Origin of the sequence: Pseudonocardia hierapolitana, from assembly GCF_007994075.1 — a bacterium.
Lineage (GTDB): Bacteria > Actinomycetota > Actinomycetes > Mycobacteriales > Pseudonocardiaceae > Pseudonocardia > Pseudonocardia hierapolitana.
Genome location: NZ_VIWU01000001.1, coordinates 8,351,864 through 8,407,368, shown reverse-complemented (window position 1 = coordinate 8,407,368; position 55,505 = coordinate 8,351,864). Strand labels below are relative to the sequence as shown.

The 55,505-nt window shown below is 72.4% G+C and carries 59 protein-coding genes and 1 pseudogene (2 of these 60 running past the window's edge); 37 read left to right on the top strand and 23 right to left on the bottom strand.

Annotation, left to right across the window (positions count from 1 at the left end):
• The 9 genes in view from FHX44_RS39630 to FHX44_RS43660 are tightly spaced (at most 35 nt apart) and all read left to right on the top strand, a layout consistent with a single transcriptional unit that may run on beyond the window.
• On the top strand, window positions 1–922 hold the 3' portion of the coding sequence (locus FHX44_RS39630) for an MFS transporter (RefSeq protein WP_147260458.1). 395 nt of this gene lie to the left of the window's left edge; only the last 922 of its 1,317 coding nucleotides appear in the window; the start codon falls outside the window, past its left edge; the stop codon is at window positions 920–922.
• Window positions 919–1,746: an N-acyl homoserine lactonase family protein gene (locus FHX44_RS39625; RefSeq protein ID WP_147260457.1), complete on the top strand. Its 828-nt coding sequence runs from the start codon at window positions 919–921 to the stop codon at window positions 1,744–1,746. The genes FHX44_RS39630 and FHX44_RS39625 overlap by 4 nt, the downstream gene beginning before the upstream one ends.
• 2 nt (window positions 1,747–1,748) lie before the next feature.
• On the top strand, window positions 1,749–2,579 hold the full coding sequence (locus FHX44_RS39620; RefSeq protein WP_147261854.1) for an SDR family NAD(P)-dependent oxidoreductase: 831 nt from the start codon (window positions 1,749–1,751) through the stop codon (window positions 2,577–2,579).
• A complete protein-coding gene (locus tag FHX44_RS39615) occupies window positions 2,576–3,481 on the top strand; it encodes an NAD(P)-dependent oxidoreductase (protein ID WP_147260456.1) in 906 nt (301 codons plus the stop codon). The genes FHX44_RS39620 and FHX44_RS39615 overlap by 4 nt, the downstream gene beginning before the upstream one ends.
• 5 nt (window positions 3,482–3,486) lie before the next feature.
• Complete coding sequence (locus tag FHX44_RS39610) at window positions 3,487–3,882, top strand: cupin domain-containing protein (RefSeq protein ID WP_212612860.1); 396 nt, start codon at window positions 3,487–3,489, stop codon at window positions 3,880–3,882.
• A complete protein-coding gene (gene pcaC / locus FHX44_RS39605; RefSeq protein WP_147260454.1) occupies window positions 3,879–4,283 on the top strand; it encodes a 4-carboxymuconolactone decarboxylase in 405 nt (134 codons plus the stop codon). The genes FHX44_RS39610 and pcaC overlap by 4 nt, the downstream gene beginning before the upstream one ends.
• The gene (locus FHX44_RS39600; RefSeq protein WP_147260453.1) at window positions 4,276–5,160 is read left to right on the top strand and encodes an NAD(P)-dependent oxidoreductase; all 885 of its coding nucleotides are present in this window, start codon (window positions 4,276–4,278) and stop codon (window positions 5,158–5,160) included. Before pcaC ends, FHX44_RS39600 begins: the two co-directional genes overlap by 8 nt.
• Before the next feature lie 2 nt (window positions 5,161–5,162).
• Window positions 5,163–5,852, top strand: coding sequence for a GntR family transcriptional regulator (locus tag FHX44_RS39595; RefSeq protein WP_246170845.1), 690 nt, complete (start codon window positions 5,163–5,165; stop codon window positions 5,850–5,852).
• 35 nt (window positions 5,853–5,887) lie between these two features.
• Window positions 5,888–6,646: a carboxymuconolactone decarboxylase family protein gene (locus FHX44_RS43660; protein ID WP_246170844.1), complete on the top strand. Its 759-nt coding sequence runs from the start codon at window positions 5,888–5,890 to the stop codon at window positions 6,644–6,646.
• 28 nt (window positions 6,647–6,674) lie between these two features.
• Here the strand turns inward: FHX44_RS43660 and FHX44_RS39585 are convergent, their stop codons facing one another.
• Window positions 6,675–7,343: a response regulator transcription factor gene (locus tag FHX44_RS39585; RefSeq protein ID WP_246170843.1), complete on the bottom strand. Its 669-nt coding sequence runs from the start codon at window positions 7,341–7,343 to the stop codon at window positions 6,675–6,677.
• A gap of 270 nt (window positions 7,344–7,613) precedes the next feature.
• Between FHX44_RS39585 and FHX44_RS39580 the strand changes: the two genes are divergently transcribed.
• Window positions 7,614–8,549: a CPBP family intramembrane glutamic endopeptidase gene (locus FHX44_RS39580; RefSeq protein ID WP_147260451.1), complete on the top strand. Its 936-nt coding sequence runs from the start codon at window positions 7,614–7,616 to the stop codon at window positions 8,547–8,549.
• Here FHX44_RS39580 and FHX44_RS39575 read toward each other — a convergent pair.
• Window positions 8,507–9,184, bottom strand: a complete 678-nt coding sequence (locus FHX44_RS39575; RefSeq protein WP_147260450.1) for a response regulator — start codon at window positions 9,182–9,184, stop codon at window positions 8,507–8,509. The genes FHX44_RS39580 and FHX44_RS39575 overlap by 43 nt on opposite strands.
• Entirely contained in the window at window positions 9,181–10,404 is a 1,224-nt protein-coding gene (locus tag FHX44_RS39570; protein ID WP_147260449.1) for a sensor histidine kinase, read from the bottom strand. The genes FHX44_RS39575 and FHX44_RS39570 overlap by 4 nt, the downstream gene beginning before the upstream one ends.
• A 286-nt stretch (window positions 10,405–10,690) precedes the next feature.
• Here FHX44_RS39570 and FHX44_RS39565 point away from each other — a divergent pair, with 286 nt between their 5' ends.
• From FHX44_RS39565 to FHX44_RS39520, 10 genes and pseudogenes are all read left to right on the top strand, one after another.
• Entirely contained in the window at window positions 10,691–10,957 is a 267-nt protein-coding gene (locus tag FHX44_RS39565) for a hypothetical protein (RefSeq protein ID WP_212612859.1), read from the top strand.
• A gap of 115 nt (window positions 10,958–11,072) precedes the next feature.
• Window positions 11,073–11,276, top strand: a pseudogene (locus FHX44_RS43655) (response regulator transcription factor); the annotation flags it as partial.
• A gap of 246 nt (window positions 11,277–11,522) precedes the next feature.
• Window positions 11,523–11,771, top strand: coding sequence for a hypothetical protein (locus tag FHX44_RS39555; RefSeq protein ID WP_147260448.1), 249 nt, complete (start codon window positions 11,523–11,525; stop codon window positions 11,769–11,771).
• Between the two features lie 41 nt (window positions 11,772–11,812).
• A complete protein-coding gene (locus FHX44_RS39550; RefSeq protein WP_147260447.1) occupies window positions 11,813–13,528 on the top strand; it encodes a UGSC family (seleno)protein in 1,716 nt (571 codons plus the stop codon).
• 58 nt (window positions 13,529–13,586) lie between these two features.
• Window positions 13,587–14,702 (top strand): type 2 periplasmic-binding domain-containing protein, encoded by a 1,116-nt coding sequence (locus tag FHX44_RS39545; protein WP_147260446.1) that lies wholly within the window; start codon window positions 13,587–13,589, stop codon window positions 14,700–14,702.
• A gap of 63 nt (window positions 14,703–14,765) precedes the next feature.
• On the top strand, window positions 14,766–16,298 hold the full coding sequence (locus FHX44_RS39540) for a tripartite tricarboxylate transporter permease (RefSeq protein ID WP_147260445.1): 1,533 nt from the start codon (window positions 14,766–14,768) through the stop codon (window positions 16,296–16,298).
• Window positions 16,291–16,821 (top strand): hypothetical protein, encoded by a 531-nt coding sequence (locus FHX44_RS39535; protein ID WP_147260444.1) that lies wholly within the window; start codon window positions 16,291–16,293, stop codon window positions 16,819–16,821. Before FHX44_RS39540 ends, FHX44_RS39535 begins: the two co-directional genes overlap by 8 nt.
• A 100-nt stretch (window positions 16,822–16,921) precedes the next feature.
• Window positions 16,922–17,455 (top strand): hypothetical protein, encoded by a 534-nt coding sequence (locus FHX44_RS39530; RefSeq protein ID WP_147260443.1) that lies wholly within the window; start codon window positions 16,922–16,924, stop codon window positions 17,453–17,455.
• A gap of 99 nt (window positions 17,456–17,554) precedes the next feature.
• Window positions 17,555–18,154 (top strand): copper chaperone PCu(A)C, encoded by a 600-nt coding sequence (locus FHX44_RS39525; RefSeq protein ID WP_147260442.1) that lies wholly within the window; start codon window positions 17,555–17,557, stop codon window positions 18,152–18,154.
• A complete protein-coding gene (locus tag FHX44_RS39520; RefSeq protein ID WP_147260441.1) occupies window positions 18,151–19,401 on the top strand; it encodes a Dyp-type peroxidase in 1,251 nt (416 codons plus the stop codon). Before FHX44_RS39525 ends, FHX44_RS39520 begins: the two co-directional genes overlap by 4 nt.
• A gap of 180 nt (window positions 19,402–19,581) precedes the next feature.
• On the opposite strand, the gene FHX44_RS39515 is transcribed toward FHX44_RS39520, so the two are convergent.
• Together FHX44_RS39515 and FHX44_RS39510 are read right to left on the bottom strand one after the other, a co-directional pair.
• Complete coding sequence (locus FHX44_RS39515) at window positions 19,582–20,400, bottom strand: DUF899 family protein (protein WP_147260440.1); 819 nt, start codon at window positions 20,398–20,400, stop codon at window positions 19,582–19,584.
• A gap of 299 nt (window positions 20,401–20,699) precedes the next feature.
• Complete coding sequence (locus tag FHX44_RS39510; RefSeq protein WP_147260439.1) at window positions 20,700–21,653, bottom strand: LysR family transcriptional regulator; 954 nt, start codon at window positions 21,651–21,653, stop codon at window positions 20,700–20,702.
• Window positions 21,654–21,752: 99 nt separating this feature from the next.
• Here FHX44_RS39510 and FHX44_RS39505 point away from each other — a divergent pair, with 99 nt between their 5' ends.
• The 10 genes from FHX44_RS39505 to FHX44_RS39460 all read left to right on the top strand — a co-directional run bounded on the left by FHX44_RS39505 (window position 21,753) and on the right by FHX44_RS39460 (window position 34,147).
• Window positions 21,753–23,495: an FAD-dependent oxidoreductase gene (locus FHX44_RS39505; protein ID WP_147260438.1), complete on the top strand. Its 1,743-nt coding sequence runs from the start codon at window positions 21,753–21,755 to the stop codon at window positions 23,493–23,495.
• Window positions 23,496–23,534: 39 nt separating this feature from the next.
• A complete protein-coding gene (locus FHX44_RS39500; protein ID WP_147260437.1) occupies window positions 23,535–24,380 on the top strand; it encodes a mycofactocin-coupled SDR family oxidoreductase in 846 nt (281 codons plus the stop codon).
• A gap of 1 nt (window position 24,381) precedes the next feature.
• Complete coding sequence (locus FHX44_RS39495; RefSeq protein WP_147260436.1) at window positions 24,382–26,019, top strand: FAD-dependent oxidoreductase; 1,638 nt, start codon at window positions 24,382–24,384, stop codon at window positions 26,017–26,019.
• 13 nt (window positions 26,020–26,032) lie between these two features.
• Window positions 26,033–26,497, top strand: coding sequence for a nuclear transport factor 2 family protein (locus FHX44_RS39490; protein ID WP_147260435.1), 465 nt, complete (start codon window positions 26,033–26,035; stop codon window positions 26,495–26,497).
• Window positions 26,498–26,853: 356 nt separating this feature from the next.
• Complete coding sequence (locus FHX44_RS44100; protein WP_147260434.1) at window positions 26,854–27,123, top strand: SH3-like domain-containing protein; 270 nt, start codon at window positions 26,854–26,856, stop codon at window positions 27,121–27,123.
• A complete protein-coding gene (locus tag FHX44_RS44095) occupies window positions 27,116–27,397 on the top strand; it encodes an SH3-like domain-containing protein (protein WP_147260433.1) in 282 nt (93 codons plus the stop codon). Before FHX44_RS44100 ends, FHX44_RS44095 begins: the two co-directional genes overlap by 8 nt.
• Entirely contained in the window at window positions 27,394–27,981 is a 588-nt protein-coding gene (locus FHX44_RS39475; RefSeq protein ID WP_147260432.1) for a nitrile hydratase subunit alpha, read from the top strand. Before FHX44_RS44095 ends, FHX44_RS39475 begins: the two co-directional genes overlap by 4 nt.
• A 311-nt stretch (window positions 27,982–28,292) precedes the next feature.
• The gene (locus FHX44_RS39470; protein ID WP_342793518.1) at window positions 28,293–30,536 is read left to right on the top strand and encodes a glycoside hydrolase domain-containing protein; all 2,244 of its coding nucleotides are present in this window, start codon (window positions 28,293–28,295) and stop codon (window positions 30,534–30,536) included.
• Entirely contained in the window at window positions 30,533–31,822 is a 1,290-nt protein-coding gene (locus FHX44_RS39465; protein ID WP_147260430.1) for a glycosyltransferase, read from the top strand. Before FHX44_RS39470 ends, FHX44_RS39465 begins: the two co-directional genes overlap by 4 nt.
• A 51-nt stretch (window positions 31,823–31,873) precedes the next feature.
• The gene (locus tag FHX44_RS39460; protein WP_147260429.1) at window positions 31,874–34,147 is read left to right on the top strand and encodes a glycoside hydrolase family 3 C-terminal domain-containing protein; all 2,274 of its coding nucleotides are present in this window, start codon (window positions 31,874–31,876) and stop codon (window positions 34,145–34,147) included.
• Window positions 34,148–34,183: 36 nt separating this feature from the next.
• Here the strand turns inward: FHX44_RS39460 and FHX44_RS39455 are convergent, their stop codons facing one another.
• Together FHX44_RS39455 and FHX44_RS39450 are read right to left on the bottom strand one after the other, a co-directional pair.
• A complete protein-coding gene (locus tag FHX44_RS39455) occupies window positions 34,184–34,678 on the bottom strand; it encodes a MarR family winged helix-turn-helix transcriptional regulator (protein ID WP_147260428.1) in 495 nt (164 codons plus the stop codon).
• A gap of 54 nt (window positions 34,679–34,732) precedes the next feature.
• A complete protein-coding gene (locus FHX44_RS39450; protein WP_147260427.1) occupies window positions 34,733–35,239 on the bottom strand; it encodes a winged helix-turn-helix transcriptional regulator in 507 nt (168 codons plus the stop codon).
• Window positions 35,240–35,315: 76 nt separating this feature from the next.
• On the opposite strand from FHX44_RS39450, the gene FHX44_RS39445 reads away from it, so the two are divergent.
• Entirely contained in the window at window positions 35,316–36,083 is a 768-nt protein-coding gene (locus tag FHX44_RS39445) for a class I SAM-dependent methyltransferase (protein WP_147260426.1), read from the top strand.
• A 71-nt stretch (window positions 36,084–36,154) separates the two neighbouring features.
• Here the strand turns inward: FHX44_RS39445 and FHX44_RS39440 are convergent, their stop codons facing one another.
• The 7 genes from FHX44_RS39440 to FHX44_RS39410 all read right to left on the bottom strand — a co-directional run bounded on the left by FHX44_RS39440 (window position 36,155) and on the right by FHX44_RS39410 (window position 43,124).
• Window positions 36,155–36,472 carry a hypothetical protein gene (locus FHX44_RS39440; protein ID WP_147260425.1) on the bottom strand — a complete coding sequence of 106 codons (318 nt, stop codon included), beginning with the start codon at window positions 36,470–36,472 and terminating at the stop codon, window positions 36,155–36,157.
• 5 nt (window positions 36,473–36,477) lie between these two features.
• Window positions 36,478–36,852: a cupin domain-containing protein gene (locus tag FHX44_RS39435; protein ID WP_147260424.1), complete on the bottom strand. Its 375-nt coding sequence runs from the start codon at window positions 36,850–36,852 to the stop codon at window positions 36,478–36,480.
• 98 nt (window positions 36,853–36,950) lie between these two features.
• Window positions 36,951–37,436 carry a hypothetical protein gene (locus FHX44_RS39430; RefSeq protein ID WP_147260423.1) on the bottom strand — a complete coding sequence of 162 codons (486 nt, stop codon included), beginning with the start codon at window positions 37,434–37,436 and terminating at the stop codon, window positions 36,951–36,953.
• A complete protein-coding gene (locus FHX44_RS39425; protein ID WP_147260422.1) occupies window positions 37,433–39,778 on the bottom strand; it encodes a molybdopterin oxidoreductase family protein in 2,346 nt (781 codons plus the stop codon). The genes FHX44_RS39430 and FHX44_RS39425 overlap by 4 nt, the downstream gene beginning before the upstream one ends.
• A gap of 36 nt (window positions 39,779–39,814) precedes the next feature.
• Window positions 39,815–40,582 (bottom strand): SGNH/GDSL hydrolase family protein, encoded by a 768-nt coding sequence (locus FHX44_RS39420; RefSeq protein ID WP_147260421.1) that lies wholly within the window; start codon window positions 40,580–40,582, stop codon window positions 39,815–39,817.
• Window positions 40,583–40,685: 103 nt separating this feature from the next.
• Entirely contained in the window at window positions 40,686–42,002 is a 1,317-nt protein-coding gene (locus FHX44_RS39415) for an MFS transporter (protein WP_147260420.1), read from the bottom strand.
• Between the two features lie 3 nt (window positions 42,003–42,005).
• Entirely contained in the window at window positions 42,006–43,124 is a 1,119-nt protein-coding gene (locus FHX44_RS39410; protein WP_147260419.1) for an NDMA-dependent alcohol dehydrogenase, read from the bottom strand.
• 200 nt (window positions 43,125–43,324) lie between these two features.
• On the opposite strand from FHX44_RS39410, the gene FHX44_RS39405 reads away from it, so the two are divergent.
• The gene (locus tag FHX44_RS39405) at window positions 43,325–43,621 is read left to right on the top strand and encodes a hypothetical protein (protein ID WP_147260418.1); all 297 of its coding nucleotides are present in this window, start codon (window positions 43,325–43,327) and stop codon (window positions 43,619–43,621) included.
• A gap of 51 nt (window positions 43,622–43,672) precedes the next feature.
• Here FHX44_RS39405 and FHX44_RS39400 read toward each other — a convergent pair whose 3' ends face one another.
• Together FHX44_RS39400 and FHX44_RS39395 are read right to left on the bottom strand one after the other, a co-directional pair.
• Window positions 43,673–43,855, bottom strand: a complete 183-nt coding sequence (locus FHX44_RS39400) for a YegP family protein (RefSeq protein ID WP_147260417.1) — start codon at window positions 43,853–43,855, stop codon at window positions 43,673–43,675.
• A gap of 132 nt (window positions 43,856–43,987) precedes the next feature.
• Window positions 43,988–44,563, bottom strand: coding sequence for a TetR/AcrR family transcriptional regulator (locus tag FHX44_RS39395; RefSeq protein ID WP_147260416.1), 576 nt, complete (start codon window positions 44,561–44,563; stop codon window positions 43,988–43,990).
• A gap of 49 nt (window positions 44,564–44,612) precedes the next feature.
• On the opposite strand from FHX44_RS39395, the gene FHX44_RS39390 reads away from it, so the two are divergent.
• Window positions 44,613–45,404, top strand: a complete 792-nt coding sequence (locus FHX44_RS39390; protein ID WP_147260415.1) for a class I SAM-dependent methyltransferase — start codon at window positions 44,613–44,615, stop codon at window positions 45,402–45,404.
• Here the strand turns inward: FHX44_RS39390 and FHX44_RS39385 are convergent.
• The 4 genes from FHX44_RS39385 to FHX44_RS39370 all read right to left on the bottom strand — a co-directional run bounded on the left by FHX44_RS39385 (window position 45,385) and on the right by FHX44_RS39370 (window position 50,073).
• The gene (locus FHX44_RS39385) at window positions 45,385–46,200 is read right to left on the bottom strand and encodes an SDR family NAD(P)-dependent oxidoreductase (protein ID WP_147260414.1); all 816 of its coding nucleotides are present in this window, start codon (window positions 46,198–46,200) and stop codon (window positions 45,385–45,387) included. The genes FHX44_RS39390 and FHX44_RS39385 overlap by 20 nt on opposite strands.
• A gap of 24 nt (window positions 46,201–46,224) precedes the next feature.
• Complete coding sequence (locus FHX44_RS39380; RefSeq protein WP_212612856.1) at window positions 46,225–47,565, bottom strand: ferredoxin reductase family protein; 1,341 nt, start codon at window positions 47,563–47,565, stop codon at window positions 46,225–46,227.
• 150 nt (window positions 47,566–47,715) lie between these two features.
• On the bottom strand, window positions 47,716–48,660 hold the full coding sequence (locus tag FHX44_RS39375) for a helix-turn-helix transcriptional regulator (protein ID WP_246170842.1): 945 nt from the start codon (window positions 48,658–48,660) through the stop codon (window positions 47,716–47,718).
• A gap of 9 nt (window positions 48,661–48,669) precedes the next feature.
• Entirely contained in the window at window positions 48,670–50,073 is a 1,404-nt protein-coding gene (locus FHX44_RS39370) for an MFS transporter (RefSeq protein ID WP_147260413.1), read from the bottom strand.
• 289 nt (window positions 50,074–50,362) lie between these two features.
• Between FHX44_RS39370 and FHX44_RS42540 the strand changes: the two genes are divergently transcribed.
• Entirely contained in the window at window positions 50,363–50,530 is a 168-nt protein-coding gene (locus FHX44_RS42540; protein ID WP_170309228.1) for a hypothetical protein, read from the top strand.
• Between the two features lie 117 nt (window positions 50,531–50,647).
• Here the strand turns inward: FHX44_RS42540 and FHX44_RS39365 are convergent, their stop codons facing one another.
• A complete protein-coding gene (locus FHX44_RS39365) occupies window positions 50,648–51,601 on the bottom strand; it encodes a substrate-binding domain-containing protein (RefSeq protein WP_147260412.1) in 954 nt (317 codons plus the stop codon).
• 116 nt (window positions 51,602–51,717) lie between these two features.
• Here FHX44_RS39365 and FHX44_RS43975 point away from each other — a divergent pair, with 116 nt between their 5' ends.
• Window positions 51,718–51,846, top strand: coding sequence for a hypothetical protein (locus FHX44_RS43975; RefSeq protein WP_281287941.1), 129 nt, complete (start codon window positions 51,718–51,720; stop codon window positions 51,844–51,846).
• 87 nt (window positions 51,847–51,933) lie between these two features.
• Here FHX44_RS43975 and FHX44_RS39360 read toward each other — a convergent pair whose 3' ends face one another.
• A complete protein-coding gene (locus FHX44_RS39360; RefSeq protein WP_281287940.1) occupies window positions 51,934–53,034 on the bottom strand; it encodes a sensor histidine kinase in 1,101 nt (366 codons plus the stop codon).
• A gap of 10 nt (window positions 53,035–53,044) precedes the next feature.
• Complete coding sequence (locus tag FHX44_RS39355; protein WP_147260410.1) at window positions 53,045–53,740, bottom strand: response regulator transcription factor; 696 nt, start codon at window positions 53,738–53,740, stop codon at window positions 53,045–53,047.
• A 192-nt stretch (window positions 53,741–53,932) separates the two neighbouring features.
• Between FHX44_RS39355 and FHX44_RS39350 the strand changes: the two genes are divergently transcribed.
• The gene (locus FHX44_RS39350) at window positions 53,933–54,637 is read left to right on the top strand and encodes an ABC transporter ATP-binding protein (protein ID WP_147261848.1); all 705 of its coding nucleotides are present in this window, start codon (window positions 53,933–53,935) and stop codon (window positions 54,635–54,637) included.
• Window positions 54,637–55,505, top strand: the beginning of a protein-coding gene (locus FHX44_RS39345) for an ABC transporter permease (protein WP_147260409.1). Its footprint extends 1,588 nt past the window's final position; only the first 869 of its 2,457 coding nucleotides appear in the window; it begins with the start codon at window positions 54,637–54,639; its stop codon lies off the right edge, out of view. The genes FHX44_RS39350 and FHX44_RS39345 overlap by 1 nt, the downstream gene beginning before the upstream one ends.

Here is a 55,505-nt window from a genome sequence, read left to right as displayed (position 1 = left end):
GTGGACGGGCTCGGCCGCGTTCCTGATCGAGCACACGCCGGTGGACCGGCGCGGGCGGTTCGCGAGCGTGGTCTCGGCGACCGCGGCGCTCGCGACGTGCGCAGGCGGCCTGCTCGTGCTCACCCTCGAGCTCTCGCTGACCCCCGAGCAGATGTCGGCGTGGGGCTGGCGCATCCCGTTCCTCGTCGCCGTGCCGCTGACCGCCGTCGGCACCTGGGTGCGGCTGCGGATCGACGAAACGCCGGTGTTCCAGCGGCTCGTCGAGGCCGGGGCCCGCTCGGAGGCGCCGCTGCGCCAGTCCGGTCGCGACGTCCGGGCGATCGCGCTGACCTTCGCCTTCTCCAGCGTCCAGGGGCTCGGCTTCTACTACCTCGCCACGTACGTCGTCACCTACCTGACCGCGACCGTGGAGCTGTCCCGGCCACGCGCACTGGTGCTCGTCGCCACCGGCCTCGTCTGCTACGCGGTGCTCTGCCCGATCGCGGGCGCGGTCTCCGACCGCTTCGGCAGGCGCCGGGTCAACCTGGTCGGCGGGTTCGGGCTCGCGGTCGTCAGCGTCCCGGCGTTCGTCCTGATGGGGACGGGTACGGCGGCGGGCGTCGTCGGCGGGATGGTGCTGTTCGCGGTGTTCCAGTCGATGGTGAGCGTGACGACGGTGTGCATGCTCGTGGAGCTGTTCCCGGCCGAGACCCGCTCGACGTCCAGCGCGATCGGGTTCAACCTGGGGCTCGCCCTCATCGGCGGGCCCGGCCCGCTGATCGCCGCGGCGATCGCGAGCGGCACGGGAAGCAGCACGCTGCCTGCCCTGTACATGGTGGTGGTGGCCGCGGTCGCCACGCTCGCGCTCGCCCGGTGGCTGCCCGAGGTGCGCGGGCGCGGGCTCGACGCCGCGACCGCCACGCCTGCGGAGGCCACCCGGTGAGCGCCGCCTACGAGGTCCTCGCGGTCCGTTACGGCACGCGCACCACCACGAAGGCCGAGAGCTACCTCAACTACCACCTCTACGGCGAACCGGACGCCGAGATCGCCATGGACTACTTCTTCTGGGTCGTCCGGGGCGCCGAGCGCACGGTGGTGGTCGACTGCGGGTTCGGCGCCCAGGCGGGAGCGCGCAGGCGCCGCACCCTGCTCACCGACCCGGTGGAGGCGCTGGCGGCGCTCGGGGTGGACGCCGCGGCGGTCGACCGGGTCGTGGTGTCGCACGCGCACTACGACCACATCGGCAACCTGCACCGGTTCCCGAACGCGGAGATCGTGCTGGCGCGCCGGGAGTACGAGTTCTGGACCGGGCCCTACGCGCGGCGCATGCAGTTCGCCCACTCCACCGAGCCCGACGAGCTGGCACACCTCGCCGCGGCGGGGGAGCAGGGCAGGTTGCGGCTCGTCGACGGCACGTGCGACCTCGCGCCGGGCATCGAGCTGGTGGTGGTCGGCGGGCACACCCCGGGCCAGCTCGTGGCGCAGGTCGCCACGGGGGAGCGCGAGGCGGTGGTGCTCGCGGCCGACGCCCTGCACTTCTACGAGGAGCTGGAGCGCGACCGCCCGTTCTTCGTGGTGGCCGACCTGGCCGACATGTACCGGGGGTTCGACGTGCTGCGCGAGATGTGCGAGGACAGCGGCCGGCTGCTGGTGGCGGGCCACGACGCCGACGTCGGGCGGCGGTTCCCCGAGCGGGTGGGCGGGCTGCCCGCCGGGCTCGGGGACCTGGTCGTCCGGGTGGCGGGAACGACGGAGGGAGCGGCGTGAGCATGGAGGGGAAGGTCGGCCTCGTCACGGGGGCGGCGGGCGGAATCGGCTCGGCGAGCGCGCGGCGGCTCGCGGCCGAGGGGGTGCGGCTCGTCCTGCAGGACGTCGACGGCGACCGCCTGAAGGCGCTGGCCGCCGACCTGCCGGTGGAGACCGTGGTGTGCACCGGGGACGTGTCGCGCGAGGAGGACGTCGACGCCGCGGTGGCCGCGGGCGTCGCGGCGTTCGGGCGCATCGACCTGCACCACCTCAACGCCGGGATTCCGGGCCCGCTGACCCGGCTGACCGAGCTGTCGGTCGCCGACTGGGACCGGGTGATCGGGATCAACCTGCGCGGGGTGTTCCTCGGGGTGCGGGCGGCGTTCCGCCGGTACGAGGAGCAGCGCAGCGGCGGGGCGATCGTGCTCACCGCCTCGATCGCGTCCCTGCGCGGCAGCGACGACCTGCTCGCCTACCAGGCCTCCAAGCACGGCGTGCTCGGCGTGTTGAAGGGTGCCGCGCTGTACGGGGGTCCGATCGGGGTGCGGGTCAACGCCGTGGCGCCGGGCATCGTGCCCACCGCGCTGTTCGCGGGGGCGGGCACCGGGCCCGGCGGCGGGGACGACATGGTGCGGCGCGCCTCCACCACCCCGCTGCGGCGGGCGGGCACCGGCGAGGAGATCGCCTCGGTGGTCGCGTTCCTGCTGGGGGACGGGGCGGCGTACATGACCGGCGAGGTGGTCTCCGTCGACGGCGGGGCGGCCGCGGTGAACACCGTGCGGCCCTCCGGCGGGGCGGGGGCGTGGGACCCGCGGCCGGGCGACGAGCGGATGCACCCGGGGTGGTTCTCGTGAGCGGGGCGCGGACGGTCGGGTTCGTCGGCCTGGGGAACATGGGCGGGCGGATGACCAGGCGGCTGGCCGACGCCGGGATCGAGGTGGTCGGGTACGACCCGCGGCCCGGTGCGGCCGAGGCGGCGGGCGCCACCTCGGCGGCCTCGCCCGCGGAGGTGGCCGGGCGGGCCCGGGTGGTGTTGATGTCCCTGCCGGACAGCCACGTGGTGGAGCCGGTGGTCCGCGGCCCGGACGGGCTGCTGGCGGCGGCGCGGCCCGGCGACACGATCGTCGACCTCTCGACCGCCTCCCCGGCGTCCACCGCGGCGCTGCACGGCGAGGCGGCGGCCGCAGGCGTCCGCTACCTCGACGCCGGGATCTCCGGCGGGGCGGCCGCCGCGGAGAAGGGCACGCTGACGATCATGGCCGGGGGCGACGCCGACGCGCTGGCGGAGATCGCCTGGGTCTTCGAGCCGATCGCCGCCCACGTGCACCACATGGGCGCCTCCGGGGCGGGCCACACCGCCAAGCTGCTCAACAACTTCCTCAACGCGGTGTCCCTCGCGGCCACCGCCGAGGTGATGGTGGCCGCCCGGAAGGCGGGGCTCGACCTGCCGGTGCTCCTCGACGTCCTCAACTCCAGCAGCGGGGCGAACTGGGCGACGAGCAACCGGTTCCCGCACATCGTGCGCGGGGACTACCTGGAGGGCGGGCTGACCGGGAGGCTCATGACCAAGGACGTGGCGCTCTACGTCGAGCTCGTCGGCAGGCTCGGGGTGCCGAGCCTCAACGCCGCCGGGCCGCTGGCGAGCTTCGGGCTCGCCGAGAACCTCGGCTACGGCGACCAGATCAGCAACCGCGTGGTCGACGCCATCGGCGACGTGGCAGGCGGAGTCCGTGTGCACGACCAGACGGAGGGATGAGAGCAGTGCAGATCGTCCGGGGGCGGGCCCCCGAGACCACGCCGACGCAAGCCCGCACGGAGACCTTCACCGGCACGGTGTGGGGCGATCCGGTGCTGCCCACCACCGCCGAGGGCAACACGATCAACTCGGTGACGTTCACCCCGGGTGCGCGGACCTATTGGCACCACCACACCGCAGGCCAGATCCTCGTGGTCACCGCAGGCCTCGGCTGGGTCTGCACGCACGGCGAGCGGCCGCAGGTGATCCGCGCGGGGGACGTCGTGTGGGTGCCACCGGGGGAGCGGCACTGGCACGGGGGCACGCCCGACACGGTGATGACCCACCTCGCGGTGTCGCTCGGGCCGACCGTGTGGCTGGACGAGGTGGCCGAGGACGACTACCGGGGGGCAGAACGATGACCGACCAGCGCTACGAGCAGGGGCTCGGGATCCGAAAGGAGGTCCTCGGCGAGGCGCACGTCGAGCGCTCGCTCGCCGCGGTGAGCGAGTTCTCCCGGCCGGTGCAGGAGTTCGTCACGCGCGCCTGCTGGGGCGACGTGTGGGGCCGTCCCGGGCTGGACCGGCGCACCCGCAGCCTGCTCAACCTGGTGATGCTCACGGCGCTGGGACGCAACCACGAGCTCGGCGTGCACGTGCGCGGTGCGGTCACCAACGGCGCCACCGAGGCCGAGATCCAGGAGGCCCTGCTGCAGGCCGCGATCTACTGCGGGGTGCCGGCGGCGCTGGAGTCGTTCCGGGTGGCCGAGCGCGTGCTCGCCGAGATCGACGCTGAGATCGCGGCGGAGCGCGGCGATGGCTGAGCGGACCGGCCTCCCGCAGGCCGTGGGGTTCGTCGGGCTCGGCCGCATGGGCGCGCCGATGGTGCGGCGGCTGGCCGCGGCCGGGGTCGCGGTGCGCGGGTACGACAGCGCGCCGCGCCCGGAGCTCGACCGGGTCGTCACGCAGGTGGAGAAGGCCCCGCTGGTGGCCGATGGCGTCCCCGTCGTGGTGCTCATGCTCCCGGACTCCGACGTCGTGGACGCCGTGGTGCACGGCGCCGGGCTGCTCGACGCGCTCGAGCCGGGCACCGTGCTCGTCGACATGGGCTCCTCCGAGCCTCTGCGGACGCGCGCGCTGGCCGAGCAGGTCGCCGAGCGCGGCGCCGTGCTCGTCGACGCGCCCGTGTCCGGCGGCGTCTCCGGGGCCACCGCGGGCACGATGACGATCATGGTGGGCGGGCCGGAGGACGTCGTCGCCCCACTCGTGCCGCTCTTCGGCGTGCTCGGCCGGATGCGCCACGTCGGCCCGGTGGGGGCGGGGCACGCGCTGAAGGCCCTCAACAACCTGATGTCCGCCGCGCACCTCCTGGCCAGCTCGGAGGCGTTGCTCGCAGGCCAGCGGTTCGGGCTGGACCCGGCCGTGATGCTGGAGGCCGTCAACGGCTCGAGCGGTCGCAGCGGGTCCACCGAGAACAAGTGGCCGAACTTCGTGCTGCCCGGCACGTTCGACTCCGGGTTCGCCCTCGGGCTCATGCTCAAGGACATCCGGATCGCGCTGGGGCTGGCCGAGGCGACCGGCGCGCCGTCGGCGCTCGCCGCGCGCACCGTCGAGCTGTGGGCCGAGGCGGCCGAGGCGCTGGGGCCGGCTGCGGACCACACGGAGATCGTGCGATGGTTGCGGCAGGAGAGGGGAGGGTGAGCGTGACCGGCAGCCCGGCGTCGTCGGTGTGGTCCGCCGACCAGATCGGCCGTGTCGCCGCGCCGCTGCGCGAGCAGGTCGTCACGCTGGTGCGCGACGCCATACTCGGGTTCCGGCTGCAGCCGGGCCAACGGCTCGTGGAGCGCGAGCTGGTGGAGCAGCTGGGCGTCTCCCGCGCCACGGTCCGCGAGGTGCTGCGGCAGCTCGCCGTGGAAGGGCTGGTCACGGTGGTGCCGCAGCGCGGCGCGATCGTCACCGCACTGACCCCGGACGACGCCGCCGACCTCTACGAGATGCGCGCCTCGCTCGAGGCGCTCGCGGTGCAGCGGTTCGTGCAGCGGGCCACGCCCGACCAGGTGGCGGCGCTGCGCGCGGCCGTCGCCGAGATCGAGCGCACCGCCGACGCGGCGGACCCTCAGGACCAGCTGTACGCCAAGGACCGCTTCTACGAGGTGCTGCTCGCCGGGTCGGGCAGCCGGCCGCTGCAGGAGACGCTCGCCGGGCTGCAGGCCCGGGTGCGGCTGCTGCGGGCCACGTCGCTCGCCGTGCCGGGCCGGCCGCGGGAGGCGGCCGCGGAGCTGCGCGCCGTGGTCGACGCGGTCGAGGCGGGCGACGCCGACGCCGCCTCGGCGGCCTGCGCCCGCCACATCCAGAACGCGGCGAGCACCGCGCTCGCGCGCCTGCACTCCTGATCCCCTCTCCGCTTCCCACTCCCTGGAGGAGTCCCGTGTCGCTCACGCCCGAGCAGCAGCAGATCAAGGACGAGTTCGTGAAGGTGCGGGGCACCTGGGGCGAGCCGTGGCAGCGCATGCTGGAGATCGATCCCCAGTTCGTGCGCGCGTACCTGGGCTTCTCCGCCGTCCCCTGGACGGGGGAGTCGCACCTGGAGCCCAAGGTCAAGGAGTTCGTCTACATCGCGGCCGACGCCGCGGCCACCCACCTCTACGAGCCGGGCATCCGCCAGCACGTCGCCGCGGCGTTCGAGCACGGCGCCACCCGCGAGGAGATCATGGAGGTCATCGAGCTGACCTCCACCCTCGGCATCCACGCGAGCAACATCGGCGTGCCGCTGCTGCTGGAGGTGCTGCAGGAGGAGGGGCTGCGCGACGGCCCGGCCCCGTTGGACGAGCGCCGCGAGCGGCTCAAGGCCGAGTTCACCGCCAACCGCGGCTACTGGCACGAGTTCTGGGACGGCCTGCTGGAGCTCGACCCCGACCTGTTCGAGGCCTACACCGAGTTCTCCTCGGTGCCATGGCGCACCGGCACCCTCCCGCCGAAGGTCAAGGAACTGATCTACATCGCCTTCGACGCATCGGCCACCCACCTCTACGTGCCGGGGCTGAAGCTGCACATGCAGAACGCCGTCCGGCTGGGCGCCACCGCGGGCGAGATCATGGAGGTGCTGGCGATCGTGTCCGTCATCGGCATCCACGCCGCCACCACGGCCACACCGATCCTGGCCGAGATCGCGGCACAGCGGGGCTGACAGATCCGGCTGACGGTCGTCACGGTCGTCAGCTGACGAAACCCCGGCGAATCCCGTGGGCGACGGCTTCGGCGCGGCCCCCTACGCCGAGCCTGCGGAAGAGTCTGCGCGTGTGCGTCTTGATCCTGTCCTGTGACAGGTACAGTTCGCGGCCGATCTCGCCGTTGCTCTTGCCCTGGACCATGCCGCGCAGCACCTGCAGCTCACGTTCGGTGAGCCGTGCGGGAGCGCCCGCCGGGGTCCTCGCTCCGGCATTCGGGAGGGCCTGCGGGAGCGTCACGGATCCCGGGTTCGACGTGTCCCAGCGCAGGCAACCGTGGGCACCGGCTGCGATCGCGGCGGCGAGACCGGTCGTATCCGTCGAGGAGCCGAACACCAGCGTGGTGGCGCGCGGATACGTCGCGAGGAAGCGCCGCGTGGTCTCGACTCCGCCCGGATTGTCGCGCTGGACGCCGATGAGAACGAGGGCCGCGGGTCGGTTCCGGTACGTGAGCAGCAATTCGTCGCTGCGCGCGGCACATTCGATGTGCTGCACCCCGGGAATGTCGGATGTGGCCCGGGCGAGTGATTCGCGCACGGTTCGTCGGGCGTCGCAGATGAGGATCGTCGTCGGAACGGATTTCTGGAGCGACGGTGCCGACATCACATCGACGGATCGAGATGGGTTCTCGATCTCATTCCCCACATCGCCGGCCATCGCGCCCCTCCTGTCCAGTTGACGCGGTCCCTGATTCCCGTGCAACGACAGGGGCCGGTGGGCGTTACCCGAATGGCCGCCGGCGCACCCGTGTGAGTGGCGCGTGCTTCTTCCGGGGCTGCCGCGTTGCTACTGGCGGTCACCGGCGAAACCATGAACCCACCCGCCGGCCCGTGCCCTCCCGCGACCTCCTGCACCTTTCGATGGCATCAAGGGCCTTCGGTCCTTCGCATCTCGTTCCGGGCCTCGCCGGATTCGAGACTTCGAGCCATGACGATCTCGGACAGGAGCACGCAGCCGGCCGGTCCCGCGACGCGGCCAGGGCGTGGTGGGGGAGTGCTCGGGCCGGTGCGGCGCCACCCGCTGCTCAGCTTCTTCGTGCTCGCCACCGTCATGAGCTGGCTGGCATGGGTGCCCTACATCCTCTCCCGGAACGGCATCGGGGTCTGGAGCTACCGGTTCCCCGACGTCCTGGGCACGAGCCAGCTCCTCGGGGTGCTGCCCGGGGCCTACCTCGGCCCGATCGCGGCGGCGCTGTTCGTCACCGCGGTCGCCGACGGGCGGGCCGGGCTGCGGCGGTGGGTGGGGCGGATGTGGCGCTGGCGGGTCCCCTGGCACTGGTACGCGGTGACCCTGCTCGGCGTCCCCGCCGCCATGCTCGTCATCGGCTACGTCTTCTCCGGCGGACGGGTGAGCACCCCGTCGGCGATGGCGGTCGCCGCCTACGTGCCGGGGCTGCTCCTGCAGATGATCACGACCGGGCTCGCCGAGGAACCCGGATGGCGCGACTTCGCGCTGCCCCGCCTGCAGCGCCGCTTCGGGCCGCTGGCCGGGTCGATGGTGCTGGGACCGCTCTGGGCGGTCTGGCACATGCCGCTGTTCCTGACCGAGTGGGGTGGCTGGCCGGATGCGGACTGGACCCACCCCGTGGCCTTCGTCGTGTTCTGCATCACGTTCAACATCGTGATGACCTGGGTGTTCAACCGCACCGGGGAGAGCCTGCCGCTGGCCATGCTGCTGCACGTCAGCGTGAACAACTTCGCCTCGATCCTGTGGACGGAGACGTTCCCGACGATCGACGCGTACCAGGCGTCGCACGCACTGGCGGCCGGAGCGGTCGTCGCCGCCGTGTTGGTCCTGGCCGGGACCCGCGGGCGGCTCGGCTACCCGGCGCCCGCCTCGGGGACGGCGACGACGCGGTTCTGATAGGCCCAGACGACCGCCTGCAGCCGAGACTGCACGCCGAGCTTGGGCAGCATCCGCGCCAGGTGCGACTTCACCGTCGACACCTCGACGACGAGGGTGCGGGCGATGTCGTCGTTCGACATGCCCTGGGCGAGCAGCAGCAGGATCTCGTGCTCCCGGGGGGTGAGCAGGTCCTCGGCGCGCCGGCCCGTCACCGGCTGCAGGCGGCGGCGGTGGACGAACTCGCGCAGGATGCGGCGGGTGAGCGTCTGGTCGATGGTGCCCTGACCGGCCGCGACCTGGCGGACGGCGTGCACGATGGTCTCCGGCGGCGCGTCCTTGAGCAGGAACCCCGACGCCCCGGCCTCCAGCGCGCCGAAGACGTAGTCGTCGAGATCGAACGTCGTCAGCACGAGGACCGGCACCTGGGGATCGGCGCCGGGGGCGCACAGCTCGCGGGCCACCTCGATCCCGCTGCGGCCGGGCATCCGGATGTCGAGGCAGGCGACGTCGGGCACCAGGTCGCGGGCCATCGCCAGCGCCTCCGTCCCGTCCGGGGCCACGCCTGCCACCTCGATGTCGGTCTCGGCGCCCAGCAGCGCCGCGAGGCCGGAGCGCACCAGGTGCTGGTCGTCGGCGATGAGTACGCGGATCATGCATGGGCCTCCGGGAGCGGCGCGGGCGCGCGCATCGTACTGATCGGGGCCTCGACCGGGAGCGTGAGACGGACCTCCCAGCCGCCGTCAGTGGTGGCGCCGTAGGTGAGCTCGCCCCCGACCAGCTGTGCCCGTTCGGCCATGCCGACCAGTCCGAACCCGCCGCCGCGGCCCGGGTCGGGCCCGGCAGCCGCGCCGTTGCGCACGGCGATCGTGACCCGGCCGCCGTGCGGGCCCCCGATCTCGACGGCGCACGGCGCCCCCGGTGCGTGTGCCGCGGCGTTGGCCAGCGACTCCTGCACCATCCGGTAGGCGACGAGCTGGGCGAGCGGGCCCAGGCCCGCGCCGGATCCCGGGCTTCCTGCGAGCACGACGAGGTCGATCTCGAGTCCCGCGGCCCGGCGGGTCTCGACGAGCGCGGACACGGCGTCCAGGGTCTCCACCGGCCGGGCGGCGTCGGCGTCCTCTCGCAGCAGTCCGACCAGCCGCCGCAGGTCGTCCAGGACGGCACGGCTCTGCTCGCGGACCTGGCGCGCCGAGCGTTTCGCCGCGGCGGGGTCGGCGTCGATCTGCCCGTCCATCGCCGCGGCCATCAGCGCGATACCGGACATGTGGTGGGCGGCGATGTCGTGCAGCTCCCGCGACATCGCCACGCGCTGGCGCGACACCGCGGCCTGCAGCAGGGCGTCCTGCTCGCGCCGCAGCGCCTGCACCTCCTGGTCGCGGGCCTCGCGCGCCTCGCGCTGCCCGGCGATCGCCAGCCCGAGCAGCAGCGGCAACCCGACGACGACGAGTGCCTGCAGCAGCGCGCCGGTGGCCGCCGCGGCGATGTCCGATGTGCCGCCGCGGACCTCGTTGAGGAACTGCCCTGTCGCCAGCAGCAGAGCCGTGGCCACCAGTGCGATCCACGGCCGGCGGGCCGGGTGGGCGACGGCGAGGAACACCCCGGCCAGCTCGGCAACGGCGGTCAGGCTGAACGCCGCGCCCGGGGCGACCCAGGCGAGCACCAGCGGTACCGCGGCCAACCCCGGCAGGACCGTCGCGGGGAACCTGCGGACCCAGGCCAGCGCCGTGGCCTGCAGCACCAGGACCGCGACCATCGTCCACCACCCCGCGCCACCCGGGCGGGGCAGCGCGTGGGCGTCCGGGTCGGTGCCCGCGACGGCCGGCAGGGCGAGCAGCATGGCGATCGAGACGAGCCCGCACACGGCCGCGGTCACCGGGTGGAGCGGGACAGGACGTCGTGACGCCTGGACGGGTCGGGACACGGTCCGCCTCCGCGGTGGTGCTCGTCGATCGTCGCCGGGCGGTACGTCCGCGTCGCGCGGCGCCCGTTGCCATCATCCGGCACGGCGGCAGTCCGCCGATCATGGCCCGCTCCGTCTCCATCGGAAGTTGGTGACGGGGAACTGCGCACCTCGGAACGATGTGTCCCGGGAGCGGCGCGGCCACGCTGGACGGCATCGACGCCAAGGGGGGACCGCCCCCGGACGAGAGGTGCCTTCCATGACCAGCGATCCACTCGACCCCGGTGCGCCCCGCGAGACGCCGGATCCGCCGGCGCGCGGCCTCCGGCGCCCGCTCCTGTGGGCGCTCCTCGTCATCGCCCTCACGGCCAACGCCGTCACGTCGGTCTCGTCGCTGCCGACCGCCGTCGGGGTGACGTTCGGCGGCGTCGTCGCCCTCGCGCTCGGTGCGCTGCTGGTCCGCGACCACTACCGCCACCGCGCCAGGACCGGGGGCGGCAGACCGCCGAGGAACCCGGATGCGTGATGCGTAGCGGTGCCGGCGATCGCCGGCCCGCCGACCTGTTCCCACTCCGCACGGCGGGGCGATCGCGTTGCGTCGGGCCGGCGAGCGCCTTCGCCCGCCGCCCACGGGGGAGTCGATGATCCGGGTACTCGTCGTCGACGACCAGGCTCTGGTCCGGGGCGGGCTCGTCGCCCTGCTCACCGCCGCGCCGGGTCTCGAGGTCGCAGGCGAGGCCGCCGACGTTGCGGAGGCCGTCGCGTTGGCGTCCGAGACCCGCCCGGACGTGATCCTGATGGACATCCGGGTGCCGGTGCTGGACGGGATCGCGGCCACCCGCCGGACTCGCGGCCCCGGACGGGCACCGGCTGCCCCCGGATCGGTCAATCGGACCGAGACAAACGAAGGTCCCGTACAGGACGTACGACGGTTGCCCCGTCGGCGGCTCGTGAGAGAGGCTCAGCCAATCAGCCTCTGATCCACATGGTGCCTGGCGTGGGTCCACGAGTCGTCGGGGACCGCAGTGCGAACGATCCGCCGTTGCATCGCCGTGGGCACGTCACGGGAAGGGGTACCGGTCGTGGAACGCGTGAGCACCGAGCTTCGCAGGGCGGTCGAGGACATCGGGCAGATCGTTCGGCGCGACGGGGGAGCGCTGGACTTCCAGGCCTTCGACCCGGAGGCCGGCGCGCTGGTCGTCGCGTTCCGGCAGGCACCGGCCGACAAGTGCGCGGCGTGCACCATCGACGAGCCCATGGTCCGGGCCTTCCTCGAGGAGGCCGTGCGGGCGCAGGGCATCGAGCTGACCTCGCTGCAGATCCGGTCCCCCCGGGGATGACCCCCGCCCCACCCGCTTCGACGTCAAGGGAGACGGATCAGATGACGGCATCGTCCACTGTGGAGGCCGGGAGTCATCGCTGGCACGTGCTGAACCCGACCGCGGACAGGTACGGGACGGACGTCGCGGGGCTCTCGCCGCGCCCGCGCAGGCTCGACGGGCAGACGGTGGGGTTGCTCTGGAACGGCAAGCCCAACGGGGACGTCGCCCTGCGCGCGATCGGCGCGGCCCTGGAGTCGCAGTTCGAGGGACTGCGCACCCGGTTCTACAGCGGTTCCATCCCGTGCGACAGGAAGCTCCTCGAGCAGGCCGCCGCCGAGTGCACCGTGGTCATAGGGTGCACGGCCGACTGCGGGTCCTGCAGTTCCTGGATGACCCACGACGTCATCGCGCTGGAGCGGGCGGGCGTCCCCGCGGTCGTCGTCGTGTCGAAGGGGTTCGAGGAGGACGTCGAGGCGAGTGCCCGGGCCTTCGCGCTCCCCGACGTGCAGCGCGTCGTGGTGCCGTGGGTCTACAACAACGCGACCGAGGAGGTGTCGATCCGGCAGTCGCTGGACGCGCTGCCGGCCATCGTCGACAGGCTCGAGGGTCGGCCCCACGTGGCGGGCGGGGGAGGCGAGCATGTCGTCTCGCCTGCGGTCATCCCGGTCAGCGCGGACAGCCCCGTCGAGCTGTTCGCGGAGTTCAACCGCTACTTCACCGAGCGCGACTGGGGTGACGGGTACCCGCTGCTGCCGCCGACGGAGGCGGCGGTGGACCGCCTGCTGGACGGTGTCGCCGACGCGGACGACGTGTTGTACACGCTGCCGCCCGGGAACGGGCAGGTCACCCCGCGGAAGATCGCTGTCGCCTGCGCCATGGCGGGTGCCACGGCGCAGGAGATGGCGGTCGTCGAGGCCGTCCTGCGGGCCTTCAACGACCCGCAGCAGCAGGTGCGGTTGCGCACGGTGCTGATGTCGACGAGCGCCCATGCCCCGTTCGTGCTGGTGAACGGGCCGGTCGCCCGCGAGCTCGGGATCAACGGCGGCCGCGCGTGCGTCGGGCCCGGGGCGCAGAACCAGGTGAACCTCCGGATCGGCCGCGCCGTCACCCTCGCGCTCAAGAACCTCGGCGCGTGGTACCCCGGCGTGCTGGACATGGACACGATCGGCTCGGTCCGCAAGAACGTGATCGTCGTCAGCGAGAACGTCGACGAGAGCCCGTGGACCCCGTTCCACGTGGACGCCGGGTACGGAGCCGACGAGAGCACGGTGTCCCTGTTCGTGACCCTGGGCGAGACCGATGTCGGGTTCCAGGGGCACCTGGACGCCCGCCAGCTCGCGCGCTCGATCAGCTCCTTCGACAGCGTGCAGGGCGGCTACTTCTCCGGCCTGTTCGGCGGGGAGAAGGCCAAGGAGTCCCCGAGCGGTCGCCTGCTGCTCGTCGCGCCACCGCACGCGCACGCGCTGGCGGAAGGCGGGATCGGCAAGGAGCAGTTCCGGGACCTGCTGTTCGAGTTCGGCCACCAGCCGCTCTCCCGCGTCGTCGAGCAGTGGCGGAAGCTGCACGTGGACGGGAAGACGTTCCCGGAGTGGGACTGGGTGTTCGAGCTCAGCGAGGACGAGCAGGCGAGCCGGACGCTTCCCGTGGTCCGGGACCGGGACCAGTACGTGCTCGCGGTCTGCGGGTCCACCCGCGGCAAGGACCTGTTGATGCCCACCGCGCTCCCGCCGGTCACGGCGGCCGTGCGCGCGGACTGGGTGTCCCGGCACGCCTGACCACACGCCAGTTCTGCCACGAGCGTGCTCCCACTCAACGACGAGGCGAGGGAAGACAATGGGGTCGAATCGGAAGACAGCGCCCGCATGGGCGGTCGTGGCGGCGGCCGGCCTCCTCATCGCCGGCTGCGGGGTGACCAACACCGGCGCAGGCGGCGGGACCGGCGGCGACGACGGCCGTCCGTTCTACGAGGGCAAGGAGATCAACCTCATCGTCCCGTTCGACGCCGGTGGGGCCTCCGACACCTACAGCCGGATGCTGGCCCGCTACCTGTCGCAGCACATCGAGGGCCGGCCGGAGATCATCGTCGAGAACGTGCCCGGCGGTGCGCAGAAGGACGGCATCAACCGCTTCGAGCGGACCGAGCACGACGGCCTGAACCTGGCGATGAGCTCGGGCGCGCTCGTCACCGCGACCAAGTTCGACAAGGAGGGGATCCAGTTCGACCTGGCCGGCTACGAGGCCCTCGTGGGCTTCGGCGGCACCATGATCATCTTCGGTAGCACGCAGGCCGGGATCAACTCCCTCCAGGATCTGAAGGACCCGACGATCCCGATCTTCTACGGCGGTCTCGAGCTCAACGCGTCCGAGGCCGTGCGCACGTTCGCGCTCGAGGAGATGGGCCTGGCCCGGTTCGAGCCGCTCATGGGCTACGACGGCGGTGGCGCCATCACGGCGGCGGTGATGCGCGGGGAGCTCACCATCGGGAACTCGACGTCGACGCACTACCTCCAGAACGTGAAGCAACTCGAGGACGAGGGCTCCATCGTCCCCCTGATGACCCAGGGGTACGTCGTGGACGGCCGGGTCGTGCGGGATCCGGCCTTCCCGGATCTGCCCACGATTCCCGAGGCTTACGAGACGCTCACCGGCAAGAAGCCGGAGGGGATCGGCTGGGAGACCTACACCGCCCTCACCGCAGCCCAGACCAACCTGCTGCGGACCTACTGGATCCACGGCGACGCTCCGGAGGAGGCCCGGGTCGCGCTGCGCACGGCGGTGGAGAAGCTCGTCGCCGACGAGGAGTTCAACGGCGAGGCGGTGAAGCTCCTGGGCGTCCACTCACCGCCGCAGGTCGGGGACGAGGTCAAGGCCTCCATCGACCGGATCCTCCAGCTCCCGCCCGCGTCGGTGACGTGGGTCGAGGACTACCTGGCACGGACGACCGCATGAGCCGGCTGATCCCCGCAGCTCGGATGACAGGAGTCGTGCCGGAGATGAACGGACCGATGACCGGTGCTTGAATCCGCGATCGAGGCGCTGCAGATCCTGGTCAGCCCTCAGCACCTCGTCTGGCTGTTCATCGGCGTGGCGATCGGCCTGGTGCTGGGGCTCATCCCGGGACTCGGCGGGCTCACCGGCATGGCGGTGCTGCTCCCGCTCATCGTCGGGCTCGAGCCTGCGAGCGGCATCGCCATGCTCATCGGCCTCAACGCCGCCACGACGATCGGTGACACGTTCCCGTCGGTCCTGATGGGTGTCCCCGGGACCGCCGCGTCACAGGCGACCGTTCTCGACGGCTATCCGATGGCCCGCAAGGGTCTGGCCAACGTCGCGCTCGGCGCCGCCTTCACCTCCAACATGCTCGGCGGGTTCATCGGCGCGGTCGTCCTCCTCGTGCTGATCCCGCTCGCCCGCCCGATCATCGTCGGGATGGGGTCCCCGCAGCTGTTCATGCTGACGCTGCTGGGCTTCAGCCTCGTGGCGGTGCTCGCCAGGGGCGCCGTCGGCCCGGCGTTCATGTCGGGACTGATCGGGATGCTGCTCGCGACGATCGGCAGCGCGTCGATGACCGGCGAGTACCGCTTCGTCGGTGGCATCTTCTACCTCTACGACGGGCTGGACCTGTCCGTCCTCGCCGTCGGGCTCTTCGCGATCCCGTCCGTCATGTCGCTGCTCACGCAGAACCAGGCGGTGGCACGGACGCTGGCGCACCAGCGTGGCGGCGTGCTGCGTGGCGCCCGCGCCGCCCTCCGCCACAAGGGGGTGCTCGTCGGCAACTCCCTCCTGGGTAGCGCACTCGGCATCGTCCCGGGGATCGGCGGGAGCGTCATCGACTGGATCACCTACGGCGCGACCAAGCAAGCGGTGCGCAAGGATCGCGACCAGTTCGGCAAGGGGGACATCCGCGGGGTCATGGCCCCGGAGGCCGCCAACAACGCCAAGGACGGCGGGGTACTCGTCCCGACCCTGATGTTCGGGATCCCGGGGAGCGCGACGGCCGCGATCCTCCTCGGCGGTTTCGCGACCATGGGGATCGCGACCGGGCCGAGCATGCTGCGCGCCGAGAACCTCTACCTGATCTTCGTGATCATCTGGACGCTGGTGCTCGCCAACGCCATCGGGGCCATGTCGAGCGCGGCGCTCGCCGGAACGCTCAGCAAGATCAGCCTCCTGAAGCCCTACACCTACGGCCCGTTCCTGCTGGTGATCATGGTCATCGCGGCCTACCAGGCCGGAGTCCGGTGGGGCGACGTGGTGGCGGTCATCGTCATCGGCCTGCTGGCCTGGCTGATGCAGGCGCTCAAGTGGCCACGCCCTCCGCTGCTCATCGGGTTCGTCCTGGGGACCGGCGCGGAGAGCTACCTCTGGATCTCGGTCGGCCGGTACGAGTGGAGCTGGTTGACCCAGCCCTCGGTCATCGTCATCGGCCTCCTCATCGTCCTCACGCTGATCGCAGGGTTCACCGACGTCTTCGGCCGGCTCCTCGGCAGGTTCGCGGGTGCCCGGACGATGACCGAACCGGCCGAGGAGGCCAACCGTGGTTGACCTGAGCGCGGTACGGATCTGGGCGGACGGGGTCGTCCTCGCGGTCTTCCTCGCCGCGGCGGCCATCTCCCTGCAGGCCCTCAGCAGCCCGACCTACTGGTTCCCCGCCTTCATCGCCCTCAGCGGGACGGTGGCCGCCGGCTACAACCTCGTCGCCGATCTCCTCCGGGTCCGCGCAGGCCACTCGCTGACCGAGGGGGAGATCGTCGACATCGGCGCGTCGGTCTCCGACGGCCACGACGACGCCGGATCGGGATCCGCTGCCGAACCCGGGGAGGCGGGGAGCGTGGCGCGCAGGGTCGTCGCGCTGACGCTCTGGCTGGTGGCGCTACCGCTGCTCGGGCTGGCGGTCCCGTTCTTCTACGCGTCACTGATCTGGCTGGTCGCGCTGCTGCGTTTCCAGGCGAGGAAGAGCTGGCTCTTCGTGGTCGTGTCCGTCGCCGTGTTCGGGGTGCTGCTCAACGTGCTCATCGTGCTGCTGGAGATCAAGATGCCCCCGGCGGTCCTGACGGGACTCGGCTGAGCGCGAAGGACCCCGCCCTCCCCACCGACGCGCCGGGGCCTCGGCCGGTGCGTCCCGTTCCGGTGAATCGGCGGACCGGGCCGTCGTAGACTCCGCGGTCATGCCCACGTCGAGCGGCCGCAGCGTCCGCTCCGCGGCGTTCGCCGCGTGTGCCGTGGGCCTGTCCCTCGGTGCGCACGTCACCGCGGGCGGCGAGGTCCCCGACGTCCTGGCGCTCCTGCTGCTGGGAGTGCTCGTCGAGGCGGCCTCGTCGACGTTCGCCGGCAGGCCACGCGGCGCGATCGCCACGGCCGTCGCGCTGCTCTCGGCCCAGGTGGTGCTGCACGGCGCGTTCGTGATGGCCGCGCCTGCGCACATGGCGCACGGGAACCATCTCCCCTCGCCGCCGATGCTCGTCGCGCACACGGTCGCGGCCCTCGTCCTCGGTGTTCTCCTCGCCCGCGGCGAGCGGCTGATCACGCGTGTCGCCCGGGTGCTCGTGCCGGTGGTGGTGCTGCGTCCGTTCCGGCCCCTGCCGGTGCGCCGGCTCGTGATCGCCGCCCCGGGCGACGTTCCCCGGTTGCGTCCCGCGGTGACCCTGCACGACCTCAGCAGGCGTGGTCCGCCGGATCGGTGTCTCGCGTCGCGAACCTGACCGGAGGTCCGATCCCCGGTTCGGTGCGCCGCGACGCGTTTTCGCCGGCCCGGGCCCGTTGCCCGGCCGGATCCGGACACCGAAGCCGAGGGATCTCACATGCTTGTTTCCGCACGCCCGCGTCGCGGGCCGCTCCTGTTGGTCACGACCGCATGCGTCATCGGGCTCGCGGGGTGCGGCGCCCCGTCCGCCGCCCCGTCCGCCGCAGCATCTGCCGCAGCATCCGACGTCGCATCCGCGGCGGTCCCCGCACCCGCCGCGGTCCCGGCGGCCGCCGTCACGGTCGCCGATCCGTGGGTCAAGACCGCCGAGTCGGGGATGACGGCGGTGTTCGGCACGTTCAGCACGACCGGGTCCACACCGGTGACCGTCGTGTCCGCCCAGACGTCGGCCTCGCCGCGCACGGAGCTGCACGAGGTCGTCGCCGGCAGCGACGGTGCGATGACGATGCGGCCGAAGGACGACGGCTTCGTCGTCGAGCCGGGCGCGCCGCGCGTGCTCGCCCCGGGCGGCGACCACATCATGATCATGGATCTGGCGTCGCCGATCCGCCCTGGTGACCAGGTCGACGTCACGATCTCGCTGTCCGACGGCTCCACGACCCGCTTCACGGCCCTGGCGAAGGAGACCAGCGGTGGGGAGGAGAACTACGACGGCGGCTCCGGCGACGTGCACTCCTCGGCGGGGCAGGGCGGATGACCGAGCGTCAGCGAGCGAATGGTGGGCACAGCGGGCCGGGTCCCTCGTTCCGTCGCCGGGCCCTGCTGCTGGGCGGTGCCGCCGCCGCTGTCGGTGGTGGCACCGCCGCGGCGCTCGCGGCCCGGCACGACGACCCGGAGGCCGGGCCGGTCGCGGTGGCGCCGCCGGGCGCGGAGACCGTTCCGTTCCACGGTGTCCACCAGCCCGGAATAGACACCCTTCCGGCGCAGGCACATGCCGTCTTCCTCGGGCTCGATCTGGCCGCCGGCAGCGGGCCCGCCGAGGTGCGCCGGCTGCTGCGGTTGCTCACGGACGACGCCGCGCGGCTGATGGGCGGGCGAGCTCCACTCGCCGCCGAGGACCAGGAGCTCCCCGCGCTGCCGTCACGGCTGACGGTGACGTTCGGGTTCGGTCCGGGGCTGTTCGACGCGGTGGGTCGTACGGAGGACTGCCCCGCAGTCGTCCGTCAGCTGCCCGCGTTCCCGACCGACCGGCTCGACCCGCGATGGTCAGGTGGTGACCTGCTGCTGCAGGTCTGCTCCGACGACCCGGTGCCGCTGTCCTACGCGGTGCGACGCCTGGTCCGGGACGCCCGCAGCATCGCCACGGTGCGCTGGACCCAGCGGGGGTTCAACCCGGCCCGCGGGTCCGAGCCGGCAGGGACCACGCCGCGCAACCTCTTCGGCCAGCGCGACGGCACGGCCAACCCCGAGCCGGGCTCCACCGAGCTGGCCGAGGCCGTCTGGGTGCGCGACGGCCCGTCGTGGTTCGTCGGCGGCACCATGCTCGTGCTGCGGCGGATCCGGATGGACCTGGACACGTGGGACGACTTCGGCCGGGACGGGAAGGAGATGGCGTTCGCCCGCCGGCTCGACACCGGCGCCCCGGTGACCGGCGGCACCGAGTTCGACGAGGTGGATCCGCGGGCGGTGGACGAGCGCGGCATGCCGATCGTGCCGGCGAGTGCCCACGTCGTCCGGGCGAAGGCGCGCACTCCGGCCGAGCGGATGCTGCGGCGTGGCTACAGCTACGACGACGGGCCCACCCCGGACGGCGCGCCCGACGCGGGGCAGCTCTTCGCCGCCTACCAGGCGGACGCGGCCACCGCGTTCGTGCCGGTGCAGGCCCGCCTCGCGGAGTCCGACGTGATGAACCTGTGGATCAACCACGTCGGGTCGGCCGCCTTCGTCATCCCACCGGGGTGCGCGGAAGGCGAGTTCGTCGGGCAGGGCCTCCTCGGAACGTGATCGCCGAGATGCCGGCCGTGGCTGACGACCGGCAGCGATGACGAGGGCGGTGGCGAGGGTGTAGCCGCCCGCCCGGGCGAGGTGCTGCGGAGGTCCGGATCGTCGCGCAGGCGATCCGGACCTCCGTCGGCAGCACGTTCACCGCGGAGGAGAACGAGGCACGCCGTGGCGAGCGGCGTCTTACGAGTGACAGCACCCCGGCGACGACGAAGCCGGGTGGCCCTCGTCCGGAGTTCGCGGCTCGGAGCCGCCGCCGGTCAGGTCGTCGGAACGGCCGGCTTCGAGCCGCGACCAGTGGGCGATGGGGCGTCCGTTCATCCGCAGGTTGTTCTTCTGCAGCCTGGAGCCGTCGACCTGCCACTCCTGCGGCCAGCCGGGTGGCGAGTCCTCCCACGGCTCCTGGCGCCCGTACGTGGTGAGATCCATGAGCGCGTAGCTGTAGTCCATGGCCTCCACACCGCGGCGGGTGGTCCAGTAGGTCTCGAAGACGCGGTCGCCCTGCCGCAGGTAGCTCACCAGGTACATCAGGCCGACCTGGCGGCCGGCCAGCAGGGTCTCGGCCGAGTCCTGCACGGAGTACCAGGGCATGTCCCAGCCCATGAACTCGTGGTAACGGGCGCTCTCGGCGTGGGGACCCTGGCAGAACACGGCGTAGGTGATGTCGCGGGAATGCAGGTAGGACAGCTCGGCGACCTGGGTGGTGTAGTGCGTGCAGCCTTCGCACTGCTCCGCCGAGGGGCGGCCGAGGTGCCACATGAAGTAGTAGGCGACGAGCTGGCGGCGCCCTTCGAACGCGTCCAGCAGCGTGACCGGCCCGTCCGGACCGACCAGTGCGATCGTGGGATCGATCTCAACCATCGGGAGCCGCCGCCGCGCGGCGGCGATCGCGTCACCCTCGCGCGTGTGGGCCTTCTCCCGGACCCGCAGCTCGTCGAGCGCGGCCTGCCAGGTTTTCCGGTCGACCACTTCTGGCGCGGGCGTGGTCGGGTCGATGCTCATGGACCTCTCCCTTCGTCTCGGTTCGCCCCATCGACGAAGGGAGCCGCCCGGCATGGACATCGGCCCCGAAGAATTCTCAGATCTCGGGACGGCGGTGCTCCAGGTAGCTGCGAGCAGCCCGCTCGGCGCCGGCGCGTCCGGCATCAGCCGGACCAGGATCCGGGCCGGCCGGATGGCCTCGGCGGTCAGACCTCGACCCGCCTCGCCTCCGCCGGGGACCTCGTCGTAAACCCTGGCTGAAGATCACAGATCAGCAGCACGTCCTTCCTGCGCAGAGAGTCTGGCTCCCTTCGATCCGCTCACGTCTCGAGATGCGGGCGATGCACGCGGGCGTACGCAGGCCCGAGCACGTCGGGTTCGGGGGTGTCGAGAGCCAGGCGCAGGAAGCGTTGCACGGGTGGACCGGGCGGGTCGGCGCGCCTGCGCAGCAGGCCGGTCTCGACCACGGGGACGTGCCGGGCGAGCGGGCGGGTGACCACGTCCGGCCCGCACACCCGCTCCGCCGACGCCGGCAGGACCGAGACACCGACCCCGGCGCCGACCAGTGCCACGACCGTCTGGACGAGGTCGACCTCGCGCAGGACCGGGTCGAAGCCGGAGAGCCGGCACGCCCCCAGCACGTGCGCGCCGAGGCCTCCGGTGAGCTCTCGCGCCGGGGCGACGAACGGCTCGCCCGCGAGCTCGGCGAGGTCGACCCGCTCACCGAGCCGGGCCGCGCGCTCCCGCGGCAGGACCGCGACGAGCGGTTCGCGCCGCACCACGGCCACGTCCAGGTCGGGTCCCACGCCGCCGGCCGCGCCGCCCGGGGCGAGGTGCACCAGCCCGAGGTCGGCGCGCCGGGCCCGCACGTGCTCGGCCACCGCGTCGGTTCCGGCCTCCAGGAACCGCACGTCCACCTCGGGGAGTGCGGTGCGGAAGCGGTGCAGCAGTGGCGGCAGCACCGACCAGGCGATCGCCGGTGCGAAGGCGAGCGCGAGGCGTCCGCTGCGCCCCTGGCCGGTGCGGCGCACCGACTCGGCCGCAGCCTCGACGTCGGCGAGCACGCGCCGGGCGTGCTCGACCAGCTGCCGCCCCGCCTCCGTGAGATCGACGCCGCGGCGGTGCCGCACGAACAGCTCCACCCCCAACTCGTGCTCCAACCGGCCCAGCTGGGCCGAGAGCGGGGGCTGGGTGAGGTGCAGGCGCGCCGCCGCGCGGGTGACGGAGCGTTCCTCGGCCACCGCCAGGAAGTACCGGAGCTGGCGCAGGTCCATAGCGCATCGTATGGCTGGCCGTTGCGATGCGTATTGGACGAATGCCTCGGTTGGTTGCACTGTGAAGGAGCTCACGACGATGGCGACGGGAGACGCGCGGTGATCGAGACCGACGTTCTGGTGATCGGCAGCGGACCGGCAGGCGGCGGCGCCGCACTCGCGCTGGCCACGCTCGGCGTCGACCACGTGGTGATCACCAAGTACCGCTGGACGGCCAACACCCCGCGGGCGCACATCACCAACCAGCGGACCATGGAGATCTTCCGCGACCTCGGCATCGAGGAGGACGTGCTCGCCCAGGGCACGCCCCACGAGCTGATGGGCGACACGGTGTTCTGCACGAGCCTCGCAGGCGACGAGATCGGTCGGGTGCGCACGTGGGAGACCGACCCGGCGCGGGAGTCGGACTACCTGCTCGCGAGCCCGTCGCCGAACTGCGACATCCCGCAGACGTTCCTGGAGCCGATCATCATCGGGCACGCGGCGTCACGGGGGAGCCGGATCCGTTTCGACACCGAGTACGTCGGGCTCGTGCAGGACGCCGACGGGGTCACGGTCACGGCGCGGGACCGGGCGACCGGCCAGGAGTTCCCGATCCGGGCGAAGTACGTGCTCGGCGCCGACGGCGGGCGCAGCCAGGTGGCCGCCGACGTCGGGCTGCCGTTCGAGGGGCGGATGGACCTCGCGGGCTCGATGAACATCGTCTTCCACGCCGACCTGTCCCACCTGGTGGCGCACCGGCCGAGCGTCCTGTACTGGGTCCTGCAGCCCGGTGCCGACATCGGCGGGATCGGGCTCGGGCTGGTGCGCATGGTCCGGCCGTGGAACGAGTGGCTGATCGTCTGGGGCTACGACATCAGCCTGCCGCCGCCCGAGGTGGACGACGAGATGGCCACCCGAATCGTCCACGAGCTGGTCGGCGACCCGACGGTGCCGGTGACGATCCGCTCCATCTCGCTGTGGGGCAACAACAAGATGTACGCCACCCGCTACCGCGCGGGCCGGGTGTTCTGCATGGGCGACGCCGTGCACCGGCACCCGCCGTCGAACGGGTTGGGCTCCAACACGTCCATCCAGGACGCCTACAACCTGGCCTGGAAGCTCGCACTCGTGCTGCGCGGCACCGCGGGGGAGGCGTTGCTCGACACCTTCGACGCCGAGCGCGCGCCGGTCGGCAGGCAGATCGTGCTGCGCGCCAACAAGAGCATCGAGGAGTTCGGACCGATCTTCGAGGCGCTCGGGCTCATCGGCCAGTCGGATCCGGAGCTGATGCGCCGCCACATCGCGGCCCGCGCGGAGAACACGCCGGAGGCCGCCCGGCAGCGGGAGGCGCTTCGCAAGGCCCTCGAGCTCAAGAACTACGAGTTCAACGCCCACGGCGTGGAGCTGGGGCAGCGGTACGCGTCGACGGCGGTGGTGCCGGACGGCACCCCGGAGCCGGAGTACACCCGCGACCCCGAGCTGTACCACCACCCGACGACGTGGCCGGGCGCGCGGCTGCCGCACGTCTGGCTGGGCCGCGACGGTCGGCGGGTCTCCACGCACGACCTGGCCGGGAAGGGCCGGTTCTGCCTGCTCACCGGCATCTCGGGGGAGCCGTGGGCGGAGGCGGCCGCCAAGGTCGCGCAAGAGCTGGACGTCGAGATCGCCGCGCACGTGATCGGCCCCGGCCGCGAGCACATCGACCTCTACGAGGACTGGGCGCGGGCGCGCGAGGTCTGTGAGGACGGCTGCGTGCTCGTGCGTCCGGACCTGCACGTCGCATGGCGCTGCGCCGACCTCGCGGCCGACCCGGCAGCGCAGCTGCGGCGCGTGCTCGGTGCCGTCCTCGCCCGCGACTGACGACCGGACCCCGACGAGCAGCAGGGACGAGGAGCAGGCATGGGACGCATGGAAGGCAAGGTCGCCTTCATCACCGGCGCGGCACGCGGGCAGGGTCGTGCGCACGCGATCCGGCTGGCGGGCGAGGGCGCGGACATCATCGTCACGGACATCGCGGGGCCCGTCGACACCGTGAGCTACCCGTCCGCGACACCGGAGGACCTGGCCGAGACCGTCAAGGAGGTCGAGGCGCTGGACCGGCGGGTCGTGTCCTTCGTGGCCGACGTGCGCGACCACGACGCGCTCGCCGGAGGCCTCGCCGCCGGGGTGGAGGAGCTCGGTGGCCTGGACGTCGTGGTGGCGAACGCGGGGATCATCAACGCCGTCCGGCCGAGCTGGGAGCTCGACGAGGCCGACTGGCAGACGATGCTCGACGTCAACCTGACCGGCGTGTGGCACGCGACCAAGGCCGCCGTGCCGCACCTGATCGAGCGTGGACCCGGCGGCTCGGTCATCCTGATCAGCTCCACCGCAGGCCTGCGTGGAATCCCCGGCATCGCCCACTACAACGCGGCCAAGCACGGGGTGCTCGGCCTGGCCCGGACGCTCGCGAACGAGCTGGCGCCGCACCGCATCAGGGTCAACTCGGTGCACCCGACGAACGTGCGCACGACGATGATCGACAACCCGTCCAGCGCCAAGATCTACCGGCCGGACCTGGAGAACCCGACGTTCGAGGATTCCCTGCCCGCGCTGGCGGACATCAACATGTGGGACGAGCCGTACCTCGACGTCGAGGACGTCGCCAACGCCGTGCTGTTCCTTGCCTGCGACGAGTCCCGGTACGTCACGGGCATCGCATTGCCGGTCGATCTCGGCATGAGCATGAAGTACTCGGGAGCGTGACATGAACAACGCAGGTGCAGCTCGGGGTACCGCACGGCCCGCGGCGGGCGGGGAGTTCGACCGCGAGGCCGACGTGGTCGTCGTGGGTGGCGGCGGCGCGGGCCTCCCGACGGCCCTGTTCGCGCGGTGGCTCGGCGACGACGTCGTGCTGCTGGAGAAGGCGCCCGAGCTCGGCGGCACCGCGAAGAAGGCGGCGTTCTGGTACTGGGTACCGAACAACGAGCCGATGCGCGCCGCGGGGCTGACCGACGAGAAGGACGACTTCCTGCGCTACGTCGCCCGCCTGTCCCGGCCCACCCGGTACGACCCGCAGAGCCCGACCTTCGGGCTCACCGAGTGGGAGTACGCGATGGCGGGCGCCATCCACGACAGCGCGAGCCCCGCCGCGGAGCTCCTCGCCGAGCGGGATGCGCTGCCCTACCGGCACTGCCCGGCCGTGCCCGACTACTGGGCCGAGATCCCGGAGGACAAGGCGCCGTACGGGCGGGTGCTGGTACCGCGCGACGCGTCGGAGTCCATGTCCGACGGCGGGGAGAACGCGATCCGCACGCTGAGCGCGGCAGCGGCACGTGACGGCGTGGAGGTCCGGACGAGCCACCGGGTGCAGCGGTTGATCGTGGATGCGGGGCGCGTCGTCGGCGTCGAGGCCAGCACGCCGGACGGGCGGTCGCACCGGGTCGGCGCGCGCAAGGCCGTCGTCTTCGCGACCGGGGGCTTCACCCACGACGACGAGCTGCGCGCCAACTTCCTCGGCGTCCCCGCCTACCGGGGATGCGCCGCGGCGACCAACGAGGGCGACTTCGTCCGGATCGCCTCGGCGGTGGGCGCGCAGCTGCGGAACATGAACTACGCCTGGATGTGCCCGGTTCCGCTGGAGCGATCCGGCCGGCCCGACCTCGTCGGCATGTTCTCCGTGGCCGGCGACTCGATGCTCTTCGTCGACAAGACCGGACGCCGGGTCGTCAACGAGAAGCTGCCCTACAACGAGCTGGCGCAGGCGTTCTTCCGATGGGACGGCACCGCGGGGGAGTACCCGAACCTCGTGCTCGTCCAGATCTGGGACCAGCGCAGCCAGGACCACAGCGCCAGCACCGAGTACGGGAGGCTGATCGTCCCGCCCGGTGCCGACGACTCCCACGTGATCCGCGGCGCGACGCTCGACGAGCTGGCCGGCGCCATCGCCGCCCGGTTGGAGTCGGTGTCGGACCGGACCGGCGGACTGCGGCTCGCGCCCGAGTTCCTGGAGAACCTGCGGTCCACGATCACCCGCTTCGACGAGCTCGCCACGAAGGGCGTGGACGAGGACTTCCACCGCGGCGAGACCGCCGTGCAGCAGCTGTTCAACGGCCCCGTGAAGGACGAGCCGGGCCGGGTGAACCCCACGATGTGGCCGCTCGCCGAGACCGGGCCGTACTACGCGGCGCTGGTCACCGGCGGCACGCTCGACACCAAGGGCGGTCCGCGGACCGACCCCGACGGCCGCGTGCTCGACGACGTCGGCGAACCGATCCCCGGGCTCTACGGCGTGGGCAACTGCGTCGCGTCGGCGTCCGCGCAGGCCTACTGGGCCGGTGGCGCGACCCTCGGCCCGATCATCGCCTTCGCCCACCGGGCCGCCACCGCCGCACACGCAGGCTGATCAAGGAGGAGAAGTGGCAGTCACCACGGGGACCATGACCGACGAGCAGCGCAAGTCCGTGGCGCTGGAGTACCTCAAGGCCTTCGACAACGGGGGCACGACCAGCACCGGCGGCAGCATCCTCGACCTGTTCGCCGACGACGCCCAGGTGTACTTCCCGAAGTGGGGCATCGCGGAGGGCAAGGAGGAGATCGGGCGGCTGTTCGGCGACGTCGGCGGCACGCTCAAGGCGATCAAGCACGACTACGCCGCGTTCAACTGGATCTTCTCTGGCGGTGACACCGTCGTCGCGGAGGGCACCAGCTACGGCGAGCACCAGGACGGCCCCTGGCGCGCAGGCGTACCGGACTGGGGTGCCGGGCGGTGGTGCGACGTCTTCGAAATCCGCGACTTCCTGATCCAGCGGGTCTTCATCTACCTCGACCCGGACTACGCGGGCAAGGACACCGACCGCTACCCCTGGCTCGCGTCGCGCTGACGGTCAGGGCATACGGGTACCGCCGGTTGCCCCGGCGCGACGACCATGCTGGTGGTTCTCGGCGGTCGAGCACCCGATGAGGCGGGCAGCGGGCACAGCCGGATCACCGGCGGCCCGTCGCCCGTCCGGGTTGTCGAAGGAGATCGGCCCGCCGCGCCCGGCACCGACCGTTCTGGGGAGGTCATCCCGCTGATCGCGGTGTTGACCTGGCCGCGCTGGACCTGCCAGCCGGCCGGGAGCGTGCGGAGCGCGGTGGAGATCGTCGTCAGCGCGCGGGAACCCTCCCGGACGGCGATGTGTCGCTCATCGAGGGTGAGGGCGTGCGTGACCGGCCCGGCGGCGCCTACGCTCCTGGCATGTCGCGGGTCAACGACGTCGGTGGCCAGTCCGGCTTCGGTCCGATCCTCGTCGCGGAGGACGAGCCGCCGTTCCACGCCGACTGGGAGGCGCGGGTCTACGCGCTCAACGTCGCGATGCTGCGGCAGGGGGTCTACGACCTCGACCAGTTCCGCGACGCGATCGAGCGGATGCCACCCGCCGAGTACCTGGCGGCGTCCTACTACGAGCGCTGGCTCCACGCCGTCGAGACCCTGACGACGGGCCACGGGCCGGCGGGCCATGAGTGAGCCCCGCTTCGCGGTGGGCGACCGCGTGCGCACCAGCACCGTGGACCCACCCCACCACACCCGGCTGCCCCGCTACGCCCGCGGGCAGGTCGGCGAGGTGGTGGAGGTGCAGGGGACGTGGCCGCTGGCCGACGACCGGGCGCAGGGGTTCGCCGATCCGCGGGTGGAGCCGGTGTACACGGTCCGGTTCCCGGCCGCGGATCTCTGGGGGCCGCCGGGCGGGCACTGGGTGCAGGTGGAGCTGTGGGAGTCGTACCTGGAGGTCGCCACATGAGCGGACAGCACTCGAACTCCGAGATCGCCGTCCGGGTGCGCCGCCTGGAGGAGCGGCTGATCGGCGCCGGGCTGACCAGCGACGACCAGCTCGACGCCATCATCGGGCGGGTGGCCTCCGGGTCGCCGGCGAACGGGGCCCGCGTCGTCGCGCGCGCCTGGGTCGACCCGGCCTACCGCGGGCGGCTGCTCGCCGACGGGAACCGGGCGCTCGAGGAGCTGGGCTTCTCGATGGGCCACGGGCCGCAGCCGCAGCGGTTCACGGTGGTCGAGAACACTCCCACCAGGCACAACGTGCTCGTGTGCACGCTGTGCTCGTGCTACCCGATCGCGCTGCTGGGGCCCTCGCCGTCCTGGTACAAGAGCGAGGCGTACCGGGCGCGCGTCGTCCGGGAGCCGCGGGAGGTACTGGCCGAGTTCGGGCTGGAGCTCCCCGCGGACACCGAGATCGTCGTGCACGACACGAGCGCCGAGAGCCGGCACATGGTGCTCCCCGTGCGCCCGGACGGCACCGACGGGCTGGCCGAGGCCGAGCTGGCGGCCCTGGTCACGCGGGAAGGGCTCATCGGCACCGCAGTGGTCTAGCACCACTGCCGGATTCCGTGATCATGGTCTGCCGCACCGCCGGACCCGTACAGCAGGGTCGCTGCGACAGCAGCGGCGTGCTGCTCGAACCGACCACACCCGGTTGATCGCCGCGAGCAGCACGTCAGCGCGGACCCGGCAGCAATGAGGGACTGCCTGGATCGACCATGACCGCGATACAGCGGCCACCGACGTCCGGGGCCGGGAAGCCTTTCATGGACGGACACAACGATCCGCAGCCGGAGTGCCAGGACAAGATCACTACGCGTAACGCCGCCGTAACCGGACAGTAGTGGTCACCGCTCTACAGTCTGGCCATTCTCGACAACGTTGATCCCTTCATCGGGACCGCCGCGACCGGCCTTCCGCCCGCGAGTGGTCTCGCCGCCACGTGGTGGTGGCCGAAACCGCAGGTCGGCAACACCCATCCGGGTGCCACCTCGCCCCTCGGCATGGTGTCGGCGTGCGCCTACTCCGGGGCCTATCCCACGGGTTACGGGCGCTACAGCAAGAACACCGAGGGTGTTCCCGAGGAGATGTTCGAAACGCTGCAGGCGTCCGGTTTCACGCATTTCCAGCAGTCCGGAACCGGCGCGATCCGCAAGTACTACAACTACGTGCGGGTCACGCCGATGGTGCAGCCCCTCGACGACCTCGGCGAGGCGTGGCCCCTGCGCGACGAGACGGCGACGCCCGGGTACTACGCCACCACGCTGGACACCGGCATCCACTGCGAGATCACGGTCGGCGAGAAGGTCGCCGTCCACCGCTACACGTTCCCGGAGAGCCGCAGCGCCCGCGTGGTGGTGGACCTGTCCTGCGGCGGGCTCGCCATCGACCTCGGCCGCACGGTCCCGCTGCGCGCCCACGTCGAGAGCATGGGGCACGGGCGCGCGCAGGGCACCGTGGTGCTGGAGGGCGTGCCGCTGTCGGTGCACCTCGAGGTGCACGGGCCCGGGTTGCGGCAGATGCTCTGGCACGACCGCCGGCTGATCGAGGGCGGTACCCGGCTCGACTTCGACAGCATCCGCCAGACCACCCTGCGCCCGTTCGGGCTGCTGTTCATGGGGCCCGTGCGCGCGGGCGACGTCGTCGAGGTGCGCCTGGGGTTCTCGCTGCGCGGCTGCGACCAGGCGCGCGACAACCTGGAACGCGAGTGCGCGGGCGCCGAGCCGGTCTTCGACGCGGTCCGGACCCGCACCGCCGACCGATGGGCCGAGCACATCGGCCGGGTCCGGGTCGAGGGCGGCACGCCCGCCCGACGGCAGGTGATGGCCACCGCGCTCTACCACTCGCTGATCAAGCCGTGCTTCGGCGACGACGAGAGCCCGTTCTGGCCGGCATCGGGACCGTTCGCGTTCGACATCTGCACGATGTGGGACCTCTACAAGACCCAGATCCCGCTGTTGATGACCATCGCCCCGAACCGCGCCACCGACCTGCTCGAGTCGTTGATCCGGGTCTGCGAGGAGGAGGGCAACTTCCCGATCGGCTACCGGATGGCCCGCGGCGCGGACCGCTTCTTCCGGCAGGCCAGCGCGCTCGCCCACACCGCGCTGGCCGACGCGCACGCGCTCGGGCTCCCCGGCATCGACTGGAGCTGGGCCCTGGTGCACATGGCCGACGACCTGCGCCGCCTCTACGGGGAGGACTTCTTCGAGCACGGCATCGTGCACCCGATCTCGCACACGCTCGACCTCGCCTACGGCCACCACTGCACGGCCACGGTCGCCAGGGCTCTGGGCGACAAGCGCCTCGCCGACGAGCTGGAGTCGCGCAGCCGCTGGTGGGTCAACGCCTTCGACCCGTCGACGGGGCTGCTGCGCGACTCGGAGTTCTACGAGGGCGGCAAGTGGAACTACTCGTTCCGGCTCGTGCACGACATGCGGGCGCGGATCGCGCTCGCCGGCGGCGACGACGCGTTCATCGACATGCTCGACGCCTTCTTCGGCTTCGACGCCGAACCGGTGAAGCAACCCGGACAGCGCCCCACGGCCGAGGAGATGGCCGCAGGCTTCGCGCTCAACCGGTTCGAGGGGCTCAACAACGAGCCCGACATGGAGGCGCCGTGGGCCTACCACTACGCCGGGCGCCCCGACCGCACCGCCGAGGTCGTGCACGCCGCGCTGACCTGGCAGTTCGGCACCGGGGCCGGTGGCCTGCCGGGCAACGACGACTCCGGCGGCCTCTCCTCGTGGTACGTCTGGGCGTCGCTCGGGCTCTTCCCGATCGCCGGCCAGAGCCTGTTCCTGGTGAACGCACCCGCGTTCGCCCGCGCCGCCCTGCAGGTGGCGGGGGGCGAGTTCGTGATCGAGACCAGCGGGCACCGCGAGGCGCCCGTCGGCGCGGACGGCATCGAGCAGACGCCGCCCGTGCAGTACGTCCAGTCGGCGCGGCTGAACGGCGAGCCTCTCGAGGCCACCCACCTCACCGCCGCTGACGTGCACGCCGGAGGCGTGCTGCAGCTCGAACTGGGGCCGGAGCCGTCTCCGTGGGGGAGCGCGGCCCGGCCACCATCCCTGTCCGATGCCCGAGCGGGAGGTGGCCGATCATGAACGAACGCCGACTCGTGATCGTCGTGCGGGCCGATCCGGTGATCTGCGGTCACTCCGGGGAGGCCCGCAACCTGGCCGAGGTGGCGCTGCATCGCGGCTTCACCGACGTCCGGCTGCTCACCTGGCCGATCGCCGCGCTGCAGGCCGTCGGGCTGCCGCTGAAGCCACTGGACCGCCTGCTGCCGTACTCCGACGGCATCACCGTGGAACGCCCCGAGCCCGTCGGCGACTACCGGGTGCCGGACGGGCGGCACCTCGCCGGGCTCACCGGGCGGCTGGTCGAGCTGCTCGCCGAGCCGATCCCCACCACGTGCCTGTCGATGTACCTGTCGCCGCACGCGAACGTCGTGGTCGACGCCGTGGCCGCCGCCCGCGCGGCGGGCTTCCCCGCCGACGTGCACACGGTGGCGAAGGCCGTGGGATCCGACGTCACGAACGTGATCCGGTCCTGCCTGCGGGAGGGACGGTTCGGCGCGGCCGCCGTCGTGCTCACCACCTACCTCGCCCACGACGAGGTGCTCGCGGTGTCCGAGTACACGCGCGAGCAGATCATCCTCGCCGCGGAGGCCGTCGACGCCCATTGCGGCACGCGGTTCGCCTGGGCGTGCCGCGACCGCGTCACCATCAGCTATCCGCCGATCGACACCTCCGCCTACCTCGACCTCGATCCGGCGGAGGTCGACGCGGCGCTCGCCCGGCGCGGCCTCGAACGCGACGGCTATGTGCTCTTCCTGTCGCGCGTGACCCGGGCCAAGGGCGTCCACGACCTCGTGGCCGCCTACACCGCGTCCCGGGCGCGGGACCGGGTGAAGCTCGTCGTCGCGGGCACCGGGCCTGCGCTGCCCGAGGTCCGTGCGCTCGCAGGCGACGACGAGCGGATCGTCTTCCTCACCGACGTGGACGACGACGAGAAGCCGCTGCTGATGCGCGGGTGCGCGACCTACGCCCTGCCCACCAAGCCAGAGCCCGACTTCGTCGAGACGTTCGGCATCGCCCTCACCGAGAAGCTGCTCGCGGGCGGCGGGCCGGTGATCACCACACTGACCGGCGGCACCGGCGAGGCCGTCGGCGACACGGCCGTGATCGTGGAGGCCGGCGACGTCGAGGCCTTGCGGGCGGCCCTGGACCGCGTGGTGCTGCAGATGCCCGAGCACGAGCGGCGCAACCTGGAGCTGCGCGGCCGCGACCACGCCATGGCCTTCGACCGATCCCGGGTCTTCGACCAGCTCTTCGGTGCCCCGAGGCACGTGACCCTGGTCGACGGGGCCGCCGCGAACGCCGGCTGAGGCCCGACTGCCTTCACCGCGACAGCCCCCAGGGGCTGGGAGAGTGAACGCATGACGACCGCCCCGACCGTGGACGTGCCGGCCCTGCTCGCGGACCTGACGCTCGAGGAGAAGGCGTCGCTGTGCTCCGGCGCGGACTTCTGGAACACGAAGGCCGTCGAGCGCGCCGGCGTCCCCGCGGTCATGCTGACCGACGGCCCGCACGGGCTGCGCAAGCAGGCCACGGCCGCCGATCACGTGGGCCTGTCCGACTCGGTACCGGCGACCTGCTTCCCGCCGGCCGTGGCGCTGGGGTCCTCCTTCGACGCCGAGCTCGTGGAGCGGGTGGGACGGGCGCTGGGGGCGGAGGCCCGGGCCGAGAACGTCGCCGTGGTTCTGGGGCCGGGCATCAACATCAAGCGATCCCCGCTCTGCGGGCGCAACTTCGAGTACCTGTCGGAGGATCCGCTGGTCAGCGGCGTGCTCGGGGCCGCGCTGGTGCGCGGGATCCAGAGCGCGGGCGTCGGCGCCTGCGTGAAGCACTTCGCCGCCAACAACCAGGAGACCGACCGGGCGCGGGTCAGCGCGGAGGTCGACGAGCGCACGCTGCGGGAGATCTACCTCGCCGGTTTCGAGCGGGTCGTCACCGAGGCGCGGCCGTGGATGGTGATGTGCTCCTACAACAGGGTCAACGGGACGTACGCATCGCAGCACCCGTGGCTGCTCACCGACGTCCTGCGCACCGAGTGGGGCTTCGACGGGGCGGTCGTCTCCGACTGGGGCGCGGTGTCCGATCGCGTCGCCGCCCTGCGCGCCGGGCTGGACCTGCAGATGCCGGCGACCGGCGGCCACGTCACCGACGCGGAGATCGTGGCCGCGGTGCGCTACGGCGAGCTCGACGAGGCCGTGCTGGACCGCGCGGTCGGGCGGATCCTCACCCTGCTGGCCCGCGCCCTCCCGGCCGTCCGCGAGGGCGGCGTGTTCGATGCCGACGCCCATCACGCACTGGCTCGCGCGGCGGCGGCCGACTGCGCCGTCCTGTTGAAGAACGAGCCCGTGGACGGCACCCCGTTGCTGCCGCTCGACCCCACGGCAACCGTCGCGGTGATCGGCGAGTTCGCACGCACCCCGCGCTACCAGGGGGCCGGCAGCTCGCAGATCAACCCGACGCGGCTGGACGACGCGTGGAGCGCGATCCGGGGGATCGTCGGAGACCGGGCGGTCTTCGCGGCCGGTTTCGGGGTGGACGACCCCTCGGCCGACGACGAGGCGCTGCGCGCGGAGGCCGTCGAGGCCGCCCGTGGCGCCGACGTGGCCGTGCTCTTCCTCGGCCTGCCGGCCGGCGACGAGTCGGAGGGCTTCGACCGGGAGCACATCCTGCTGCCGGCGGCCCAGACGGTGTTGCTCGCTGCGGTGGCGGAGGTCAACCCGCGGGTGGTCGTGGTGCTCGTCAACGGATCGACGGTCCAGGTGGCGGGCTGGGACCACCACGCCGCCGCGATCCTCGAGGGCTGGCTGTCGGGGCAGGCGGGTGGCGGCGCGATCGCCGACCTGCTCCTGGGGCGGGCGAACCCGTCGGGCCGGCTGGCGGAGACCGTCCCGCTGCGGCTGCAGGACAACCCGTCCTACCTCAACTTCCCCGGCGAGCTCGGGGTGGTGCACTACGGCGAGGGCGTCTTCGTCGGCTACCGGGGCTACGACGCGCGCGAGCAGGAGGTGTCCTACGCCTTCGGCCACGGGCTCTCGTACACCACCTTCGGCTACACCGACCTCGAGGTCGCGGTCGGCGGCGAGCAGAACATCGGCGAGCAGGACGTCACGGTGTCGGCGACCGTCACCAACACCGGATCGCGTGCAGGCGAGGAGGTCGTGCAGGTCTACGTCGGCCCGCCGGCGTCGGCCGTCGCCCGCCCGGTACGCGAGCTGAAGGCGTTCACCAAGGTCGCGCTGGAGCCCGGCGAGTCCCGGCGCGTGACGTTCGCGCTGACCCGGCGCGACCTGTCCTACTTCCACCCCCGGCAGGGGCGGTGGGTGTTCGAGGGCGGCGAGTTCGGCATCGCCGTGGGCGCCTCGTCCCGCGACCTGCGCCTGAGCGCGACCGTCACCGTCACGGCGCCGACCTCCGCGCCGCCACTGGCCGAGGACGCCAGCCTGGAGGAGTGGCTGGCCCACCCGGTGGGGTCGCGCCTGCTGGAGGAGCGGCTCGCCGCGGCGGGCCCGAGCCAGCTCACCGACCCGGAGATGCGCAACGTGGTGGGGAACTTCCCCCTCGCCCGGCTGGTGACGTTCCCCGGAATGCCGCTGACCCCGGCCGAGGTGGAGGACCTGCGGAAGGCCGCGGGCTGAGTCGGCTCCTCGCAGGGCCCGCGGGCCCTGCGAGGATCACGGCGAGCGCGCGGCGCGGCTCTTGCGCGCGGCCGCAGAGCGGGGCGGGAGGGCGCGCATGTGGTCGCGGACCCGGGTCATGATGTCCCCCAGGTGCCGCAGGTCCGCCTCCGACAGGGGGTCGAGCAGCATGCGGCGGACGACCTGGACGTGGCCGGGCAGGATGCTGCCGAACAGGGCCAGCCCCTTCTCCGTGATCGTCACCAGCGTCGCGCGCTCGTCGTCCGTGCTGGGGCTGCGGGTGATGAGGCCGGCCTTCTCCAGCAGGCCTGCCTGGTAGGTCAGGCCGCTGCGGCTGTAGACGACGCCGTCGGCGAGCTGCGTCATCGTCAGCCGGTGGGCCTCGGCGAGGCGGGCCAGGAGCTGGAACTGCACGTAGCTGAGGCCACCCTCGGCGCGCAGGTGCTGTTCGACGTGGTGCTGGAGCAGGCTGGTGGCTTCCGAGAGCGCGAAGTAGGCCCCCAGCTGCTGGGGATCGAGCCCCTCGGTCATCCCTCCATCATTCACCAGACACGCTTGCTTCGAGCCTGAAGCAACATGGTGATGTCACGGCGCGGATCGCCCGGCGAGCAGCGGTGCGAGGACGCGGGTGCCCGGGCCGACCTGCCCGCCGGGCCCCGGGAGCTGGGTGGTGTTGCGCGGCGTGAGCGAGCCGGCGCAGTGTGCGCAGACGGTGACCGGCGTCGTGTCCTGGCCGCAGGTGAGGTGGTGGACCAGCGCGGGCGGGCCCGCCTCACCCGCGTACCACCGGTCGCCCCAGGCCATGAGCGCCAGCAGTACCGGGTAGAGCTGCTCGCCCTTCTCGGTGGCGATGTAGTGCTCGCGTGGGGGTCGCTCCTGGTAGCGCTCGCGTGCGAGCACCCCCTCGTCCACGAGCCGTGCGAGCCGGGCCGCCAGCACCTTCCGCGAGATGCCCAGGTCCTCGGCGATGTCGTCGAACCGGGTCACCCCGAGGAGGACGTCGCGCATGATCAGCGCGGTCCAGGCGTCGGTGAACAGGTCCGTGGCCCGGGCGATCGAGCACGCGACCCCGGCGAGTCGTGTCCTGGTCATCGGCTCACCGTACATGGGTTCACTCGGGGAACTCGACGTATAGGGTTCCCTGAAGGAACTCGATCAGGGGAGTCGCATGTCCGCACCACGCATCCAGCTCGACTCGGCCGACGCGATCGACGGGCGCCACATCCGCGCCGTCGCCTTCCAGCAGGTCCGGCTGCAGTACGTCCGCAGGACGCTCGACACCGTGGGTGCCGCAACGGCAGGCGGACCCGCCCTGGTGGTCGGCAGCGGGCGGGGTGATCTGGCCCGTGGACTGGCCCGGCTGGGCATGGACGTCACGGCGCTCGACCCGTCGGCCGCGGCCACGGAGCTGGCCCGGCGGCGCTCGGACCCGGGCGACGGCGCCGTCACCTACCGGACGGCGCGCGCGGAGGACCTCGGGGAGCTGCCGGACTCGTCGTTCGCCCTCGCGTACTACGCCGACACCTTCGAGATCACCGCGGATCTCGATCGCGTGCTCGCGGAAGCGGCCCGGGTGCTGCGGCCGGGCGGCGTGCTCGTCTACGACACGGTGACCCGCACCCCGGTCTCCCGGCTGGTCTACCTGGGCGCGTTCCAGTCCTTCCCGCCGACGCGGATCGTGCCGCCCGGTCGCTACAGCGCCGAGCGCCTGCGCCGGCCGCAGGAGATGGCCGATGCGCTGGCCCGCGCCGGTCTGACCAGTGAGGACGTGTGCGGGTTCGCACCGAGGAGTCCGCGGGCGCTCGTCTCGGCGGTGCTGGCCCGCAGGCGCGGGCGCATCGGCGACGACCAGATCCCCGGCGTCGTCGGGTTCGCGCTCGCACCGGATCACACTCCGGTGGTCACCTACCTCGGCTTCGCCCGCATGCCGCACTGACGGTCAGCGCGCGGGACAGCCGCCGTCCGGTCGGTTCGACGAGCAGTGCTCCGCAGCTCCGGCGCGGCCGCTCAGCCGCGGGCCGTCGGCTCCCACACCTCACGCACGTCGAGGTTGTAGAACTTCGGCGGCGCGTCGCAGAGCTTCGCGAGGCGCGCGGCGAACTCGCCGGTCTCGGGCCGGCTCGAGTTCTCCATCGCGGCCTCGTACGAGTCGAACTCGACGATGTTCAGGTAGACGCCGGGGCGGTCCCGGTCGGCGGTGATCGTCCCGCGCAGCGGGCTCGACGGGCTGCCGTCGTCGAGGCGGGCGCGGATCTCCTTCCCCAGCGCCTCGACCTCGTCGAAGCGGGACGTCTGCATCTCGATGATCTGGATGAACCCGCCCATGACGCCTACTCCTTCTTCGCGGCCCATACGGAGGCGCCCTGCCAGTCGATGGCCACGACGGGCTCGTCACCCACCACCCATGCGTCGTGCCCCGGCGGCAGTGAGACGACCTCGCCCGGGCCGACCTCGAGCTCGGCGCCGTCCGCCATCGCGACGTGAACGCGCCCGCTCACCTGGTACTGCTGGTGCGGGGCCATGCACAGGTCGGTCCCTGCCACCGGCTTCACGTCGTTCGACCACTTCCAGCCCGGCTGCAGGGAGATCCGGCCAACCTGCGCACCACCGGCGAGGTTCACCAGCTCCATCCGCCAGTTCGTGCCCTCACGGACCTCGTCCGGCTTCTCGAACGACACGTGTTCCATCGGTTGCGTGGCCGTCATGGCGTGCCTCCAGGATCTGCGCTGGTCGTCGGAGGGCGGCCGAACCTACGCCAGGGCCTGATCGCCAACCAGCAACCGAACGGGTGGATTACCGCAGGTCAGGAGGCGATCACCTGCGGCGACGTCACCTTGAGCTGCGCGTTGGCCCACCGCATCTGGCGCAGCGTCTGGGGGTGGCAGTCGGCGGCGAGCTGCATCAGCGACTGCTTCTTCATCGCCTGCGCGGCCTGGGCGAGCAGCTCCCAGTCCAGCGACACCCCGGCCGCCTTCCGATGGACGTGGCGCAGATCGGCGAGCAGCAGCAGGCCGGAGGCCGGCCGGCGGGCGAGCGCGGCGCCGGCGCGCCTGCCCAGGACGCCGACCCCGGGCAGGGTCCAGCGCGGCTCCGGGTTCAGCCGGACGCCGAAATCGGCGCCGACCTCGGCGATCCGGCGGACGTGCTCCTGCGACCAGCCCGCCACGTCGCGGGCCACGTGGAAGATCTCGTGGTCGGCCCGGTGCCGGTCGGCGACGGCGAGCAGATCACGGGCGAGGCCGGCCTCGCCGCGGTGCAACTCCCGCAGGACCAGGCGCAGCTTGCTCATGACGCACCCCCCAGTCGTGCGGCCGCGGTCTTGAACAGCGGTTGCTTGGAAGCCGGATCCCAGTCGGTCACGGTGAGCTCGTTGGCGGCGCGACCGCGACCACCGCCCGGACCCGAGCCGGTCGTGTCCCAGTAGCCGTAGTGGAACGGGACGAAGAGGACGCCTCCGCGGATGTCGCCGATGCGCACGCGCGCGGTGATCGTGCCCCGTGGCGTGGCGACTTCCGCCGCATCCCCGTCGGCGAGGCCGAGCCTTCGCGCGTCGTCCTTGGAGCACTCCACCCACACATCCGGCGCCGCCGCCTGAAGCTCCGGGACGCGGCCCGTCTTCGTCCGGGTGTGGAAGTGGTGGATCGTCCGGCCGGTGATCAGCACGAAGGGGTACTCGTCGCTCGGCCGCTCGTGCGGTGGCAGGTACTCGGCCGCCTTGAGGATCGCTTTCGCGTCCGGGTTGAGCGCGCGGTATTCGGTCTCCTCCAGCGGTGCTCCGGTCACGAGGTCGCGGCCGTAGCTCTCGCAGTGGTCCGGGGCGCTCCAGAAGCGGCCGTCGGTGTAGAGGCGCTCCGTGCCGTCCGGGTTCTCGGCCGTGCACGGCCACTGGATGCCCGACGGTGCCTCCCGCAGCTTCGCGTGGGAGAGGCCCGAGTAGTCGCACGGCCGGCCGGCGCTGCACGCCGCCCAGGCGTCGAACGCCGACTCCCCGTCGTGCCACTGCGGGAACGGCCTGCCGTCCTTGTCGCGGAAGTCCATGCGCCGCGCGTAGTCGAGGAAGATGTCGAGGTCCGGACGGCCGTGTCCGGGCGGGTCGACGGCCTTCTCGGAGAAGTGCACGGTGCGGTCGGCGTTGGTGAACGTGCCGGTCTTCTCGCCCCAGGTCGCCGCCGGTAGGACGACGTCGGCGAGCTGCGCGGTCTCGGACAGGAAGATGTCCTGCACCACGAGGAAGAGCCGCCGCTGCGACAGGATCCGCCGGATCCGGACGAGCTCGGGCAGCGACACGGCGGGGTTGGTGCCGCTCACCCAGAGCATCCGGATGCTTCCCTGCTCGGCGTAGCGGAACATCTGCATCGCGTGCGTGGGCGGGGCCATGTGCGGGATCCGCGTCGGCTCGACGTTCCAGTGCCGCGCCAGTTCGGCCACGTGCGCGTCGTTCTCCCAGTTCCGGAACCCGGTGAGGTCGCCGTCGGCGCCGCACTCGCGCGTGTTCTGCGCCGTCGGCTGGCCGTTCATCTGCAGGATGCCGCACCCGGGCCGGCCGAGCATGCCGCGGATCAGGTTCAGGTTGTTGACCTGCACGGCGGCGGCGGTCGCCTGGTGGGACTGGTAGAAGCCCTGCAGCACGGTCGACAGCAGCCGCTCCGCCCGGCCCAGCACGCGGGCGGCGGAGCGGATCTGCTCCGGCTCGATCCGGCAGATCTCTGCGACGCGATCGGGCGGGTACTCCTGCACGCGCTTCTCGAGCTCGGCGAACCCGACGGTGTGCGCCTCGACGTACTCGCGGTCGACCCAGCCGTTCTCGACGATCTCGTGCAGCAGGCCGTTCATCAGCGCGACGTTGGTGCCGGGCAGCGGTGCGAGGTGCACGCCGCCGCTCTCCCGGGCGGCGTCGGCGACGGGCGTGTCCCGCGGGTCGACGCAGACGAGCGCGGGCGGGTTCGGCCCGGCCAGCCGGTCGAGGATCCGCATCCACAGCACCGGTTGCGTCTCGGCCGCGTTGTGCCCGAAGAGTGCGATCACGTCGGCGTGGTCGACGTCGGTGAAGGAGCCGGGCTGCCCGTCGCAGGCAAAGGTCTCCTTCAGTGCCGCCGCGGCGGTCGCCGTGCACAGGCGCGTGTTCCCGTCGAGGTGATTGGTGCCGATCGCGCCGCGCGCGATCGCGGCGAGGGTGTAGTACTCCTCGAGGAACAGCTGCCCGGTGGTGTAGAAGCCGATCGCGGACGGGCCGCGCCGCTCCAGCAGGCGCTTCGACTCGGCGACGACGCGGCCCATGGCCGTGTCCCAGTCGGTCTCGACCAGCCGTCCGCCCATCCGCACCAGCGGCCGGGTCAGGCGGTCCGGCGAGGCGTTCGCCTGCCAGCCGAACAGGTCCTTGGGACCCAGCCGCCCGCCGTTGACCCGGTCGTCCGCGCGCCCGCGCACCCCGACGATCCGCCCGTCGACCACGGCGATGTCCATCGCGTCACCGTTCGAGTGCAGCAACGACGCGCTCTTCGCCCATCGCTGCACGTCCTCGGGCGCGACGCCGTCGGCGAGGTGCTGGTCGACGCGAGCGGGCCAGCGCCCGTCCCGGCCGTAGGGCGTCCGCTCGCCCCACGGGTGCGCGATCCTGTCCGGTTGTTGCATGTCGCGGGACTACCCACATCCGCGCGGACTGTGCCGCTAGCCCGCCGTCCGGTCGACGGCGGGGACCGGGATCCACGCGGCGTGCTTCGCCGTCCGGTCGTCACCGGACGAGCGGCCGCGCAGGCGGCGCCCGACCCACGGCAGGACGTGCTCCCGGTAGTACCGGGCCTCCGCGAGCAGGCGGCGGGCCGCGGGCGACCCGGCGCTCGCCGCCTGAGCCGCCGGACCCTCGCCCAGCGTCGCGAGCACGAGCTCGGCCACCCGCTGGTGGCCCGCGCCGTTCAGGTGCAGCCGGTCCGCCGACCAGTACTCGGGGCGGCGGATCTCGGCGTCGTGGAAGACGTCGACGAACTCCAGCCCGTGTGCGGTGGCCAGCGCCGCGACGCCCGCGGTCAGCTGCGCGGCGCGCCGGTGGACCGTTCGTCCGAAGGGGAGCCGGTCCGACGGGTCGGCGCCGCTGATCAGCACCAGCCGCACGCCGGTTTCCGCGCAGCGGTGGACCGCCCGTTCGGTCAGGGCCACCAGGTTCGCCACGTCGACGCCCGGGCGCAGCATGTCGTTGCCGCCACCGTTGAGCGTGATCAGCGTGGGGGCCGGTACGAGGGACAAGGCCGCTTCGAGCTGGTCGGTCACGATGGGCGCCAGCAGGCGCCCGCGGACCGCCAGGTTGGCGTACTGCACGTCGCCGCCGCGGGTGGCTGCCAGCCCCGCCGCCACCCTGTCGGCCCACCCCCGGACCGCCCCGTCCGGGAGCTCGTCACCGACGCCCTCCGTGAAGCTGTCCCCGATCGCCGCGTACCGCACCGCACCTCCTCGCATGACAACGCTCCCGCCAGTTGACCACGACGGGCGGACGCGTCTCGAGGCCGGTCTCGTCGACCGGGTCGACGTGGCGCCGGAGGCCGGATCAGCCGAGCACCTCCCGGTGGGTCTCGCGGGCCGCGAGCACCGCGGCGAGCGAGATCGCCGAGATCGCCGCGTAGTAGCCGACCACCGCCCACACCGACCCAGCGGCCGCGTACAGGGCCGCAGCGATCAGCGGGAAGAGACCCCCGATCACCCCGCCCACCTGACGGCTCACGGCCAGGCCCGAGAACCGGCGTGCGGCCCCGCGGAAGAGCTCCGCGAAGAAGCTGGCCTCCGTCGCGAAGATCATCGTCTGGATGACGGCCGGCGGGATCGCCAGCGCCAGCACGATGAGGACGGTGTTCCCGCTCGCGAGCATCGGGAAGAAGGCGAACGCCGTGTAGAGCGCGCCGATGACGAGCGACCCCGCGATCAGGATGCGGCGGCCGACGAAGTCGGACAGGCGCCCGAAGAGCGGGTTCATCGCGATGCCGACGATGTTGCCGATGAGCACGCCGTTCAACATCACCGACGTCGGGATCCCGAGCTCCCTGCCCCCGTGGACGAGCGCGTACACCGTGAAGAGCTGCAGCATGCTGGTCTCGGTGATCACGCAGAGGAACACGGTGAGGCAGGCCTTCGGCTCCTCCCGCAGCGCGACCAGCAGAGGGGCCTTCGGCGGGGCCTCCCGCACCGCGTTCGTGAAGACCGGTGACTCGTTGATCCGGGTGCGGACGTACACGCCGACCACCACGAGCACGGCGCTGAGCAGGAATGGCACCCGCCAGCCCCAGGCGAGCGCCTCCTCGGTGGGCATGCTCGCCACGAGGGCGGCCGCGAGCGACGCCAGTACCGAGCCGAGCGCCCCGCCGATCTGGATCGTGCCGGCGTAGCCGCCGCGCTTGCCCTGCGGTGCGCTCTCGGTCGCCATGATCGTCGCGCCGACGGTCTCGCCGCCGAGCGCGAAGCCCTGCACGCACCGCAGGAGCGTGAGCAGGACCGGCGCCGCGACGCCGATCGCCGCGTACGTGGGCAGGAGCCCGATGCCGGTCGTGGCTGCACCCATCAGGACCAGCGTCACGAACATGATCGGCTTGCGTCCGACGCGGTCGCCGAAGTGGCCGAAGACGAACCCGCCGAGCGGCCGCGCGACGTAGCCGACGGCGAACGTCGCGAGCACCGCGATCGTGCCGACCAGCGGGTCGGCCTGCGGGAAGAAGAGCTGGTTGAACACCACGGGGGCGATCAGGCCGAACAGCAGGAAGTCGAAGTACTCGATCGTGGTGCCGATGGTGCCCGAGATCAGGACGCGGCGCCGTTGCGTCGCGATCCGCGCATCGTCCTGGAGCGGCGACTCCGCCGCGCTGTCGATGGTCACGGGTCAGTCCTCGTGCACGACGATGCCGCGGATGAGCTTGCCGTCATCCAGGTCCTGGTAGCCCTGGTTGATCTCGTCGAGGCCGTACTCGCGCGTGATCAGCTCGTCGAGTTTCAGCCGGCCCACCCGGTAGAGGTCGAGCAGCCGCGGGATGTCGAGCAGCGGGTTGCACATGCCGAAGACGTGGCCCTGGATCCGCCGCTGGTAGCCCACCAGCATCCCGTTGGCCGCGAGCTGCACCTGGGTGTCGGTGCTGCGGCCGACCGAGGTGACGGTGACCTGCCCGCCCTTGCCGACGATCGCGGCCGCCTGCGACACGACCTCCGAGGTCAGCACGCCGACGGTGCAGATGGCGTGGTCGGCCAGCTGCCCGCGGGTCAGGTCGACGACGGCCTCGTGCGCCTCGGCCGCGTCGGCGAAGGTGTGGGTGGCCCCGAAGTCCAGCGACTTCTCCCGTTTGAACGCGACCGGGTCCACCGCGACGATGTGCTTGGCGCCCGCGTGGCGCGCGCCCTGCACGGCGTTCGACCCGACCCCGCCGACACCGAAGATCACGACCGTGTCGCCGGGCCGCACGCCCGCCGCGTAGACCGATGTGCCCCAGCCGGTCGGCACCCCGCAGCCGGTGAGCGCGGCGACCTCGAACGGGATGTCGTCGTCGATCCGCACGCAGGACGCCTGTGAGACGACCGCACGCTGCGAGAACGTGCCGAGCATGCAGAACCCGCCCAGGTCCTCGCCCCACTCGTCGTGGAACCGGAACGTGCCGTCGGCGAGCATCCCGGTGACCATCTGCGCGCCCTGGTCGCAGAGGTTCTGCCGGCCGGAGGAGCAGTAGCGGCACGTGCCGCACGCCGGGATGAACGAGCACACCACGTGGTCGCCGGGCCGCACCCGCGTGACGTTCGGGCCGACCGCCTCGACGACGCCCGCGCCCTCGTGCCCACCCACGATCGGCAGGCGGCACTTCGCGTCACCGGTGCGCAGGTGCTCGTCGGAGTGGCACATCCCCGACACGGCGAACCTGATGAGCACCTCGCCGTCGCGCGGTTCGTCGAGCTCGAGGTCGACCAGCTCCCACGGCTTGCCGGTCTCCCGGATGATCGCTGCCTTCGTGCGCATGGCGCTCCCGTCGTCGCTGACCGGACGAAGTCCTCAGCGACGCTAGAGATCGGGAGGGGCACCGGCGATCGACGCATGGCGGCGTGGTCTTACGTCATGCGTCGCGTGCACCAGGCCTCACCGGGGCGCACGCCGGGTGCCGGAACGATCGAGGTGAAATGTGATCGCCGCTGCCGGCGCTCCGCCCTAGCCTTTCGCGAATGCACTACCGACCGCCCTTCTCCGCGGAGCGGACCGCGGTGCTGCGGAGGTGGCACGAGCGGGCCTACCGCGAGATGAGCGAGGCGGGCGAGCGCCGGCTGTCGTACCTCGGGCTCGACCTCGGGCGCGTGCTGTTGTTCTTCGGCACGTCCGGCGATCAGGACCACGTGCTCGGCCTCGCCGCCGGCGCCGGACTGGCGGTCGAGACCGTGCGGACCCGCGAGCTGACGCGGGACGGTCTCACGGTCACCTACTCGACGTTCCGGCTGACCGTCCGCCTCGGTGGCCGGCGGTGATCGGGGGTCCCGATACCCGACCGGCCACCCGCACCGAACGAATGTTTCAGCTCACGACTCCGTCTCGATGATCTGCGCGCCGTCGGCGGCCTTCTGCACCGACTCGCACCCCTTCAGCGCCGACGCCTTCGTCTCGTAGGCCTCGCCGGTGGCGACGACCTGGCCGTTGGACGCCTTCAGTCGGAACCGGTACTTGCCACCACGGTCCTTGTACACCTCGAACTTGCCCGCCATCGTCGTCCCCTTCACTCTGCGTGATGTCAGCGACGCGGAAGGTAATGGACGTGGCGGGAGGGTCGGGGCGACGCGCCGCACCCGGACGGGGGACGCCAGGTGCACTCTCGGCCGTCCGGCGCTCCATCCTCCTCATCCGGCGTTCGTGACGACCGCGGCGACGATCTTGCGGACCTCCACCTCCGCCGGAGGAGTGTCTCCGCCTGCGAACAGCAGGTGCGCGCTGCCGATCAGGGTGAGGGCGAGGGTGTCGACGTCGGCGTCCGCCGCGATGCGGCCGAGGTCGCGCTCCGCCGCGAGGTAGGCGGCGATCATGGCCGAGGCCTGTGCGAGCAGCGGGATGCCGGCCAGTCCGGCTTGGCGCAGCCGGGCCCGCAGGCCGTCGCGGAAGGTGACGAGCCCGACGATCGCCACGGCGACGGGCCCGAACACCCCGGTCAGCGCGGCGGTGAGGTTGTCGGTGACGGTGCCCGTGCCGGCGGACCGGCGCAGGGCCCGCTCGTCGAGCCGGCCGATGCGGTCGAGGACCAGCTCGGCGAGGAAGGCGTCGAAGTCGGCGAAGTGCCGGTGCAGCACGCCCTTGGCGACGCTCGCCTCGTCGGTGACCGCCCGGCTGGTCAGCGCGTTCGGGCCGTCGCGGAGCAGGACGCGCTCCGCGGCGGCGAAGAGCTGTTCGCGCGGATCGCGCAGGGCCACTCCGGTCGGCATACCGCCACCCTCCCTCGATGAGTGGGCACGTGCCCACTAGAGTGGGCGCATGCCCACTATGCCATTCGAGTCCCACGAAGCCCGTCACCTCGCGGAGTCGTTCGGCGCGGACCCCGAACGCTACGACCGGGCGCGCCCGCGTTACCCCGAGGCCCTCGTGGAGCGGATCGTCGCCGCGAGCCCGGGCCGTGAGGTCGTCGACGTCGGCTGCGGCACGGGCATCGCAGCCCGGCAGTTCAGGGCGGCGGGATGCGCGGTGCTGGGCGTCGAGCCCGACGCGCGGATGGCCGCCTGGGCGCGTCGGCACGGGCTCGAGGTCGAGGTGGCCACCTTCGAGGAGTGGGAACCCGCCGGCCGGACCTTCGACGCGGTGGCCGCCGGGATGGCCTGGCACTGGGTCGACCCGGTCGCGGGGGCGGCCAAGGCGGCGCGGGTGCTGCGGCCCGGTGGACGGCTCGCCCTGTTCTGGTACGTGTTCCAGCCCTCGTCCGACCTGGCGGAGGCCTTCTCCGCGGTCTACCGGCGGGTGCTACCGGACTCGCCCTTCGCGAAGGGGGCGATGCCCGGCCTGGACGCCTACTCGGCGTTCCTCACGAAGGCGACCGAGGGGATGCGGCAGGCAGGCGGGTTCGGTGAGCCGGAGCAGTGGCGGTTCGACCGGGACCGCTCCTACACGCGCGACGAGTGGCTGGAGTTCGTGCCCACCTCGGGCGGGCACCACCTGTTCCCGCCGGATGTCCGGGAGGAGCTGCTGGCGGGCATCGGGGCCGCCGTCGACGCGGTCGGCGGCAGCTTCACGATGCACTTCACCACCGTTGCGGTCACCGCGGTGCGCGGGTGAGCGCGGCCGTCACGAGCCGGTCGGAGAGCTCCCGCAGCCGCCGGCGCGCGTCCGGGTCGCTCGCCTGGGGATCGGGGTCGACGGGGTCGGGCGTGTTGCTGTCGAAGTAGCGGCCCGTGGTCGTCGCGAGGCCCTCGTCGAGGATCAGGCGGAGTGTGGCGGTGCCACCCTGCTCCAGCATGCTCACCGACGTGCCCGGCCACGCCTCGTTCACCATGGTGGTGGGCATCAGGGTGGCCGGGTGCAGGGCGTTGACGGTGACACCGGTGCCGCGCAGCTCGGCGGCGAGGTCGACCGTGGCCATGATCTGGGCGAGCTTGCTCTGCCGGTAGGCCCGCATGCCCGAGTACGAGCGTTCGAGGAGCGGATCGGCGAAGTCGATCGCCTCCTGCCCGATCGATGCGATGTTGACCACCCGCGCCGGGGCCGACGCGACGAGCAGCGGCACGAGCCTGCGCGCCAGGTGGTAGCCGGCCAGGTGGTTCACGGCGAAGCGCAGCTCGATCCCGTCGGCGCTCTCCTCGCGGCGGCTCTGGTCGGCGCCGGGGCCTACCCCCGCGTTGTTGACGAGGACGTCGAGGCGGTCGAGGCGGCGCAGCACCTCGTCGGCGAGCCGGTCCACCTGCCGGAGCTCACCGAGGTCGGCCTGCACCGTGTCCACGCCCAGCTCGTTGTGCAGGCCGCCCAGCCGCTCCGGGTTGCGGCCGTGCGCGAGCACCCGGTGCCCGGCCTTCGTGAGCTCCCTGGTCACGTACCGGCCGAGACCATCGGTCGCTCCCGTCACGAGGATCCTCATGGGACCGAGGCTAGCTGCCGGTGATCACGCGAGGCTGAACCGCTCCGCGTGTACCTGGCCGCGGGGGACGCCCAGCTCGCGGAGGCTGCGCAGCACCGCATCGGTCATGGCGGGCGGGCCGCAGACGTACACGTCCCGATCCGCGATGTCCGGTACGAGCCCGCGGAGGTTCGCCGGCTCGAACGGCGCGAAGGGCGGGTTCCCGGATCCGGTCCGCCCGGCCAGCACGTGCAGCTGCGCGCCCCGCTCGCCCGCGAGCCACTGCAGTTCGCGGAGCAGCACGGCGTCGTCCATGCTGTGCACCCGGTAGAGGACGACGGCCGGCCCCGTCGACTCCTCCAGCATCGCGCGGATCGGGGTGATCCCGACGCCGCCTGCGATGAGGAGGGTGGCTTCCCGGGTGCGGTGCAGGGCGGTGAACGCACCGTAGGGGCCTTCGAGGAAGGCGGGGGCGCCGACCGGCAGCCGGCGCAGCCCGGCGCTCGTCGTGCCGACGGCCTTGGCGGTGAGCCGCAGCGTGCGACCGTCGGGCGCCGCGGACAGCGAGAACGGGTTGGCCTGCCACCAGCCGTTGTGCGTCGGGAAGCGCCAGATGAAGAACTGCCCCGCCCGGGCGTCGAGGCGGTGGAGGTGACGCCCGGTGACGTAGACGGAGACGACGTCGTCGGACTCCGGCTCGACCGCGGCCACCCGGAACCGGTGGTGGGCGTTGCGCCAGATCGGCAGGACGATCCGGCCGGTCAGGAACGCGAGCAGCACGAGCGTCCACACCGTCCACCAGTACGCGCGCGCGGCAGGGGAGGACGCGAACGTCGTGCCCTCGAGGCCCTGGTGGATCAGGGCGAGCAGGACGGCGAGGTAGAGGCCGATGTGGAGGGCGTGCCAGGTCTCGTACCGCATCCGCCTGCGGGCGTAGCGCAGGGAGGCCACGGCCATCGCGAGGATGATGGCGGCGGCGCACATCCCGAGCAGGGAGGCGATCACCCCGGCGAGGCTGAGGAAGGTCGCGGTGACCGGCATCGAGTAGAGGACGGCGTAGCCGAGCACCACGAGCGTGGCGTGCGTGAGCACGGTCCAGGCGAGGGTGAAGCCGGTCCAGCGGTGCCAGACGGTGAGCCGGTCCATGCCGATGCGGCGGTCGAGCCACGGCAGCCGCGCCACCAGCACGAGCTGCAACATCATGATCGAGGCGGCGTGCAGCGCGAAGAACTTGGCGACGGTCAGCACCGAGTTCTTGCCCGCGCCTGCGCCGGCGAAGAGCACCTCCACGACCACGAGGTGGGCCAGGAAGCCGGCGCCGAGCACGACCTGCGCCGCCACGGCAGGGGACAGGCCCGTGCGCGCGCTCTGGCTCCGAACTGCCACCGGCAACCACCGTCCCTCGGTCGGGATGACCGTATTCCCCGCGGATGTCGCTCGGGAGTGGCTGCGCGTTGCGGGTTCGCGCGCCGTGATCGGTAAGACGCTCGAGCCGGCGCGCGGGTTCGATCTCGGGGCGCTGTCGCCCGGATCCGGCTAGCGCTGGTCGAGGAGCCAGCGGCCCACGTCCCGCAGGTGGGCCAGCACCTCGGGGGAGGCGTCGAGCCGGGTGCCGGGGCCGAGCGTGACGACGTCGCGCACGAGCCGATCGAGCGAGTCGGCACCCAGGGCCACGGTGCACGAGGTCTCGTCGATCGGCTGGATCCGGGCGAGGATCGACATCGGCAACCGGGCCCGCACGACCTCCGCAGGCGCAGGGACGGTGGCGCGGACGGTGTAGCGGTAGGGCGTCGAGGCGATCGCCTGCCGCACGTGCTCGGCTGGGTCGCCCGCAGGTAGCTCGCGGGGGCTGAACCGCAGGCGCGCCGACTCGGGGCGGTCGATGCGGTCCACCCGGAACGTCCGCCAGTCGGCTGCCCGGGTGTCGAAGGCGATCAGGTACCAGAGCCCGTACGTCGTCACCACGTGGTGCGGTTCCACGCGGCGGTCGGTCGTGCTGTCGTCGCGGCGGCGGTAGGCGAACCGGACGATCTCGCGGTCGCGCACGGCGGCGGCCAGCACCGCGAGCACACCCGGGTCGATCCGCGCGACGCGGTGGTCGGGCACCGACACCACCGAGGCGCCGACGGCGGTGACCCTGTTGCGCAGCCGGCCCGGCATCACCTGCGTGAGCTTGGCGAGCGCGCGGCCCGCCGTCTCCCCGTCGCCAAGCGTGCCGAGCAGGCTCGTGGCGATCGCGACTGCCTCGTCGTCGTCGAGCAGGAGAGGGGGCAGGTCCTCGCCGGAGGTGAGCCGGTAACCACCCGCGGTTCCGGTGGTGCTCACGACCGGGTAGCCCAGCTCGCGCAGCCTGCCGACGTCGCGGCGCACCGTCCGGTCGGTCACCCCGAGTCGCTCGGCCAGCTCGGTGCCCGCCCACTCCCGCCTGCCCTGCAACAGGCTGAGCAGGCGCAGCAGGCGCGCCGGGGTGGAGAGGGTCACGTCGGATCTCTACGGGACCGCCCGCTCGGCGGCAACCCGGTTCACGCCGATGTCCGCCACCGGCCGGCGTCGCACCGCGACCGCCGCCGCGCTCAGGGCGACCAGTGCGGCGCAGGTCCCCATCGCCGGGCCGAAGCCGTCGACGAACGCCGCGGGGGAGGCGTAGCTGCCGGTGCCGGTGAAGACGGCGACGAACACGGCGAGCCCGAGCACGCCGCCGAGCTCGCGCAGCATGGCGTTGACGCCGGAGGCCTTGCCGATGTCGGCGGCCGGGACCGCGCCGAGCACGGCGTTGGCAGTGGGTGCGAGGGCCATCGACCCGCCGATGCTCGCCACGAGGAACGGGACGACGAGCTCGCCGTAGGGCATCCCGGGGCGGGCAACCAGCGCCACCCAGGCGATGCCGGCCGCGGTGGTCAGCAGCCCGGTGACGATCAGTGGCCGGTTGCCGATCCGGTCGGCCAGCCGGCCGGAGAGCGGTCCGAGCACGATCAGCGTCGACGTCCACGGCACGAGGCCGATCCCGGCCTGCAGCGGGGTGAGGCCGAGGCCGGTCTGCAGCAGCTGCGCGTAGAAGAACAGGCCTCCGAAGATCGACGCGAAGAGGCCCGCCGTCGCGACGTTGCCGGCGACGAAGCCGCGGCAGCGCAGCAGCCGCATCGGGAACATCGGCTCGGTCGCCCGCCGCTCCCACGCGACGAACGCCACGAGCGCCGCGCCACCCAGCGCGAGCGCGCCGAGCACCTCGGTGCTCACCCAGCCCACCGCGTTGCCGCGGGCGAGCGCCCACACGAGGCCGAGCACGGCACCGATGACCAGGAGCAGCCCGCGCACGTCGAGCGCGGTGCCGGCGCCGCGGCTCTCGTCGCACTTCGCGAGGATCAGCGGCAGCACGGCGAGGCCGATCGGCACGTTGAGCCAGAAGACGAACTCCCAGCCCACGGCGTGCGTGATCGCCCCGCCGATTCCGGGCCCGGCCAGCACGGCGATACCGGACCCGCCCTGCAGCAACCCGATCGCGCCGCCCCGCCGCTCCGGCGGGAACGCGGCACTCACCAGCGTCATGGCGAGCGCGCTGACGAACGCCGCGCCCGCCCCCTGAACCGCCCGGGCGAGGACGAGGACCACGACGTCGGGTGCCGCCGCGCACGCCGCCGAGGCCGCGGTGAACAGGGCGATCCCGGCCGCGAACATGCGCCGCCGCCCGTACCGGTCGCCGAGGGCCGCCGCCGGCATGAGCAGCACGGCCATCACGAGGTTGTAGCTGTTGACGGTCCACTCCAACTGCTCGGCGGTGGCGCCGAGGTCGGCCTGGATGGTGGTGAGCGATGCGGACACGACGAGCGCGTCCAGCGCGGTCATCAAGGATGCGACGGCCGCGAGCGCCAGCACCCATGTCCTCCGGTGCACCATGATCGTTCCTCTCGATGTGAGCAGCGATGTCATGGCGACAATCGGGATGGCGCCGGATCGACATCCCGTCCGCTACCGTGCGCCCGGGGGGCGCTGTGGCGGGTGGTGAGGTGATCGCCGGGCGGTACCGCCTCGACGCCGAGATCGGCTCCGGCGGCATGGGTGAGGTGTGGCGTGCCACCGACCGCGAGACCGGCGCCACCGTCGCGCTGAAGCGGGTCCGCCTCTCCCACCTCACCGGGGGCGAGCGCGACCGCGCCCGGCGGTCGCCGGGATCGTCCCGGGCGGGGTGCTCGGGTCGGCGGCAGGTGACCTGCTGCGCATCGTCGGGGCCGCGCTCGCCGTCCTGATCGTGCTGGCCGTGACGGCACGGCAGCGGGCGCGGGCCTACCGCGCCGTGGTCGGGGTGAGACGGCTACTTCGCCGGCAGGCCACGTCCGGCGTGGACCACGCATGAGCTCGGTGGCGCGCTCCACGTGGCGATCGCGTGGCTCGGCGCGGTGGAGCGCTCCTCCTGGAGCGAGCGGATCTTCGGGCAGACCACGATCGGAGAGGGTGTCGAGCGAGCCCGCCCCTATCCCTCGAGCTGGTGCGCGCCGGCGGCGAACACGTTCTCCAGCTTCACCGGGCGCGAGAGGATCTTCTGGTCGACGGCCGTGCGGACCAGCCGCTCGAGCATCTCGCGGTTGGGGTCGATCCCGTAGGGCAGCGGATCGGCCCCGGTCAGCTCGAGCACCTGCCGGTTCAACCGGTCGGTGGCGCTCGGCGACGCGATCCCGTCGTCGGCGAGCCGGTCGACGTAGACCTGCTTGGCGCGCACGAACGCGTCGAAGATGTCCGCGGCGATGTCGGGACGTTCCCGCAGCACCTCGTCGCGGACGACGACGAGGTGGTTGATCGGGTAGAGGCCGCGTTCCTGCAGCGCGGTGAGGGCGGCGTCCTCCGGGTCCGGGATCAGCGGCGTGACGTCGGGGGCGTCGATGCGGGCGCCGAGCACGGCGGCGAGCTTCCCGCTGCGCAGCAGGTCCTCCAGGCTGCGCGGGGGTTTGACCGGGACGACGTTGCCCGGGGGCCGGTACTGCGCGACGTGCTCGTCGCCGGAGAGCACCCACGTCACCTCGTCGAGGTCGACGCCGTACTCCTCGCTCAGGATGGAGCGGGCCCACACCCCGGTGGTGACCGTGTAGCCGCGGTCCACGCCGACCCGGCGGCCCTCGAGGTCCTTCGGGTGCCGGATGCCGCCCGCCGTCGCCACCTGGATCACGCCGTGGTGCAGCCCGCGGGCGAGGAAGACGGGCAGCGCGGTGAGCTCGACCCCGTGCTCCTTGGCGACGAGGTAGGTCGTGACCGCCATCTCGCTGACGTCGTACGCCAGCTCTCGCACCATCCGGCGGAAGGCGGAGGCGAGGACCGGCACTTCCTCGAACTCGAAGCGGAACCCGCGCGGGGTCACCTCCCCGCTCTTCAGCGCCTCGTTGGCTCCCTGCGTGCGGATGACGGTCCGCAGCACGGGCCCGGGTTCCTGCATTTCGATCCCCTCTGGTCGCTCACCGACACCTACGTATTACCAATGGACCTCAGGGCGAGAGCTGGTGGGGTCGCTGGCCGATCATCTGCGCGAGGCGATCCGGAGCCGGGCCGGGCGTGACCGAACTCCGCGAGATCCCGATGCCGGACATCGACGAGGACAGCGCCCTTCTCGAGGTCGCGGTGGCCGGGATCCGCGGCACCGACGTGGAAATGTACGCGACGCCACCCTGCTCCGCCCCATGATCATGGGGCACGAGAACGTCCGTGTCATCTCGCGGTCGAATCGCCGAACCCGACCCGACCTCGCCAAGGGGTCAGGTGCGGAAGCGCCTACCGCGATGACCGGGCGCCGGTGTGCGGTGGCGCGGCGGGTAGTTGCACCGTGACGCAGAGCCCGCCGGCGGCCCGGGGGGTGAGGGTGAGGGTTCCTCCGTGGGCTCGGGTGATGCTCTTGACGATCGCCAGGCCGAGGCCGACACCTGCGTGGTCGGTGCGTATGCGTTCGGTGCCGCGCTGGAACGGCTCGGCGAGCGTGGAAACCAAATCCCGCGTGAGCTTCTGGCCGGTGTTGTCGACGATGAGCAGCACACTCCCGGAGTGCACGCTGGTCGTGACCCACACGGCGCCCCGTTCGGGCAGGTTGTGGACGATCGCGTTGTGCACGAGGTTCGTGGTCAACTGCAGCAGGAGCGCGGGTGAGCCGACGGTGGGGGCGATGTCGCCGGCGGTCCCGATGCTGACGCCGCGCTTCTCCGCGAAGGGGAGGAGCGTTTCGGCGGCTTCCTCCGCCAGAAGGGACAGGTCGACGTGTTCCCGCCTGAAGGACCGCCGGTCGGCGCGGCTGAGCAGGAGCAACGCCTCGGTGAGGTCGATCGCTCGGGTGTTGACGGCGCGGAGGCGGTCGACGAGCTCGTCGGTGTCGCGGGTCGGATCGTTGCGGGCCACGTCCAGGAGCGACTGCGTGATCGCCAGCGGGGTGCGCAGTTCGTGGGAGGCGTTGGCGGCGAACCTGCGCTGTTCGGCGACGTGTGCCTCGAGCCGCGCGAGCATGGCGTCGAAGGCGTCGGCGAGCTCGCGGAACTCGTCCCCGCGGCCCGGTAGCCGGATCCGGTGGGACAGCGATCCGTTCGCGGCCATGCGGGTGGCGTTCGTGATGCGGGTCAGGGGGGCGAGCATGCGGCCGGCGAGGATCCACCCTCCCGCGAGGCCGAACACCAGCAGGAATGCCATCACCACGACTGCCGCCGGACCGAAGACGGCTGGGCCGAAGGAGCCTCGTTGGAAGACGAGCGGGAGGTTGGAGAGGTCGGGAAGGGAGTAGCTGCTGGGCGTTCCTCGCAGCAGGAACACCCACACCGCCGCGAGCAGCAGGGCACCGGCGACCATGAGGAACCCGGCATAGCTGAGGGTGAGTTTGAGACGAACGCTCAACCCAGGCGCTCTATCCACGGTCCCCTCCCTCGTGTCCGGCCGCCGGTTGCGCGTCGACGCGGTACCCGACGCCGGGCACGGTGGCGATGATCCCGGGTTCGCCGAGGCGTTTGCGCAGTGCCGAGACGGTGATGCGCACGGCGTTGGTGAAGGGGTCGGCGTTCTCGTCCCACGCGCGTTCCAGGAGCTCCTCGGCGCTGACGACACCACCTTCCGCGGCGACGAGGACCTCGAGCACGGCGAACTGCTTGCGGGTGAGCGCGACGTAGCGGCCGTCGAGGTAGACCTCGCGGCGGAACGGGTCCAGCCGCAGGCCGGCGATCTCCCGCACGGGGGGTCTGTTGTGGGCGCGTCTGCGGTCGAGCGCTCTGAGCCGCAGCACGAGCTCCCGGAGTTCGAACGGCTTGGTGAGGTAGTCGTCGGCGCCGAGCTCGAACCCGGAGACCTTGTCGTCGAGCCGGTCGGCGGCGGTGAGCATGAGGATCGGCATGCCGCTGCCGGAGGCGACGATGCGTTCTGCGATCTCGTCGCCGGAGGGGCCGGGGATGTCGCGGTCGAGGACGGCGATGTCGTAGGAGTTGACGCTCAGCAGCTCCAGAGCGGTGTCACCGTCACCGGCGATGTCGGCGGCGATCGCCTCCAGGCGCAGGCCGTCGCGGATGGCTTCCGCCATGTAGGGCTCGTCCTCGACGATCAACACACGCACAAGTTCTCGATGCTACGAGCCTGCGCATATCGCAGGCATATCGAAAACCGGATACGTGCTGGCAACACCATCATTCCTTGACTGGAGGCATGACCCGCGTGCTCCCGATGCCGCCGGCCGGCACATGCCGCCGGCACACCGGCGACCGCACGCCGATCCCACGCACGATCCGAGGATGCAGAAGTGACCAGAATGCTCGGCAACCCCCCGCACGGCACTCGGGAAACCCTGGCGGCCAGCGCGCGCGGGCTGGCCAAGACCTACGGCCGGGGCGACACCCAGGTGCATGCCCTGCGCGGGATCGATCTCGACCTGCCCCGAGGCAGGTTCACCGCGATCATGGGGCCGAGCGGGTCGGGCAAGTCCACGTTGATGCACTGCCTGGCCGGGCTCGACCAGGCCAGCGCGGGCACCGTCACCGTGGCCGGCACCGAGCTGGGGTCACTCGACGACGACGCGCTGACGGTCTTCCGCCGCCGGCACGTCGGCTTCGTGTTCCAGTCGTTCAACCTGCTGCCGATGCTCACCGCGGAACAGAACATCCTGCTCCCGGTCGAGCTGGGCGGTGCGCGGGTCGACGACGCGACCCGGGAACGTGCCCAGACGCTCGCCGAGAAACTGGGCGTGGCCGACCGGCTCGGGCACCGGCCCGCGGAGCTGTCCGGTGGCCAGCAGCAGCGGGTCGCGATCGCCCGGGCGCTGGTCACCGGGCCGGATCTGCTGTTCGCCGACGAGCCCACCGGGAACCTGGACTCCACCACCTCGGCGGAGGTGCTGGAGCACCTGCGCCGGTCGGTGCGCGAGCTGGGCCAGACCGTCGTGATGGTCACCCACGACCGCGACGCCGCGGCCTACGCCGACGACGTGGTCACCATGCAGGACGGGCTGATCGCCTGATGCGCACCGTCCTCCTCGCCTCCCTGCGCATCCACGTCCGCCGGTACGTGGCAGCGGGGATCGCGGTGATCGCCTCGGTCGCCTTCGTCGTCGTGATCGGCGTGCTCACCTCCGGGGCCCGGGCCGGGTTCATGGAGAACTCCGGGGCGCCGTACCGCGGTGCCGACTTCGTGGTCGACGCGCCCGAGGACGGACCCGAGCCGGGCCCACCGTGTTGCCCCGACACCCTGGACCTGTCGGACGCGATCGCGCTCATCGACCGCCTCGGCGACAACGCATCCGGGCTCGGCCGGGTCGACCTGCCGGCGCACCGGGAAGACGGCGCACCGCTCGGCTCGGGCGAGTTCCGGGGCCAGACGACGGTGGGGCCGATCGCGGCCGGGGAGGGCCTGCGCTGGCAGAAGCTCGTCTCGGGCCGCTTCCCGGCACACACCGGCGAGGCGGTGATGCACGTGTGGGACGCCCAGGCCCAGGAGGTCGCGGTCGGCGACCGGATCCGGGTCGGCGACGGCTCAGGCGCGACCGACCTGGAAGTGGTCGGCCTCGTGGTGTCGCCCACCACATGGACTCAGGCCTCGATGTACGTCACGTGGCCGCAGTACCTGCAGTGGCGCGACCAGCCCACCTTCCACGTGGGCAGCGTGGCGGTGCGCGGGGAAGTGGGTCCGCTCCCCGAGGGCATGAGGGTCTGGACGGCGGACGAGTACGTCAGAAACGGCCTGACCCGGCTCAACAACGACACGGACATGATCACGTTGATGCTGCTGTTGTTCGCCGGCGTCGCGCTCGTGGTCTCGGTCCTGGTCGTCGCGAACACGTTCTCCATCCTGTTCGCGGGGCGCCTGCGCGACTTCGCGCTGCTGCGCTG

Excerpts from the sequence above, each read along its gene's own strand:
- FHX44_RS39620 (WP_147261854.1), top strand. The coding sequence starts at position 1,749 with ATGGAGGGGAAGGTCGGCCTCGTCACGGGGGCGGCGGGCGGAATCGGC.
- pcaC (WP_147260454.1), top strand. The coding sequence starts at position 3,879 with ATGACCGACCAGCGCTACGAGCAGGGGCTCGGGATCCGAAAGGAGGTC.
- FHX44_RS39600 (WP_147260453.1), top strand. The coding sequence starts at position 4,276 with ATGGCTGAGCGGACCGGCCTCCCGCAGGCCGTGGGGTTCGTCGGGCTC.
- FHX44_RS39585 (WP_246170843.1), bottom strand. The coding sequence starts at position 7,343 with ATGGCCGGCGATGTGGGGAATGAGATCGAGAACCCATCTCGATCCGTC.
- FHX44_RS39580 (WP_147260451.1), top strand. The coding sequence starts at position 7,614 with ATGACGATCTCGGACAGGAGCACGCAGCCGGCCGGTCCCGCGACGCGG.
- FHX44_RS39575 (WP_147260450.1), bottom strand. The coding sequence starts at position 9,184 with ATGATCCGCGTACTCATCGCCGACGACCAGCACCTGGTGCGCTCCGGC.
- FHX44_RS39565 (WP_212612859.1), top strand. The coding sequence starts at position 10,691 with ATGACCAGCGATCCACTCGACCCCGGTGCGCCCCGCGAGACGCCGGAT.
- FHX44_RS39550 (WP_147260447.1), top strand. The coding sequence starts at position 11,813 with ATGACGGCATCGTCCACTGTGGAGGCCGGGAGTCATCGCTGGCACGTG.
- FHX44_RS39545 (WP_147260446.1), top strand. The coding sequence starts at position 13,587 with ATGGGGTCGAATCGGAAGACAGCGCCCGCATGGGCGGTCGTGGCGGCG.
- FHX44_RS39530 (WP_147260443.1), top strand. The coding sequence starts at position 16,922 with ATGCCCACGTCGAGCGGCCGCAGCGTCCGCTCCGCGGCGTTCGCCGCG.
- FHX44_RS39525 (WP_147260442.1), top strand. The coding sequence starts at position 17,555 with ATGCTTGTTTCCGCACGCCCGCGTCGCGGGCCGCTCCTGTTGGTCACG.
- FHX44_RS39520 (WP_147260441.1), top strand. The coding sequence starts at position 18,151 with ATGACCGAGCGTCAGCGAGCGAATGGTGGGCACAGCGGGCCGGGTCCC.
- FHX44_RS39515 (WP_147260440.1), bottom strand. The coding sequence starts at position 20,400 with ATGAGCATCGACCCGACCACGCCCGCGCCAGAAGTGGTCGACCGGAAA.
- FHX44_RS39510 (WP_147260439.1), bottom strand. The coding sequence starts at position 21,653 with ATGGACCTGCGCCAGCTCCGGTACTTCCTGGCGGTGGCCGAGGAACGC.
- FHX44_RS39500 (WP_147260437.1), top strand. The coding sequence starts at position 23,535 with ATGGGACGCATGGAAGGCAAGGTCGCCTTCATCACCGGCGCGGCACGC.
- FHX44_RS39495 (WP_147260436.1), top strand. The coding sequence starts at position 24,382 with ATGAACAACGCAGGTGCAGCTCGGGGTACCGCACGGCCCGCGGCGGGC.
- FHX44_RS44100 (WP_147260434.1), top strand. The coding sequence starts at position 26,854 with ATGTCGCGGGTCAACGACGTCGGTGGCCAGTCCGGCTTCGGTCCGATC.
- FHX44_RS44095 (WP_147260433.1), top strand. The coding sequence starts at position 27,116 with ATGAGTGAGCCCCGCTTCGCGGTGGGCGACCGCGTGCGCACCAGCACC.
- FHX44_RS39475 (WP_147260432.1), top strand. The coding sequence starts at position 27,394 with ATGAGCGGACAGCACTCGAACTCCGAGATCGCCGTCCGGGTGCGCCGC.
- FHX44_RS39465 (WP_147260430.1), top strand. The coding sequence starts at position 30,533 with ATGAACGAACGCCGACTCGTGATCGTCGTGCGGGCCGATCCGGTGATC.
- FHX44_RS39460 (WP_147260429.1), top strand. The coding sequence starts at position 31,874 with ATGACGACCGCCCCGACCGTGGACGTGCCGGCCCTGCTCGCGGACCTG.
- FHX44_RS39455 (WP_147260428.1), bottom strand. The coding sequence starts at position 34,678 with ATGACCGAGGGGCTCGATCCCCAGCAGCTGGGGGCCTACTTCGCGCTC.
- FHX44_RS39450 (WP_147260427.1), bottom strand. The coding sequence starts at position 35,239 with ATGACCAGGACACGACTCGCCGGGGTCGCGTGCTCGATCGCCCGGGCC.
- FHX44_RS39445 (WP_147260426.1), top strand. The coding sequence starts at position 35,316 with ATGTCCGCACCACGCATCCAGCTCGACTCGGCCGACGCGATCGACGGG.
- FHX44_RS39440 (WP_147260425.1), bottom strand. The coding sequence starts at position 36,472 with ATGGGCGGGTTCATCCAGATCATCGAGATGCAGACGTCCCGCTTCGAC.
- FHX44_RS39435 (WP_147260424.1), bottom strand. The coding sequence starts at position 36,852 with ATGACGGCCACGCAACCGATGGAACACGTGTCGTTCGAGAAGCCGGAC.
- FHX44_RS39430 (WP_147260423.1), bottom strand. The coding sequence starts at position 37,436 with ATGAGCAAGCTGCGCCTGGTCCTGCGGGAGTTGCACCGCGGCGAGGCC.
- FHX44_RS39425 (WP_147260422.1), bottom strand. The coding sequence starts at position 39,778 with ATGCAACAACCGGACAGGATCGCGCACCCGTGGGGCGAGCGGACGCCC.
- FHX44_RS39410 (WP_147260419.1), bottom strand. The coding sequence starts at position 43,124 with ATGCGCACGAAGGCAGCGATCATCCGGGAGACCGGCAAGCCGTGGGAG.
- FHX44_RS39405 (WP_147260418.1), top strand. The coding sequence starts at position 43,325 with ATGCACTACCGACCGCCCTTCTCCGCGGAGCGGACCGCGGTGCTGCGG.
- FHX44_RS39400 (WP_147260417.1), bottom strand. The coding sequence starts at position 43,855 with ATGGCGGGCAAGTTCGAGGTGTACAAGGACCGTGGTGGCAAGTACCGG.
- FHX44_RS39395 (WP_147260416.1), bottom strand. The coding sequence starts at position 44,563 with ATGCCGACCGGAGTGGCCCTGCGCGATCCGCGCGAACAGCTCTTCGCC.
- FHX44_RS39390 (WP_147260415.1), top strand. The coding sequence starts at position 44,613 with ATGCCCACTATGCCATTCGAGTCCCACGAAGCCCGTCACCTCGCGGAG.
- FHX44_RS39385 (WP_147260414.1), bottom strand. The coding sequence starts at position 46,200 with ATGAGGATCCTCGTGACGGGAGCGACCGATGGTCTCGGCCGGTACGTG.
- FHX44_RS39370 (WP_147260413.1), bottom strand. The coding sequence starts at position 50,073 with ATGGTGCACCGGAGGACATGGGTGCTGGCGCTCGCGGCCGTCGCATCC.
- FHX44_RS39365 (WP_147260412.1), bottom strand. The coding sequence starts at position 51,601 with ATGCAGGAACCCGGGCCCGTGCTGCGGACCGTCATCCGCACGCAGGGA.
- FHX44_RS39350 (WP_147261848.1), top strand. The coding sequence starts at position 53,933 with ATGCTCGGCAACCCCCCGCACGGCACTCGGGAAACCCTGGCGGCCAGC.